The sequence below is a fragment of the Methylobacterium oxalidis genome (assembly GCF_007992195.1).
In the GTDB taxonomy this organism is placed as follows: Bacteria; Pseudomonadota; Alphaproteobacteria; order Rhizobiales; family Beijerinckiaceae; genus Methylobacterium; species Methylobacterium oxalidis.
Genome location: NZ_BJZU01000027.1, coordinates 57,672 through 111,197, shown reverse-complemented (window position 1 = coordinate 111,197; position 53,526 = coordinate 57,672). Strand labels below are relative to the sequence as shown.

At 74.8% G+C, this 53,526-nt stretch carries 59 protein-coding genes and 1 pseudogene (2 of these 60 running past the window's edge); 35 read left to right on the top strand and 25 right to left on the bottom strand.

Going from position 1 to position 53,526, the window contains the following annotated elements; translation table 11 throughout:
• Positions 1-257 carry the final stretch of a transcription-repair coupling factor gene (gene mfd, locus MOX02_RS08480; protein WP_147025367.1) on the top strand. Its footprint begins 3,394 nt before the window's first position, so only the last 257 of its 3,651 coding nucleotides appear in the window; its start codon lies off the left edge, out of view; its stop codon occupies positions 255-257.
• 86 nt (positions 258-343) lie between these two features.
• On the opposite strand, the gene MOX02_RS08475 is transcribed toward mfd, so the two are convergent.
• Complete coding sequence (locus tag MOX02_RS08475; protein ID WP_147025366.1) at positions 344-688, bottom strand: hypothetical protein; 345 nt, start codon at positions 686-688, stop codon at positions 344-346.
• 346 nt (positions 689-1,034) lie between these two features.
• Positions 1,035-2,387, bottom strand: a complete 1,353-nt coding sequence (locus tag MOX02_RS08470; protein WP_306424525.1) for an AMP-binding protein — start codon at positions 2,385-2,387, stop codon at positions 1,035-1,037.
• 407 nt (positions 2,388-2,794) lie between these two features.
• Here MOX02_RS08470 and MOX02_RS08465 point away from each other — a divergent pair, with 407 nt between their 5' ends.
• Positions 2,795-3,565, top strand: a complete 771-nt coding sequence (locus MOX02_RS08465; protein WP_147025365.1) for an invasion associated locus B family protein — start codon at positions 2,795-2,797, stop codon at positions 3,563-3,565.
• 114 nt (positions 3,566-3,679) lie between these two features.
• On the opposite strand, the gene hspQ is transcribed toward MOX02_RS08465, so the two are convergent.
• Both hspQ and MOX02_RS08455 read right to left on the bottom strand, forming a co-directional pair.
• On the bottom strand, positions 3,680-4,018 hold the full coding sequence (gene hspQ, locus MOX02_RS08460; RefSeq protein WP_147025364.1) for a heat shock protein HspQ: 339 nt from the start codon (positions 4,016-4,018) through the stop codon (positions 3,680-3,682).
• Positions 4,019-4,081: 63 nt separating this feature from the next.
• On the bottom strand, positions 4,082-5,131 hold the full coding sequence (locus tag MOX02_RS08455; RefSeq protein ID WP_147025363.1) for an HpcH/HpaI aldolase/citrate lyase family protein: 1,050 nt from the start codon (positions 5,129-5,131) through the stop codon (positions 4,082-4,084).
• Between the two features lie 394 nt (positions 5,132-5,525).
• Here MOX02_RS08455 and MOX02_RS08450 point away from each other — a divergent pair, with 394 nt between their 5' ends.
• Complete coding sequence (locus MOX02_RS08450; protein WP_147025362.1) at positions 5,526-6,860, top strand: patatin-like phospholipase family protein; 1,335 nt, start codon at positions 5,526-5,528, stop codon at positions 6,858-6,860.
• Between the two features lie 112 nt (positions 6,861-6,972).
• On the opposite strand, the gene MOX02_RS08445 is transcribed toward MOX02_RS08450, so the two are convergent.
• The gene (locus MOX02_RS08445; protein ID WP_238179733.1) at positions 6,973-8,223 is read right to left on the bottom strand and encodes an FAD-dependent monooxygenase; all 1,251 of its coding nucleotides are present in this window, start codon (positions 8,221-8,223) and stop codon (positions 6,973-6,975) included.
• Positions 8,224-8,581: 358 nt separating this feature from the next.
• Here MOX02_RS08445 and MOX02_RS08440 point away from each other — a divergent pair, with 358 nt between their 5' ends.
• Positions 8,582-9,553 carry a quinone oxidoreductase family protein gene (locus MOX02_RS08440; protein ID WP_147025360.1) on the top strand — a complete coding sequence of 324 codons (972 nt, stop codon included), beginning with the start codon at positions 8,582-8,584 and terminating at the stop codon, positions 9,551-9,553.
• Positions 9,554-9,633: 80 nt separating this feature from the next.
• On the opposite strand, the gene MOX02_RS08435 is transcribed toward MOX02_RS08440, so the two are convergent.
• A complete protein-coding gene (locus MOX02_RS08435; RefSeq protein ID WP_147025359.1) occupies positions 9,634-10,059 on the bottom strand; it encodes a tautomerase family protein in 426 nt (141 codons plus the stop codon).
• 102 nt (positions 10,060-10,161) lie between these two features.
• On the opposite strand from MOX02_RS08435, the gene MOX02_RS08430 reads away from it, so the two are divergent.
• From MOX02_RS08430 to MOX02_RS08420, 3 genes and pseudogenes are all read left to right on the top strand, one after another.
• Positions 10,162-11,022, top strand: a complete 861-nt coding sequence (locus MOX02_RS08430; protein WP_147025358.1) for a LysR substrate-binding domain-containing protein — start codon at positions 10,162-10,164, stop codon at positions 11,020-11,022.
• A 146-nt stretch (positions 11,023-11,168) separates the two neighbouring features.
• Positions 11,169-11,820: pseudogene (pncA, locus tag MOX02_RS08425) on the top strand (bifunctional nicotinamidase/pyrazinamidase).
• A 97-nt stretch (positions 11,821-11,917) separates the two neighbouring features.
• Positions 11,918-12,124 (top strand): hypothetical protein, encoded by a 207-nt coding sequence (locus MOX02_RS08420; protein ID WP_147025357.1) that lies wholly within the window; start codon positions 11,918-11,920, stop codon positions 12,122-12,124.
• Positions 12,125-12,146: 22 nt separating this feature from the next.
• Here the strand turns inward: MOX02_RS08420 and MOX02_RS08415 are convergent, their stop codons facing one another.
• The 3 genes from MOX02_RS08415 to rimO all read right to left on the bottom strand — a co-directional run bounded on the left by MOX02_RS08415 (position 12,147) and on the right by rimO (position 14,355).
• Complete coding sequence (locus tag MOX02_RS08415) at positions 12,147-12,614, bottom strand: ribonuclease toxin HepT-like protein (RefSeq protein ID WP_147025356.1); 468 nt, start codon at positions 12,612-12,614, stop codon at positions 12,147-12,149.
• Complete coding sequence (locus MOX02_RS08410; RefSeq protein WP_170267740.1) at positions 12,611-12,937, bottom strand: nucleotidyltransferase family protein; 327 nt, start codon at positions 12,935-12,937, stop codon at positions 12,611-12,613. The genes MOX02_RS08415 and MOX02_RS08410 overlap by 4 nt, the downstream gene beginning before the upstream one ends.
• Positions 12,938-12,999: 62 nt before the next feature.
• Positions 13,000-14,355: a 30S ribosomal protein S12 methylthiotransferase RimO gene (gene rimO, locus MOX02_RS08405; protein WP_147025355.1), complete on the bottom strand. Its 1,356-nt coding sequence runs from the start codon at positions 14,353-14,355 to the stop codon at positions 13,000-13,002.
• 374 nt (positions 14,356-14,729) lie between these two features.
• Here rimO and pabB point away from each other — a divergent pair, with 374 nt between their 5' ends.
• From pabB to MOX02_RS08380, 5 genes are all read left to right on the top strand, one after another.
• Complete coding sequence (pabB, locus tag MOX02_RS08400; RefSeq protein ID WP_147025354.1) at positions 14,730-16,112, top strand: aminodeoxychorismate synthase component I; 1,383 nt, start codon at positions 14,730-14,732, stop codon at positions 16,110-16,112.
• Entirely contained in the window at positions 16,109-16,750 is a 642-nt protein-coding gene (locus tag MOX02_RS08395; RefSeq protein WP_147025353.1) for an anthranilate synthase component II, read from the top strand. Before pabB ends, MOX02_RS08395 begins: the two co-directional genes overlap by 4 nt.
• Positions 16,737-17,579 (top strand): aminotransferase class IV, encoded by an 843-nt coding sequence (locus MOX02_RS08390; protein ID WP_147025352.1) that lies wholly within the window; start codon positions 16,737-16,739, stop codon positions 17,577-17,579. Before MOX02_RS08395 ends, MOX02_RS08390 begins: the two co-directional genes overlap by 14 nt.
• The gene (locus tag MOX02_RS08385; protein ID WP_373866726.1) at positions 17,576-18,013 is read left to right on the top strand and encodes a DoxX family protein; all 438 of its coding nucleotides are present in this window, start codon (positions 17,576-17,578) and stop codon (positions 18,011-18,013) included. Before MOX02_RS08390 ends, MOX02_RS08385 begins: the two co-directional genes overlap by 4 nt.
• 189 nt (positions 18,014-18,202) lie before the next feature.
• Complete coding sequence (locus MOX02_RS08380; RefSeq protein WP_147025351.1) at positions 18,203-18,460, top strand: hypothetical protein; 258 nt, start codon at positions 18,203-18,205, stop codon at positions 18,458-18,460.
• Between the two features lie 17 nt (positions 18,461-18,477).
• On the opposite strand, the gene mazG is transcribed toward MOX02_RS08380, so the two are convergent.
• Positions 18,478-19,374, bottom strand: a complete 897-nt coding sequence (mazG, locus tag MOX02_RS08375; protein WP_147025350.1) for a nucleoside triphosphate pyrophosphohydrolase — start codon at positions 19,372-19,374, stop codon at positions 18,478-18,480.
• A gap of 827 nt (positions 19,375-20,201) precedes the next feature.
• Here mazG and MOX02_RS08370 point away from each other — a divergent pair.
• Positions 20,202-21,284, top strand: coding sequence for a replication protein RepA (locus MOX02_RS08370; RefSeq protein ID WP_147025349.1), 1,083 nt, complete (start codon positions 20,202-20,204; stop codon positions 21,282-21,284).
• 176 nt (positions 21,285-21,460) lie between these two features.
• On the top strand, positions 21,461-22,168 hold the full coding sequence (locus MOX02_RS08365; protein ID WP_147025348.1) for an HTH domain-containing protein: 708 nt from the start codon (positions 21,461-21,463) through the stop codon (positions 22,166-22,168).
• A gap of 21 nt (positions 22,169-22,189) precedes the next feature.
• On the opposite strand, the gene MOX02_RS08360 is transcribed toward MOX02_RS08365, so the two are convergent.
• Together MOX02_RS08360 and MOX02_RS08355 are read right to left on the bottom strand one after the other, a co-directional pair.
• A complete protein-coding gene (locus tag MOX02_RS08360) occupies positions 22,190-22,981 on the bottom strand; it encodes a glycosyltransferase family 2 protein (protein ID WP_170267738.1) in 792 nt (263 codons plus the stop codon).
• Between the two features lie 405 nt (positions 22,982-23,386).
• On the bottom strand, positions 23,387-23,668 hold the full coding sequence (locus tag MOX02_RS08355) for a hypothetical protein (protein WP_147025346.1): 282 nt from the start codon (positions 23,666-23,668) through the stop codon (positions 23,387-23,389).
• A gap of 331 nt (positions 23,669-23,999) precedes the next feature.
• Here MOX02_RS08355 and MOX02_RS08350 point away from each other — a divergent pair, with 331 nt between their 5' ends.
• Both MOX02_RS08350 and MOX02_RS08345 read left to right on the top strand, forming a co-directional pair.
• The gene (locus tag MOX02_RS08350) at positions 24,000-25,277 is read left to right on the top strand and encodes an ATP-binding protein (protein WP_147025345.1); all 1,278 of its coding nucleotides are present in this window, start codon (positions 24,000-24,002) and stop codon (positions 25,275-25,277) included.
• A 13-nt stretch (positions 25,278-25,290) separates the two neighbouring features.
• Entirely contained in the window at positions 25,291-25,653 is a 363-nt protein-coding gene (locus MOX02_RS08345) for a response regulator (protein WP_147025344.1), read from the top strand.
• Positions 25,654-25,672: 19 nt separating this feature from the next.
• Here the strand turns inward: MOX02_RS08345 and MOX02_RS08340 are convergent, their stop codons facing one another.
• Both MOX02_RS08340 and MOX02_RS08335 read right to left on the bottom strand, forming a co-directional pair.
• Complete coding sequence (locus MOX02_RS08340) at positions 25,673-27,331, bottom strand: acyl-CoA synthetase (protein WP_147025343.1); 1,659 nt, start codon at positions 27,329-27,331, stop codon at positions 25,673-25,675.
• A gap of 91 nt (positions 27,332-27,422) precedes the next feature.
• Positions 27,423-28,118, bottom strand: a complete 696-nt coding sequence (locus MOX02_RS08335; protein ID WP_147025342.1) for a DJ-1/PfpI family protein — start codon at positions 28,116-28,118, stop codon at positions 27,423-27,425.
• Positions 28,119-28,376: 258 nt separating this feature from the next.
• Here MOX02_RS08335 and MOX02_RS08330 point away from each other — a divergent pair, with 258 nt between their 5' ends.
• Genes MOX02_RS08330 through MOX02_RS08315 form a run of 4 tightly spaced genes read left to right on the top strand, consistent with a single transcriptional unit; the run spans position 28,377 to position 31,952 of the window.
• Positions 28,377-30,155, top strand: a complete 1,779-nt coding sequence (locus tag MOX02_RS08330) for an ArnT family glycosyltransferase (RefSeq protein WP_147025341.1) — start codon at positions 28,377-28,379, stop codon at positions 30,153-30,155.
• 38 nt (positions 30,156-30,193) lie between these two features.
• Complete coding sequence (locus MOX02_RS08325; RefSeq protein ID WP_147025340.1) at positions 30,194-31,015, top strand: glycosyltransferase family 2 protein; 822 nt, start codon at positions 30,194-30,196, stop codon at positions 31,013-31,015.
• Positions 31,009-31,347, top strand: a complete 339-nt coding sequence (locus tag MOX02_RS08320; RefSeq protein ID WP_147025339.1) for a lipid-A-disaccharide synthase N-terminal domain-containing protein — start codon at positions 31,009-31,011, stop codon at positions 31,345-31,347. Before MOX02_RS08325 ends, MOX02_RS08320 begins: the two co-directional genes overlap by 7 nt.
• Positions 31,348-31,349: 2 nt before the next feature.
• Positions 31,350-31,952, top strand: a complete 603-nt coding sequence (locus MOX02_RS08315) for a pyridoxamine 5'-phosphate oxidase family protein (RefSeq protein ID WP_147025338.1) — start codon at positions 31,350-31,352, stop codon at positions 31,950-31,952.
• Positions 31,953-31,959: 7 nt separating this feature from the next.
• On the opposite strand, the gene metC is transcribed toward MOX02_RS08315, so the two are convergent.
• Complete coding sequence (gene metC / locus MOX02_RS08310; RefSeq protein ID WP_147025337.1) at positions 31,960-33,150, bottom strand: cystathionine beta-lyase; 1,191 nt, start codon at positions 33,148-33,150, stop codon at positions 31,960-31,962.
• Positions 33,151-33,376: 226 nt separating this feature from the next.
• Here metC and MOX02_RS08305 point away from each other — a divergent pair, with 226 nt between their 5' ends.
• From MOX02_RS08305 to MOX02_RS08275, 7 genes are all read left to right on the top strand, one after another.
• Positions 33,377-33,655: a hypothetical protein gene (locus MOX02_RS08305; RefSeq protein ID WP_147025336.1), complete on the top strand. Its 279-nt coding sequence runs from the start codon at positions 33,377-33,379 to the stop codon at positions 33,653-33,655.
• 112 nt (positions 33,656-33,767) lie between these two features.
• Positions 33,768-34,682 carry an EamA family transporter RarD gene (gene rarD, locus MOX02_RS08300; protein ID WP_147025376.1) on the top strand — a complete coding sequence of 305 codons (915 nt, stop codon included), beginning with the start codon at positions 33,768-33,770 and terminating at the stop codon, positions 34,680-34,682.
• Positions 34,683-34,767: 85 nt separating this feature from the next.
• On the top strand, positions 34,768-37,143 hold the full coding sequence (locus MOX02_RS08295) for a hybrid sensor histidine kinase/response regulator (protein WP_147025335.1): 2,376 nt from the start codon (positions 34,768-34,770) through the stop codon (positions 37,141-37,143).
• 75 nt (positions 37,144-37,218) lie between these two features.
• Positions 37,219-37,560, top strand: coding sequence for a hypothetical protein (locus MOX02_RS32105; RefSeq protein ID WP_238179729.1), 342 nt, complete (start codon positions 37,219-37,221; stop codon positions 37,558-37,560).
• Positions 37,529-37,960 (top strand): helix-turn-helix domain-containing protein, encoded by a 432-nt coding sequence (locus MOX02_RS08285; RefSeq protein ID WP_238179727.1) that lies wholly within the window; start codon positions 37,529-37,531, stop codon positions 37,958-37,960. The genes MOX02_RS32105 and MOX02_RS08285 overlap by 32 nt, the downstream gene beginning before the upstream one ends.
• Before the next feature lie 187 nt (positions 37,961-38,147).
• Positions 38,148-38,354 carry a hypothetical protein gene (locus MOX02_RS08280; protein ID WP_147025332.1) on the top strand — a complete coding sequence of 69 codons (207 nt, stop codon included), beginning with the start codon at positions 38,148-38,150 and terminating at the stop codon, positions 38,352-38,354.
• Positions 38,355-38,373: 19 nt separating this feature from the next.
• Positions 38,374-38,706 (top strand): hypothetical protein, encoded by a 333-nt coding sequence (locus tag MOX02_RS08275; protein ID WP_147025331.1) that lies wholly within the window; start codon positions 38,374-38,376, stop codon positions 38,704-38,706.
• A 3-nt stretch (positions 38,707-38,709) separates the two neighbouring features.
• Here MOX02_RS08275 and MOX02_RS08270 read toward each other — a convergent pair whose 3' ends face one another.
• Positions 38,710-39,744, bottom strand: coding sequence for a P1 family peptidase (locus MOX02_RS08270; protein ID WP_147025330.1), 1,035 nt, complete (start codon positions 39,742-39,744; stop codon positions 38,710-38,712).
• 309 nt (positions 39,745-40,053) lie between these two features.
• On the opposite strand from MOX02_RS08270, the gene MOX02_RS08265 reads away from it, so the two are divergent.
• Positions 40,054-41,610, top strand: a complete 1,557-nt coding sequence (locus tag MOX02_RS08265) for an ATP-binding protein (RefSeq protein ID WP_147025329.1) — start codon at positions 40,054-40,056, stop codon at positions 41,608-41,610.
• 18 nt (positions 41,611-41,628) lie between these two features.
• Here the strand turns inward: MOX02_RS08265 and cysC are convergent, their stop codons facing one another.
• The 6 genes from cysC to MOX02_RS08235 form a co-directional block, all read right to left on the bottom strand.
• Positions 41,629-42,216 carry an adenylyl-sulfate kinase gene (gene cysC, locus MOX02_RS08260; RefSeq protein ID WP_238179739.1) on the bottom strand — a complete coding sequence of 196 codons (588 nt, stop codon included), beginning with the start codon at positions 42,214-42,216 and terminating at the stop codon, positions 41,629-41,631.
• Between the two features lie 263 nt (positions 42,217-42,479).
• Positions 42,480-42,926: an acyl-CoA thioesterase gene (locus MOX02_RS08255; RefSeq protein WP_147025327.1), complete on the bottom strand. Its 447-nt coding sequence runs from the start codon at positions 42,924-42,926 to the stop codon at positions 42,480-42,482.
• 46 nt (positions 42,927-42,972) lie between these two features.
• Positions 42,973-43,197 (bottom strand): hypothetical protein, encoded by a 225-nt coding sequence (locus MOX02_RS08250; protein WP_147025326.1) that lies wholly within the window; start codon positions 43,195-43,197, stop codon positions 42,973-42,975.
• Positions 43,198-43,355: 158 nt separating this feature from the next.
• Positions 43,356-43,643 (bottom strand): hypothetical protein, encoded by a 288-nt coding sequence (locus tag MOX02_RS08245; protein WP_147025325.1) that lies wholly within the window; start codon positions 43,641-43,643, stop codon positions 43,356-43,358.
• A 175-nt stretch (positions 43,644-43,818) separates the two neighbouring features.
• Positions 43,819-44,004 carry a YegP family protein gene (locus MOX02_RS08240; protein ID WP_147025324.1) on the bottom strand — a complete coding sequence of 62 codons (186 nt, stop codon included), beginning with the start codon at positions 44,002-44,004 and terminating at the stop codon, positions 43,819-43,821.
• 191 nt (positions 44,005-44,195) lie between these two features.
• Positions 44,196-45,782, bottom strand: a complete 1,587-nt coding sequence (locus MOX02_RS08235; protein ID WP_147025323.1) for a DEAD/DEAH box helicase — start codon at positions 45,780-45,782, stop codon at positions 44,196-44,198.
• Between the two features lie 523 nt (positions 45,783-46,305).
• Between MOX02_RS08235 and MOX02_RS08230 the strand changes: the two genes are divergently transcribed.
• The 5 genes from MOX02_RS08230 (at position 46,306) to MOX02_RS08215 (ending at position 50,967) form a co-directional block, all read left to right on the top strand.
• Positions 46,306-47,730, top strand: coding sequence for a polysaccharide biosynthesis protein (locus tag MOX02_RS08230; protein ID WP_147025322.1), 1,425 nt, complete (start codon positions 46,306-46,308; stop codon positions 47,728-47,730).
• Positions 47,727-48,962, top strand: coding sequence for a GNAT family N-acetyltransferase (locus MOX02_RS08225; protein ID WP_238179725.1), 1,236 nt, complete (start codon positions 47,727-47,729; stop codon positions 48,960-48,962). The genes MOX02_RS08230 and MOX02_RS08225 overlap by 4 nt, the downstream gene beginning before the upstream one ends.
• Before the next feature lie 149 nt (positions 48,963-49,111).
• A complete protein-coding gene (locus tag MOX02_RS08220; RefSeq protein WP_147025321.1) occupies positions 49,112-49,369 on the top strand; it encodes a hypothetical protein in 258 nt (85 codons plus the stop codon).
• Between the two features lie 196 nt (positions 49,370-49,565).
• Complete coding sequence (locus tag MOX02_RS31090) at positions 49,566-49,706, top strand: hypothetical protein (protein WP_170267735.1); 141 nt, start codon at positions 49,566-49,568, stop codon at positions 49,704-49,706.
• Between the two features lie 352 nt (positions 49,707-50,058).
• On the top strand, positions 50,059-50,967 hold the full coding sequence (locus tag MOX02_RS08215; RefSeq protein WP_147025320.1) for a LysR family transcriptional regulator: 909 nt from the start codon (positions 50,059-50,061) through the stop codon (positions 50,965-50,967).
• Positions 50,968-50,974: 7 nt separating this feature from the next.
• Here the strand turns inward: MOX02_RS08215 and MOX02_RS08210 are convergent, their stop codons facing one another.
• Entirely contained in the window at positions 50,975-51,331 is a 357-nt protein-coding gene (locus MOX02_RS08210) for a hypothetical protein (protein WP_147025319.1), read from the bottom strand.
• 113 nt (positions 51,332-51,444) lie between these two features.
• Positions 51,445-51,801, bottom strand: coding sequence for a hypothetical protein (locus tag MOX02_RS08205; protein ID WP_147025318.1), 357 nt, complete (start codon positions 51,799-51,801; stop codon positions 51,445-51,447).
• A gap of 197 nt (positions 51,802-51,998) precedes the next feature.
• Here MOX02_RS08205 and MOX02_RS08200 point away from each other — a divergent pair, with 197 nt between their 5' ends.
• A complete protein-coding gene (locus MOX02_RS08200; RefSeq protein WP_147025317.1) occupies positions 51,999-52,655 on the top strand; it encodes a phytochelatin synthase family protein in 657 nt (218 codons plus the stop codon).
• 34 nt (positions 52,656-52,689) lie between these two features.
• Here the strand turns inward: MOX02_RS08200 and MOX02_RS08195 are convergent, their stop codons facing one another.
• The gene (locus MOX02_RS08195) at positions 52,690-52,923 is read right to left on the bottom strand and encodes a hypothetical protein (protein ID WP_147025316.1); all 234 of its coding nucleotides are present in this window, start codon (positions 52,921-52,923) and stop codon (positions 52,690-52,692) included.
• 218 nt (positions 52,924-53,141) lie between these two features.
• Between MOX02_RS08195 and MOX02_RS08190 the strand changes: the two genes are divergently transcribed.
• Positions 53,142-53,526: the beginning of a phytanoyl-CoA dioxygenase family protein gene (locus tag MOX02_RS08190; protein WP_147025315.1), read on the top strand. 695 nt of this gene lie beyond the right edge of the window; the window shows 385 of its 1,080 coding nt (coding positions 1-385); it begins with the start codon at positions 53,142-53,144; its stop codon lies beyond the right edge, outside the window.

The following is a 53,526-nucleotide window of genomic DNA, read 5'->3' as shown; positions in this document are numbered from 1 at the left end:
TCCACTTCCGCGACCGCGCCTTCGCCAACCCGCCGGGGCTCGTGGCCCTCGTCGCCGAGCAGGGCTCCTTCGCCAAGGTGCGGCCCGACATGAGCATCGTCTTCATCCGCGAGCTCGACACGGTGCCCGAGCGGCTGAAGGTGACGACGCAGATCCTGCGCAGCCTCGCCAAGATCGCGGGCCGCGGCGGCAAGGGCCAGGGGAAGAGCGAAGGGAAGGGCGAGGGCAAGCGGGAGGGGAAGACGAAGGCGGCCTGAGGGCCGCCGCCCGGGCGCGGGCGCGCGGGAATCCGGGTTTTCCTAAAGAGGCGAGGAGCTTGGGACCGGATCCTCGCGAAACGCCTTCAGAGCTCCGGCTCGTTGAGGACGTAGGGGCCGATGCGGCTCTTGAGATCGATCGGCGCGCCGGTGCGGCGGCCGGTCTCCTCGTCCACGATGATGACGGGGATGCCGGCGTCGCGCATCTGGGCGCGCAGCGCGTCGGCGCGCTCGGCGAAGGCGGAGCCGCCGCGGGCCGAGGCCTGGAGCAGGATGGCGGCGGGGCGGGCGATCACCGCGAGCACGTCCTCGGCCGCCTCGAGCGAGGCCGTGACGCTGGCGTAACCGAGTTCGGCGAGCTCGGCGGCGAGCGAATGATCGACGGCGCGGTGGCCGTCGTCGACAACAAGGACTTGTTGCAGCGCACCCATAAGCTTCAGCGTTATCCCATCGCGCGTCCCTTGGGAAGGGACCCTAGCAACAACCCGCAGGGCAGGGATTGGTTCGCCGGCGAGATTGCAGTGCGAAAATGCAGTGCCCGCATGAGCGAGAGATGAACCGGACCTTGACTCCGGCGCGCGATGGCGGCGCAGAACATCACGTGTTGCCTGAACGAACCCGTTCAAAGCTCTGCAGTGGAACGATATTAAGGCTGTTCCCGCGTTTCCCTTCGCATCGGCGGGCGCCCGCAGGATCCGATTCGGAGAGCCGCGCCCGGCATGGCGGCGCAACGTCGGGGAGGAGTCTCCTCGTCGGGCGGCGGCAGGGCGCCTGGCGTCACGCCTCGGTCAGCCCGGTCGCGGTGCCGGCAAACAGGGTGGGGCGGTAGCGTGTCGGGCGCCAGGCTGTGCCGTCGTCGGGCCCCGCCTCGCCGCGGCGATAGGGCGCCGCCTTGGCGGCCTGCCCGCGGCAGGCGATGCGCCCGTCCTCGTCCCGGCGCAGGGAGAGGAGGCTCGCCGGCAGGCCGAAGCGCTCCGGCTCGGCGAGGCCGAAGGCGAGGTCGTCGCGGCCGCGCGTGCCGGAGAGGACGAGGTCCTCGTCGAGCGCCACGACGTCGACGACGGCGGCACGCCCCCCCGCGAAGGCGGTCCGGAGGCTCCGGCCGGTGAGCCGGGCCGGGGCGCGGTGGGCGAAGCCGATGGTGCGCAGCGTGTCGGGCAGGGCGGCGCGGGCCAGCGCCGGCTCCAGGAAGGCCGGCGCCACGAGGTGGGTCGGGACCGGCCGCAGCAGGGCGGCGCCGAGGGCGGCCCCGTCGAAGACCGGCAGGGTCTCCAGGCTCGCGCCGGCGACGAGCGCCGCCCCGAGGCCGGTGACGACGCCGCGCAGGTCGCCCGGCGCCACCAGGGTGAGGATGCGCTCGCCCGGCTCGACCCGGGCGGCGATGAGGTGGACGGCCACCGCCGCCAGCAGGGCGTCGCCCGGGCGGTGGACGGGACGGTGCGGGTCGCCCCCGACGAAGCTGATAAGGCCGCCCCCGGTCTCGGCGGCGACGGGTCCGCCGCGCCGGTCGAGCACCATCTCGTCGAGGTTGATCACCCCGTCCGGCACGTCGGGCCCGAAGGCGGCGAGATAGCGCAGGCCGAAGTAGCGCACGGCCGCCCGGCAGAGGCGCTCGGCCGGGCGCGCGGTCCCGAGCCGCGCCTGCGTCAGGACGGCGCTGATGCCCGCCGCCTCGATGCCGGCGGCGAACTGGTCCTCGTCCCAGGTCGCGGGCAGGAGGCATGGGATATGGCCCGCCGCCTCCACGGCGAGGTGGGCGACGAGGCCCTCGGTGCTGCCGGGAAGGGCCAGCCCGATGCGGCTGCCGGGCGCGAGGCGCCACGCGCGCAGGCCGCCCGCGAGCCGGGCGACGATCTCGGCCGCCGCGCCGTAGGTCCAGGTCATGGCGGGCCGGCCGCTCCAGGCCGCCTTGTCCGCCGCGTCGACGAGGGCGACGCGGGCCGGGTGGCGCCGGGCCGTGGCCGCCATGAGGGCGCAGAGGCCGGTGCGCCGCAGCGGCACCTCGGCCGGCGCCGCGCCGGGTGCCTCGGGCGAGGCGTGGGGCAGGGAGGACGGATCGGAGCGCGCCGGCCACCCGGGCAGGGCCCGCGAATCGGAGGCTCTCGGTAAGACAGCAGCCTGCGCCGACACCTCGCGCCCCACTTCCCAAAGCCGTCGGCGAAGGACCGTCGCCGGCCCTCCCGCGACCTTCCGGTGATGGGACTATAAGGTTAACCGATCCCTAATTTCTCACGCAGCCGCGATACGGTCCGAGCCGAGCCCCCGCCACTCTCCCCGCGAACCGCCTCCCGTGCGGCCGCAGCGCTTCCGACCGGTGCGAGAACGGCTGCGGTGTCATGTCTTCGCCGTATTCCGGAGGAAAGCAGGCCGCCCTGTCGTTCGAGCGGAGCCGAGAGGTGCCCGCGCCCGCGCGGCGCCGCCCGGGCCGGCCGACGGCGCTCCCGGGCCGAGGCCTCCGGCGCGCGGCTCGAACGCGATACGGTTCCCGATCGTCCCGATCCGGTCTCAACAAGACGCACTCCAAGGGGTCAGAGCTGATGTTCTTCGCCAACAGCCAGGGGCGCCGCACGCGCGCCGTCGCGTTCCTCGCGCTCGCGGGCGGCCTCGCCGCCGGGCCGGCTCTCGCCCAGGCGCAGCCGAAGGGCAAGCCGGCCGCCCCGGCGCCCGCCGCGCCGGCCCAGGCCCCGCAGACCCCCGCCGCCCAGCAGCAGCAGCAGCAGACCGGCCCGCAGATCATCAACGTCAAGTCCGAGCCGAGCCAGGCCGACTGGACCAAGGTCTGCGGCAAGGACCAGGGCTCGGGCACCGACGTCTGCTACACCACCCGCGACTTCGTCTCCGACCAGGGCCAGCCCGTGCTCGCGGTCGCCGTCTACGAGATGAAGAACGCCCAGACGAAGCAGGAGGTGCGCGTGGTGCGCTACCTGCTGCCGCTCGGCCTGCTGCTGCAGCCCGGCATCCGCTTCACCGTCGACGGCCAGCAGCCCACCGCCGGCCGCTTCGCGGTCTGCTTCCCGAACGGCTGCTTCGCCGAGGCGCCCCAGCTCGACGCCGGCGTCGTCGCGGCGATGAAGAAGGGCACCACGCTCAACGTCTCGGTCCAGAACCAGACCCAGCGCGAGGTCACCTTCGCGGTGCCGCTCGCGGGCTTCGGCAAGGCCTTCGACGGCCCGGCCATGGACCCGAAGGTGCTGGAGGAGCAGCAGAAGAAGCTCCAGTCCGAGCTCGAGAAGCGCAGCGACGAGATGCGCAAGAAGCTCGAGGCGGAGAAGGGCGGCGCGGCCGCCACCGCCGCGCCGAAGCCGTAAGGGCGGCTCCGGATACATTCAGGACGACGCGGGAGGCCGGGCAGCGATGCCCGGCCTCCTCGCTGTCCGGAGGGAGGCTGTGCCCGTGCTCCGACGCCGGGCGGCGGGCCCGGATCAGTTCGGATGGCGGTCGCGGATGCGGTAGATGCCGGTGGCGTCCCGCTCGAAGACCTCGGCGATGCCCGCGTGCCGCAGGGCCTCGCCGGAGGTGTCGGGCACGAGATTCTGCTCGGAGACGTAGGCCACGTACTCGGTCTCGGCGTTCTCGGCGAGCAGGTGGTAGAAGGGCTGGTCCTTGCGCGGCCGCACCTCCTCGGGAATCGCGAGCCACCACTCCTCGGTGTTGTCGAAGATCGGGTCCACGTCGAACACGATGCCCCGGAACGGGTAGATCCGGTGGCGGACCACGTCGCCGAGGCCGAACTTCGCGGTTCTCATCCTGGGGTCGGTCATGGTCGTCTAGATAGGCTCCGGCCGGGCGCCTGTCAGCGCCGGCCGGCCCGCCTGCGCGGGTGATCAGGAAAGCTTGTAGGCCGCGGCGAGTTCCGGGTCCTTCTGGGCCACGAGACGCGCGAGGTCGACGATGACCTTGGCCTGCTTCCAGGTGGCATCGTCCTGCATCTTGCCGTCGAGCATCACGGCGCCGGTCCCGTCGGGCATCGCCTCGACGATGCGCACGGCGAAGGCGACCTCGGCGGGGTCCGGGGCGAACACGGTCTTGGCGAGCGTCACCTGGCTCGGGTGCAGCGTCCAGGCGCCGGCGCAGCCCATCAGGAAGGCGTTGCGGAACTGAGCCTCGCAGGCGGCGGAATCCGAGAAGTCGCCGAAGGGGCCGTAGAAGGGCTTGATCCCGTTGGCCATGCAGGCGTCGACCATCTTGGCGATCGTGTAGTGCCAGAGGTCCTGCTGCGCGGAGGCGCGCGGCGCGTCGCCCGCCGGGTCGGCGATGACGCGGTAATCCGGGTGGCCGCCGCCGACGCGGGTCGTCTTCATGCCGCGGGAGGCCGCGAGGTCGGCCGGGCCGAGGCTCATGCCGTGCATGCGGGGCGAGGCGCTGGCGATCGCCTCGACGTTGGCCACGCCCTCCGCCGTCTCCAGGATGGCGTGGACGAGGATCGGCTTGCCGACGCCGTGGCGCGCCTCGAGCTGGGCGAGCAGCTGGTCGATGTAGTGGATGTCCCAAGGCCCCTCGACCTTGGGCACCATCACCACGTCGAGCCTGTCGCCGACCTGCGAGACGATCTCGAACAGGTCGTCGAGAATCCAGGGCGAGTTGAGGGCGTTGATGCGGGTCCACAGGCCGGTGCCGGAGGCCGCGAAGTCGGTGTCGCGGGCCATCGCCACGAAGCCCTTGCGGGCAGCCTCCTTCTGGTCGGCCGGAACCGCGTCCTCGAGGTTGCCGAGCACCACGTCGACCGTCCTGGCGAGTTCCGGCACCCGGGCGCGGACCTTGTCGTTGTGGGGCGGCACGAAGTGGATCATCCGCTCGAGCCGGACCGGCAGCTCGCGGAAGGGGTTCGGCGCGCCGGTGGCGAGCGGCTGGAAGAAGCGGCGCGGCAGTTTCATGACAGACCTCGGCAGTTGCGGACCTCGGCAGGTCGCGGCGGGTGCGCGTCGGCGGGAGCGCGGACGGTTCGCCCCCGCGTAGTGCAAGCGTGGCCCCGGCGTAAAGCCGCCGCGCGCGCGCCGCACCGGATGGCGTTCCGGCGGACGGGCCGCATTCGGCCGGCGCGGCAGGTGTTGCAGCGCACGCACTGTCAAGCTCCGGACCGGAACTGCCCCGTGCGGAGGGGCGTTCTGGCAATCGAGGCGGGTCTCACCAGGGCCCCCGCGAGAAGCCCGTGCGCCCGGCGCGAACCGCCTGGCATCCCGGGCACCCGTCGGCGAGGCCGGCCGAGAGGCCGGCGAAGGGAGAGCCCGGCGGGATTCTCGAGAGGGCTCGCATCCGAGGACCAAGCAGATGTCCGGACTGACCAAGCGGCACATGCTTCTGTGCACCGCGCTGGCGATGCTCGGCACGGGCGCCCCCCAGATGGCGCTGTCCGCGCAATCCTCGAAGCCCCAGGCCACCGCCCAGACGCGCCCGGATTCACGCGCCGAGACGCCGCGCGGGCCGGGCAGCGACCAGCGGGTCTCCTTCACGGCGGGCGAGGCCGCCGCCGCCCGGCCGGCCGGGCTGTCCGTTCCCGTGCGGATCGCGGGCGACGACGCCGCCGCCTTCCAGAGGCTCGTCGACGGGGCCTCCGAGGCCCGCGAGCCCTGGCTCGTCCTCTCGGGCGGGGGCGAAAACGGGGCCTTCGCGGCCGGCCTGCTCTCGGGCTGGACCGCGACGGGCGGGCGGCCGGCCTTCGGCGTGGTCACGGGCGTCAGCACCGGCGCGCTGATCGCCCCCTTCGCCTTCGTGGGCGCGGCCGGCGACCGGCCCCTGCAGGAGGCCTACACCACCATCACGGCGGCCGACGTGTTCGAGTTCGGCGGCACCAACGAGGCCCTGACGGACACGTGGCCGCTCAAGCGCCGCATCGACCGCACGGTGACGCCCGCGCTCCTCAAGGCGGTGGCGGCCGAGCACGCCAAGGGCAGGCGGCTCCTCGTGGCGACCACCGAGGTCGACACCGAGCGCCCGGTCCTGTGGGACATGGGCGCCATCGCCACCGCGGGCGGCCCGAAGGCGCTGGACCTGTTCCGCGCCATCGTGCTCGCCTCGGCGGCGGTGCCCGGCATCTTCCCGCCGGTGATGATCGACGCGGTCGCCCCCGACGGGAAGGCGTTCCAGGAAATGCACGCCGACGGCGGCACCACAGCCCCGTTCTACCTCGCGCCGGGCGCAGCCATCACGGGCGCGGCGCCGGTGCGGTTCCCGGCCAAGGCCGTCTACGTGGTCGTCAACAACAAGCTGACGCCGGACTTCCAGGTGGCGAGCCGCACGACGCTGAGCGTGCTCGGCCGCTCGCTCTCGGCGGCCATCAAGGCCCAGACCCGGGCGGCGCTCGCGCTGACCCGCGGCTTCGCCGAGGCGAACGGCATCGACGTGCAGGTCGCCGAGATCGACGGCCGCTTCGCGCAGACCTCGTCGGCCCCCTTCGACCAGGGCTACATGAAGGCCCTGTACGCCCACGGCGAGCGCCTGGGCCGGGCCGGCACCGCCTTCGCGACGCCCGAGGCGCTCGCCAAGGCGAACGGGGCGCCGAGCGACGACGCGGCGCTCGCCACCGGCTCGCTGAACCCGGCCCGGCCGGAGGCGCCGCCGGCACCCCGCGCGCAAGCCGGCTCGGCGAGCCTCGCCCGGCGCTGAGGCGGGCCGGAGAGCACCGTCCGCGGAAGCGGTCTCCGATTCCGCGCGAGAGAACGCCGCGTATTCAATCGGATAGAGCCCGTCCGGTGATCACAGGATCACCGGACCGGTCCTAGCGCTGCGCGTCCCGCCGCGCCCGCATCAGCTCCGGCGCGTTGAGCCGGGGCAGGACCCCCTCGCGCATCACCGCGCGGCGCAAGGGGCCGATCGTCGTCATGGCGAGGAGCCCCGCGCCGCGCAGCGCGTCGACGGGCAGGAAGGCCGTGAGCAGGCTCCGGTTGAGGGCGTCGACCGCGGCGGTGCGCAGGCCCGCGTCGAGGCGGCGCGCCCGCGCGAAGCCGGCGAGCGCCCCCCGCGCGCCGGGATCGCGCCCGTCCCGGGCCGCCGCCAGGACCGCGTCGCGCAGGGCAGCCGCGTCCCGGAGGCCGAGATTGAGGCCCTGCGCGCCGATCGGCGGGAAGACGTGGGCGGCCTCGCCGATGAGGGCGAGGCGGTGGGCGACGGGCGTCGCCACCGAGAGGCCCCGCATCGGCACGAGGCCGCGCGGCCCGTCGATCCGCATCGCGCCGAGCAGGCCCTGTGCCTGCCGCTCGACGGCGAGGGCGAGGCTCGCGTCGTCGAGGTCCGACAGCCGGCGCGCGGCCATCTCGCCCGTGACCCAGACGAGGCTGGAGCGCTGGCCGCCCGGCAGCGGCACCAGGGTGAAGGGCCCCTGCCGGGTGTGGAACTCCGTCGAGACGTCCCGGTGCGGCCGGGCATGGGCCAGCAGCGTCGTCACCGCGCCCTGCGGGTAGGACCAGTCGCGCACGCGCAGGCCGGAGGCCGCCCGCAGGCGCGAGCGCCCGCCGTCGGCTGCGACCACGAGGCGGGCGTCGAGGCGGCCGCCGTCCTCGAGGCTCAGGCGGGCGGTGGCCTCGCCGGCCTCGAAGCCGGCCGCGTCGCGCTCGATCAGGGTGAGGTTCGGGGCCCGGCGGGCCTCGGCGCGCAGGCCCTCCACGAGCCGGGCGCTCTCGACGTTCCAGCCGAAGGCGGGCAGGCCGATCTCGTCGGCCCGGAACCGGGCCGGCGGCGGCCGGAACAGGCTGCCGGTGTCGTCGACGATGTGCAGCTCGGCGAGGGGCGCCGCGTGCGCGCGCAGCGCGTCCCAGGCCCCGAGCGCGTCGAGGAAGCGCACCGAACCGTCGAGGAGGGCGACCGTGCGCCCGTCCGCCACCGGCGCGTGGCGCCCGACGAGGGCGGTGTCGATGCCCGCCCGCGCCAGCGCCAGGGCGGCCGAGAGGCCGGCCGCGCCCGCGCCCACCACGGCCACCGCGAAGGTCCGGGCCTCGGGCGGGGGCGGGGAGGCGGGCTGGGAATCGGGCACGGGCAAACATCCTCGCGCGGGCGGGTTTCGGGATGGACCGGGGGAGATCTAGGGGCGCAGGGAGCGTCTGTCACACGGGCGAGCCGGCTCGGGCCGGGGCGCGCGAGTCTGCACCCGCCGGTCAGCTGAGGGGTTCCGAGACCGGCGGGCGCAGACGACCGCTTCGCGGGGAGGCGGTCCGGGGCACTCTGACGCAGAACTGTCTAGAAATATACTGTCTTGGTCGACCGTACACAGAATCTGCTCTTTTCAGGGCGCTTGCCCGGAGGCCCTGCGGCAGGGCAGGGAGACGGCATTGCTGCGGCCCGCCCCGCCCTTATGTCGGGAGGGGCAAAGCGCCCAACGTCAGGAGCTCACGATGAAGGCGATCCGGGTTCACGAGTACGGCGGCCCCGAGGTGATGCGGTTCGAGGACGTGCCGCTGCCCGAGCCGGGACCGGGCCAGATCCGGGTGCGCCAGCGCGCGGTCGGCGTGAACTTCATCGACATCTACTTCCGCACCGGGGCCTACAAGGCGGCGCAGCTTCCCTTCACGCCCGGCAAGGAGGGCGCCGGCGAGGTGACGGCGGTCGGCGCGGGCGTGTCGGGCTTCAAGATCGGCGACCGCGTCGCCTACGGCTCGGCCGAGGGTACCTACGCGGAGGAGCCGGTGATCGCCGCCGCCGCCGCGGTGCACGTGCCGGAAGGGGTGGACGACGCCACCGCCGCCGCGATGATGCTGAAGGGCCTGACCGCCGAGTACCTGCTGCACCGGGTCTACCGGGTGAAGCCGGGCGACACGATCCTGTTCCACGCGGCGGCCGGCGGCGTCGGCCTGATCGCCTGCCAGTGGGCGAAGCATCTCGGCGCCACGGTGATCGGCACCGCGGGCACGCCCGAGAAGGCGGAGCTCGCCAAGGCGCACGGCTGCGACCACGTCATCCTCTACCGCGAGGAGGACTTCGCCAAGCGGGTGCGCGAGATCACGCAGGGCAAGGGCGTGCCGGTCGTCTACGACGGCGTCGGCAAGGCGACCTTCCCCGCCTCCCTGGACTGCCTGTCGCCGCTCGGCACCTTCGTGAGCTTCGGCTCGGCGTCGGGCGCGATCGAGGCCTTCGACATCGGCCTCCTCGCCCAGAAGGGCTCGCTCTACGCGATCCGCCCGACGCTCTTCACCTTCTCCAGCCAGCGCCCCGTCCTCGACGCGATGGCCGAGAACCTGTTCGGCGCGGTCCGGAGCGGGGCGGTGCGGATCCCGGTCAACGCCCGCTACCCGCTCGCCGAGGCGCAGCAGGTGCACCGCGACCTCGCCGGCCGCGAGACGACGGGCTCCACCGTGATGGAGCCCTGAGCCTCACGCGGTGAGACCGGCCATCGGCCGAGCCTCACCGGCGCAGGTCCGGGATCGGGCGCGGGGGGCGGGGCCGCCCCTCAGGCCGCCGGCACCGGCGGGACACCGAGCCGGCCCGCCACGAAGCGGCGCTCCTGCGTCAGGCCCCCGAAGCCGTAGGCGTCCGCGCTCACCTCCGCGACGTGCACGTAGCTCTCCGGGTGCAGGTCGCCGAGGAGGTGGCCCATCCCGTCGTGGATCGCGGCGAGGAAGGCTTCCTTCTCCTCCTTGGTGTTGGTGCCGTCGACGACCCGGATCTCCAGCCAGTAGCTCGACCGGCCCTGGTCGGCGAGGCTCGCGCCGCCGGCGAACCAGGCGGCGGGGTCGGCCCGCTCGACGAGCACGGCGGTGAGGTCGGCGCGCTTGCGCAGGATCTCGGTGGAGGCGCGCGCGGCGAGCGCGGCGACCGCCCGCTCCAGGTCCGGCACGGGATCGTGGGGGGCGACCTTGACGGTGATGATCGGCATGGGATGGCTCCTCTGTCGGTGGACATCCAGACCCTGCGCCCCGCCGCATCATTTGAGAAACGCGTTGTTGCACTCTCAGAGATTTGTGCTTGAAATGAAAGGATGCGCACCCTCGACCTCGACCAACTCCGCGCCTTCCTCGTCGCGGCGGACCTGAGGAGCTTCACGGCCGCCGGCACCTGCCTCGGCGCGACCCAGTCGGCGATCTCGCTGCGCATCGCGCGGCTGGAGGAGCAGGTCGGCCGTCGCCTTCTCGCCCGCACGCCGCGGGCGGTGGGGCTGACGCCGGACGGGGCCCGCCTGCTGCCGCACGCCCGCGCGATCCTCGCCGCCCACGACCGTGCCTGGACGGAGCTTTCGGGCGGGGAGGAGCGGGCGAGCCTGCGTCTGGCGGTGAGCGACCACGCGGTGGGCGGCCATCTGGCCCCGGCCCTGGCCTCCCTGCGGGCGGCACTGCCCCGGCTCGTTCCCGACGTGAGCGTCGGTCTCTCCACCGCGATGCGCGAGGCCTACGACCGCGGCGAGGCCGAGGCGGCGGTGGTCCGCCAGGAGGGGGAGCGGCGCGACGGCACGCCCCTGTTCGCGGACCCGCTCGTCTGGGCCGGCTCGCCCGCCCTCGACTGGAGCCCGGGCGAGCCGGTGCCGCTCGTGGCCCTGAGCGGTCCCTGCGGCGTCAAGGCCGCGGCGGTCCAGGCCCTCGACGCGGCGGGCCTGCCCTGGCGCCACGCCTTCTCCGGCGGCTCGGTCACGGCGCTCCAGGCCGCGGTGCGGGCCGGGCTCGGCCTCGGCCCCTTCGGCGCGCGCCACCTGCCGGAGGGGTGCGCGGCGCGCACGGAGGGTCTGCCGCCACTGCCGACGAGCCGCGTCGAGCTGCTGACGCGCCAGGACGCCCGCACCCGCGCCATCCTGGCGGCCGCCTTCCAGGCGGCGGGCGCGCCGCGCGAGCGCGGGGCGGGCACCTGAGCCGCGCAGGGCAGGGCGAGGATCCGGGCATCCCCCGATCCCGTGATCCCGTGTTCCGGGGATCGCAGGAGACGGGGATCGGAGGATCCGGGTATCCTGGGCAGACAACGAGCGGAGCCGGCGCCCGCCGAACAGGGGAGATCCCGGTGATCCTCGGGCAGAGCGACGCGCTCCTCGTCATCGACGTCCAGAACGACTTCCTGCCGGGGGGCGCCCTGCCCGTGCCGGAGGGCGACCGGGTGATCGCGCCGATCAACCGGCTGATCGGCCTGTTTCCCCACGTGGTCGTGACGCAGGACTGGCACACGCCCGGCCACGCCTCCTTCGCGGCCCGGCACCCGGGCAAGGCTCCCTTCGACACCGCGGCGATGCCCTACGGGACGCAGGTCCTGTGGCCGGACCACTGCGTGCAGGGGACGCCGGGGGCGGAGCTCGCCCCCGGCCTCGACGCGCGCCGCGCCGGGCTCCTGATCCGCAAGGGCCACGCGCCCGAGGTCGACAGCTACTCGGCCTTCCTCGAGGCGGACCGGACGACGCGCACCGGGCTCGCGGGCTACCTGCGCGAGCGCGGCCTCGACCGCCTGTTCCTGTGCGGCCTCGCCACCGATTTCTGCGTGCTCTGGAGCGCCCTCGACGCGCGGGCCGAGGGATTCGCGGTCGTCCTCGTCGAGGACGCGGTCGCGGGGCTCGACCGCGACGGCTCGGTGGCGCGCGCTCGCCGAGATGGAGGCGGCGGGCGTGGGCCGCGTCGCCAGCGGGGAGATCACCGGATCACGGCAGGACAGGATCCCGGCATGACGTGATCCCGGGATCAGGGGAGGCGAAGCGCCGCATCGCTCCGGGGAAAGGCGGCCGGAGACCCGCGTTGGTCCGGCAGGCCAACCCAGGAGACCGCATGTCGACGAAGCACCCCAAGACGGACCATCCGACCGACGCCGACCTCAAGGGCAACCCCGGCATCGGCACCTCGAAGGGCATGACCATGTCCGGCGGCGACCCGGAGGATCTGGAGGCGGATTCGACCTTCGAAGGCGACGTCGAGAACGAGACCACGCCCGAAGGCGGCGTCGACCCGAACCATCGGCCGCGCAAGAACGCCTGAGCCGGGCGCCGCCTGCCGGCCCTCACGGCTCCATGACGGCGCGGAACCGGCGGAGGGCGGCCGGCAGGCGGTCGCGGATCAGGGCGGCCGCGGCGAGCGCCCGGCCAGCCTCCTCAACGCGAAAATTGTTGTAATTCTTTCGGGCAACGTGCCGGAAGCGACGCGTCTCATCGACGGCCCGCGCCAGTTCCGGGTCGAGGAGAGCCGGGCGCTCACCGGGCAGGTCCCGGCTCACGCGCCGGACAAGATCCGCGTGGTAGGCGGCGCCCACCGGCTTCTCCTCCCCCAGGATCTCGAGAATGCGCTCCAGGCTGCCCTCGAGCGAGGTGTAGCCGGACTGCATGGCCTGCAGCAGGGCCATCCGAGCCTTGTACGCCTCGAGACCGTCACCCTCGAACCCGCCGACCCTGTCGATCTCGACGGCACGTGCGAAGTGCGTCACGGCCCAGTCGGCGTCGTCGAGCACCTCGATCCAGCGCGCGTCGCTCATCCGAGCACCATCGCCTGCGGGAGGATCCTCTCGGCGAACGCCGGCGTGCACCAGGCGAGGGGCAGGATATCGGACTCGATGCCGCTCGCAGTGCAGAGATCTTCCGCGAAGCGCCAGGCGTCGGCCTCGACCTCGGGCGGGAAGTCGAGGAGGAGGTCGACGTCGCTGTCGTGGCGCATGGTGCCGCGGGCGGCCGAGCCGTAGAGGAGGAAGCGGCCCCCTCGCTCCCGGGCGAAGGCATGCAGGCGCGCCGACAGGGCAACGACGGCCGCCTGACGGCTCTCAGCCGCGTCCGCCTTCCTGCGCGCGAGGGTTCGATACACGGGCCGGCTCCCTGGCGCCCGCCGCGGCGGGCCGGCGGATGCTACCAGAACCGCGGTCTGCCCTAAACCACGCTCCCGCGCAGGTCGTAGGCGTCCGCCGCCTCGATCCTCACCGTGACGATGTCGCCCGGGCGCACCGGGCGGCGGGAGGCGACGTGGACGGCGCCGTCGATCTCCGGCGCGTCGTACTTCGTGCGGCCCCGGGCCAGCCCCGCGCCCGCCTCGTCGATGATGACGGGCAGCCGCTTGCCGATCCGGGCCTTCTGCAGGCGCAGCGACACCGCCTGCTGCGCCTCCATGAAGCGGCGCTTGCGCTCGGCCTTGACCTCGGGGGGCACCAGCGCCGCCACGTCGTTGGCGACCGCCCCCTTGACCGGCTCGTACGCGAAGCAGCCGACCCGCTCGAGCCTCGCCTCCCGGATCCAGGCCAGAAGCTCCTCGAACTCCGCCTCGGTCTCGCCGGGGAAGCCCACGATGAAGGTCGAGCGGATGGCGAGGTCCGGGCACGTCTCCCGCCAGCGGCGGATGCGCTCCAGCTGCTTCTCCTGGTTGCCGGGCCGGCGCATGCGCTTGAGCACGCTCGGGCTCGCGTGCTGGAGCGGCATGTCGAGGTAGGGCAGGACACGCCCCTCGGCCATCAGGGGGATGACCTCGTCCACGTGCGGGTAGGGGTAGACGTAGTGCAGCCGCACCCAGGCCCCGAGCTCGCCGAGCGCGCCCGCCAGATCCGCGAAGCGCGCGCGCACCTCGCGGTCGCGCCAGGGGCTCGCCGCGTAGCGGGTGTCGACCCCGTAGGCGCTGGTGTCCTGCGAGACGACGAGGAGTTCCTTGACGCCGGCCTTCACCAGCTTCTCGGCCTCGCGCAGCACGTCGCCCGCCGGCCGGCTGACGAGGTCGCCCCGCAAGGACGGGATGATGCAGAACGTGCAGCGGTTGTTGCAGCCCTCCGAGATCTTCAGGTACGCGTAGTGCCGCGGCGTCAGCTTCACGCCCTGCGGCGGGATCAGGTCGAGGAAGGGGTCGTGGGCGGGCGGCACCGCCTCGTGCACCGCCGCCACCACCGACTCGTAGGCCTGCGGGCCCGTGACGGCGAGGAGGTTCGGGTACCGGTCGCGGATCTCGTCGGGCTGCGCGCCCATGCAGCCCGTGACGATGACGCGCCCGTTCTCGGCCATGGCCTGGCCGATCGCGTCGAGGGATTCGGCCTTGGCCGAATCGAGGAAGCCGCAGGTGTTGACGATGACGACGTCCGCCCCGTCGTGGCGGCGCGACAGCTCGTAGCCCTCGGCCCGCAGATGCGTGAGGATGCGCTCGGAATCGACGAGCGCTTTCGGGCAGCCGAGGGAGACGAAGGAGATCCGCGGCGCGGCGGCCTTGCTCGTCGGGTCGGGCGTCTCGGGCGACGGGGAGGCGGTCATCGGGAGCCGGGAAACGGCGCGGCGCGCAAGTGCCGGCCGGGAGCCGGACCGGCCGCGCCGGGCCTCGGGAGGTGGGATTCGCGCCCTCCTATAGCGGCATCGGCGCCTCGGCGCGAGCCTGCCCGAGGCGGGGGCGGCCTGCCGGCGGCGCGGGGCTCGACCGAAGCTTTGCCGTTCGGCATCAGGGCTTTGCGCGCCGTCGCGCAAGCACCACCTGAAGGGGAGGGCGGCCCCAGCGATGCGCTGGCGGCGGATCCTCCCCGCGCGGGGCGTCACCGCGCCCGGCTTCCCCCGCGGCATCGCCTGTGCGACGCGTGTCGCGAGGCGGGCCCCGGACGAGGCGCCGCAGACAGGCCAACGACCGTATTCGCCCCATGTGGACCGTCGAGATCCCGTTCATCGATCCCGTCGCGGCGGCCGAGCGCCTCGCCCCCCTGGGCGCGCTCGCCTTCCTCGACAGCGCGATGCACCACGACACGCTGGGGCGGACCTCGACCGTGGCGGCCTCGCCCTTCGGGCGGTTCCGCTACCGGGACGGGCGCGCGAGCCTCGACGGGCGACCCCTCGCGGGCGGGCCGATCGCGGCGCTCCGGGCCTGCCTCGCCCCCTGCCGCCTGCCGGCGGGCGCGTCCTTCCCCGGCGGCGCCATCGGCTACTTCGCCTACGATCTCGGCCAGGCGCTGGAGCGGGTCGACCGTCCGGCCCGCCGGGCCGGGCTCACCGACGACATCGCCCTCAACCTCTACGACACGGTGCTGGCGATCGACCACGAGGCCGGCACCTGCCGGCTCGTCGCGACGGGCCTGCCCGAGACGGATCCCGGCCGGCGGGAGGCCCGCGCCCGGGCGCGCCTCTCGGCCTTCGCGGACGCGCTCGCGACCCCGCCGCCACCGCGGCCGGCGCAGCCCCGCGACAAGCTCGCGTGGCACTCGAATTTCACCCGGCAAACTTATGAACAGGCTGTCGAAAAGGTCCGCGACTACATCCGCGCCGGCGACATCTACCAGGCGAACATCGCCCAGCGCTTCACCGCCGCCCTGCCGCCGGGCTTCGATCCCTTCGCCCTCTACCAGCGGCTGCGCGAGACGAACCCGGCGACCTTCGGGGCCTATCTCGCCTTCGAGGGCCTGTCGGTGGCCTCGAGCTCGCCGGAGCGCTTCCTGAAGCTCGACGGGCGCCACGTCGAGACCCGCCCGATCAAGGGCACGGTCCGGCGCGTGCCCGACCCGGAGGCCGACCGGGCGCTCGGCGAGGCGCTCCAGGCCAACGCCAAGGAGCGGGCCGAGAACATCATGATCGTCGACCTCCTGAGGAACGACCTGTCGCGGATCTGCGAGCCGCACAGCGTGCGGGTGCCGACCCTCTGCGGCCTGGAATCCTACGCCTCGGTCCACCATCTGGTATCGGTGGTGACCGGCACCCTGCGGGAGGGGCTCGACGCCCTCGACCTCGTCGCCGCGACCTTCCCCGGCGGCTCGATCACCGGCGCGCCGAAGCTCAGGGCCATGGACATCATCACCGAGATCGAGGGGGACGCCCGCGAGATCTACTGCGGGGCGATCGGCCGGATCGGCTTCGACGGCTCGCTCGACACCTCGATCGCGATCCGCACCGTCTTCATGGACGAGGCGACCGCCGTGCTGCAGGCGGGCGGGGGCGTCACCCTCCTGTCCGAGCCCGGCCCCGAATACGAGGAGACGCTGACCAAGGCCGCCCGCGTCTTCCAGGCCTTCGAGCCCGTCGATCCCCCGCAATGATCCTCGTCATCGACAACTACGATTCCTTCGTCTTCAACGTGGTGCGCTACCTCGAGGAGCTCGGCGCCGAGGTCAGGGTCGCGCGCAACGACGCCCTCGACGTGGCCGGCATCCGGGCCCTCGACCCCGAGGCGGTCGTGGTCTCGCCGGGGCCCTGCACCCCGGCCGAGGCCGGGATCTCGCTGCCGGCGATCCGGGACCTGTCCGGCTCGGTGCCGATCCTCGGGGTCTGCCTCGGCCATCAGGCGATCGGGGCGGCTTTCGGCGGCCGGGTCGAGCGGGCGCAGCGCCCGCTCCACGGCCAGGCGACCCCCGTCTCGCACGAGGGCAGGGCGCTGTTCCGGGGCCTGCCCGCCCCCATGCAGGTCGGGCGCTACCACTCCCTCATCGTGACGCCGCAGCCCGGGATGGAGGAGCACCTGAGCGTCGACGCGGTCTCGGCCGAGGGCGAGGTGATGGCGCTCTCGCACCGGACGCACCCGACCTGGGGCATCCAGTTCCACCCGGAATCGGTGCTGACCGAGAACGGCCACGCCCTGTTCGGCAACTTCCTCGGCCTCGCCCGCGACTGGCGGCAGGGCGGGCGAGGGGGCGCTCCCCTCGGACACGCGCGGGCGCCCGGCGATGCTGTGGCTTGACGGGCGCCTCAGCGAGGGGCCCGTCCCCTTCGATCTCGCCGACCGCGGCCTCACCCTCGGCGACGGGGTGTTCGACACCGCGCTCGCCCTGAACGGGCGCGTCGCCTTCGCCGAGGCGCACCGGGACCGGCTCGCCGCCTCGGCCGAGGCGCTGGGCTTCCGCCTCGACCCGGCCCGGATCGAGCAGGCCATGCGGGCGCTCGCCGAGGCGCTCGGCGGCGGCCCAGTCGCGATCCGCACGACCGCCACCCGCGGCTCCGGCCCGCGGGGCCTGCGCCCGCCGGCCGAGCCCCGCCCGACCCTGTTCGCGAGCGCGGCCCGGACGAGCCCGGACCTCGCCTTCGCGCCCCTGCGGCTGCGCCCGACCGGGATCGCCCGCAACGAGACCTCGCCGGCCTCCCGCCTGAAGACCCTCGGCTACCTCGACGCGGTGCTGGCGGCGGGCGAGGCCGCGGCGCAGGGCTTCGACGAGGCCCTGTTCCTCAACACGCGCGGGCGGGTCGCCTGCGCCGGCACCGGCAACCTGTTCGCCCTGTTCGGGGACCGCCTCGTGACGCCGCCCCTGTCGGACGGGGTGCTCGCCGGCATCGTCCGGGCGGAGCTGCTGCGGCTCGCGCCCGGCCTCGGCCTCGTGCCGGAGGAGCGCTCCCTGACGCTGCCGGAGCTCGTGGGCGCCGAGGCGGTCCTCCTCACGAACTCGCTGCGGCTCGCCGCGCCCGTCTCGGCCATCGGGGAGGCGGCCCTCGCGAGCGCCGCCCACCCGGCCGTCGCCCGCCTCGCCGACGCCCTGCGGCGGCGGGTCTCCGAGGCGTGCGGGACGGCGCCGTGACGGGGCAGGGGACTTCGGAGGAGATCCCGCGGCGCCTCCGCCCGGCCCTGCGCGCCGCCCTCGTCCTGCTCTACGGGCTCGTCGGCGCCGTGCACCTCGCCGCGCCCGAGCGCCTGATGCCGATCGTGCCGGACTGGGTGCCCGCGCCCCGCCTCGTCATCCTGCTCACGGGCCTGTGCGAGATCGCGGGGGCGCTGGCGCTCCTGACACCTCGGCTCAGGCGGGCAGGGGGCGCCGGGCTCGCCCTCTACGCCGTCTGCGTGGTGCCGGCCAACATCAAGCACGCGGTCGAGGGCATCCCGGTCGAGGGACTGCCGGGGAGCTGGTGGTACCACGGCCCGCGCCTCGCCTTTCAGCCGGTGCTGGTCTGGGCGGCGCTCTACGCCTCGGGGCTCCTCGACTGGCCGTTCCGCGGGCCCGCCGCCGGCGGGTAGGGCGCCCCGGCCTCGCCGGATTCCCGGAGGAGAGGATCCTGTGAGGCCGGGATCCCGGGATCATCGGATCCGGGGATCCCGTGAGGACGACGTCCCGGAAAGGACTTTTCCGGATTCGCGAGAGGCCGCCTTAACCGCGGGCGGCGCCCGCCGTCGCCCTGCCACGCGGAGTCTGGTACGGTTCCGCGCATGCCGAAGACCCGCGCGCCGGATCGGACGAACCTTGATCCCGCCGCGGCGCCGCCCGCGCAGGCGGATGTCGAGCGCGCCATCGAGGCCGCGCTACAGCGCCTGCGCCCGCGCTGCCCGGCCGAGGCGGGGAGGGCGCCCACCAAGGATGTACCCGCCAAGAATATACCCGCCAAGGACCTGGCCGACAGGGCCGCGACGGGGAGCGCGAGCCGGGCCGTGAAGCCGGCGGGCCGCGCGCGGAAGAAGGGCGGCTGAAGCCAGGCGGCGCGACCTCAGCCCGCCGTCCCGCCGCCCAGGCCGCCCTCCTCCCGCTTCACCGCCGCCCAGGCCGCCTCCATCGTGGCGAGGTCGCAGTCCGGCAGGCTGCGTCCCTCCCGGCCGAGCCGCTCGGCCATGGCGCCGAAGCGGCGCTCGAACTTGGCGTTGCCCCGGCGCAGGGCCTCCTCCGGGTCGACGCCCGCGTGGCGGGCGAGGTTCGCCACGGCGAAGAGCAGGTCGCCGATCTCCTCGGCGACCGCCTCGGGGGCGCCGGCGGCGAGCGCCTCGGCCACCTCGTCGGTCTCCTCGCGCACCTTGGCGACGACCGAGGCCGCGTCCGGCCAGTCGAAGCCGTAGCCGGCCGCCCGGCGCGAGATCTTCTCCGCCCGGGCGAGGGCGGGCAGCGCCCGGGCGATGCCGGCGAGCGGCGCCTGCGCCCGCGCGCCCTCCCCGCGGGCCGCGCGCTCCTGCGCCTTGATGGCGCTCCAGAGCCGCTCGATCTCGGCCGGGTCGCGCGGGCGCTCGGCGTCGGGCAGGAGCCGGCCCCGCCCGTCGAAGACGTGGGGATGGCGGCGCACGAGCTTGTCCGCGATCGTGCCCGCCACGTCGTCGAAGCCGAACGCGCCCGCCTCCTCCGCCATCCGCGCGTGGAAGACGACCTGCAGCAGCAGGTCGCCGAGTTCCTCGCGCAGGTCCTCGAGGTCGCCGCGCTCGATCGCGTCGGCCACCTCGTAGGCCTCCTCCAGCGTGTAGGGAACGATGCTCGCGAAGGTCTGGGCGACGTCCCAGGCGCAGCCGCACGCGGGGTCCCGCAGCTCGGCCATCAGGCGCAGGAGCCGGCCGAGCGGGGCCTCGCCGGGCGCCGGCTGCGATGTCGGAGGCGGACCGGGCTGGGACGTCGGCTGCGGCATGGGGGCAGGGCTCCTCGGCGCGCGGGCGGAAGGGAGGGCTCGGAGGCGGCGTGCCGGGGCGCGAGGCCGGCCGTGCCCGGACGCTCTTACGGCAGCGGACCCGCCCATGCACCCGTGCGGGGCGCCGCGCGAATGGGGGAGAACGGGCCGGATCGCTCCCGCTCTGTGGAGAAGGGCGGTATATTCCCTTCATTCCCATTGGAAAAGGCGACGCTCGTCGGGTGTTCGCTGAAACGAACGAGGGCAGACCCCCTTAGGAAACCTATCAGGAAGGATTCTCAGAGAGTCAGTTCAGCAGACTATATGGTGTCCGGGAAATCCCTTTCATGACAGCGGGTTGAGCCATGCTCGCGCATCGGACTCTGCGTGGATGCGCATACGGGTCTGCGTGGACCCGCATCGGATTCTGCGCGCCGATCCAGGCCCGGCGCATCGGATTCTGCGCGGCCGCGCATGCGATTCGGCGTGAATTCCGTGGGCGGGCGGTGGAGAACGGGGACAAGCCCGGGCCCGGCCGGCGTATCGAACTCTGCGTGGGCGGAAGCCGGATGCGCGGGCCCGTATCGAACTCTGCGCAGGGCCCGGCCGCCGCCCGGTCAATCCCCCTGCCTCCCGCGATCCCCTCGCCCGGGGAAGCGTGAATATCCGGGATAAACCCACCGATCCGCCGCGGCCCGGGCCACCGGGCGGACTCCGGGTCTGCGAATCGTGCCAAGGATCGCCTCGCAGGGTCGCCCTGGAGGATCGCCTCGGGGATCGCGGAGCGGATCCCGTCCGGGGCCGCCAGGCGCCGGGGCCATGAGAAGCGAGGGACGTTCGGGACGGGCATGGGGATCGAGGACAGACTGGCCGGCATCCGCGACGCCGACCTCCTGGCGGAGGTCGAGGCGGCGCGCGGCGGCTTCCTGTTCGGCCAGATCGTCGAGCACATCCTGCACCGCCAGCGCGAGCGCGACGCCGCCGCCTCCCAGCGCGACGCTGTCGAGAACCGGCGCGCCCGCATGGGCCGCGACCAGCGCCGCCGGGACGCCGTCCGCGAGGTCATCGAGAACGAGCCCGCGGGCCCGGAGAACCTCCAGCACATCCACTCGGTGCTGGCGCTCTGCGGCCTGCCCTACCGCGATCCGGGGCCGGTGCGGGAGTTCTTCCGCGAATACGGCCGCAACACGCTGAGCCTCGTGGCGGGCCGCCTCAAGAGCCCGCTCACGGGCGAGATGGAGCCCCAGGGCCTGCCCTACGGCCCCAAGGCCCGCCTCGTGCTCCTGCACCTCTGCACGGAGGCCGTGCGCCAGCGCAGCCCCTCGATCGAGGTGGCCCAGTCGCTCTCCGGCTTCATGCGCGAGATGGGCTTCGCCGTCACCGGCGGCGAGCGGGGCACGATCCGCCAGTTCAAGGAGCAGCTCAACCGGCTGGCCGCCTGCACCATGCAGATCGGCCTCTGGGACGGGGAGGCGCGGGCCCGCACCCTCAACGTGCCGCCCTTCCGCAGCCTCGACCTCTGGCGCGGGGCGGGCGGGGAGGGCCTCGCCTGGTCGAAGACGGTGGAGTTCCACCAGGACTTCTACGACAACCTGATCCGCCACGCCCTGCCCGTCGACATCCGGGCGGCGCGGGCCTTCTCGGGCTCGGCGCGCAAGCTCGACCTCCTGTTCTGGGTCGGCTACCGCCTGCGCGCCCTGCAACGGCCCCTGCGGCTGACCTGGGACAACCTGCACGGCCAGTTCGGGGCCGAGAACGCCAGCATCCGCAGCTTCCGCCAAGCCTTCAAGGCCGACCTCGCGCATCTCTGCGAGGTGTTCCCGCGCCTGCCGCTCGCGCTCGACGACAACGGCATGACCCTCCAGCCCGCCGACCCGAGCGCGCTCCTCGTGCCACCGCGCGCGGCCAGGCCGCAGCCGAAGCGAGCCTGAAAGAATACAGGGAATATCTCCGCCCGGAAGAGGCTTATCCGGTTCGTCCCGGGACGAACCGGGCCGGGGCGATCCCGCATCGTCGCGCGTCCATCGTTCGGAACTCAGAGAATAACCGGCTTGCCGATCCTCATCCCCAGGTCTATTCCCTATGCTGCACGGAATAGGAGCGGCGGATGTTCCCTTCGGAGGCCGAGATCGAGGAGCGGCTCGCGGCCCTGCGGCGGCGGCGGGAGGCCCTCGACCGGCTGATCGCCGACCACGCCCTCTATCTCGAACTCGGCCGTCGCCTGCGCGGCCCCGGCCCGCGCGAGGGTAACCCCTTATCGCCCGAGCACGATCCCCCGCCCGAGAACGGCCCCGAGGCCGCGGCCGGGCCGCTGGCCGCACCGGCCCCGCGCCCGTCCCCGGAGCCTGACCCGGGAACGGACCCTGCGGCCGAACCCGCCCGGCCGGCGGAGCGCTCGCCCGCGGAGGGATCGGCCCCGCTCGCGGAGACGCCGGCCCCGCCCGAGCCGGCCGGGGACGAGGCGGTCGGGCCCGAGGAAGGCGGGTTCGAGAACGGCGGGCCGGAGGAACCCGGGTTCGGCGGGGGCGTGGCGGAGGCCGGGCCCGCGGCGCCCCTCGCAATCCCGTTCGAGGAGGATCCGGTCGCGGCCCGCCGCTACGGGCGCGCGCTCGTCGCGGCGGCGGTGGCGGCGCTCGAGGAGGCGGGCCGGCCCCTCCACGCGGGTGAGATCCTGGAGCGGATCGGGCGGCGGGGTTTCACGCTGCCCGGACAGGATCCGGTCGCGGCCCTCAACACCCGCCTGTGGAAGCGCTCCGGTCCCGGCGGGCCGGTCCGGCGCCTCGGCGAGGCGGTCTACGCCCTGCCCGAGGCGTGAGGCCCGGCGCGCGCCCGGGGTTCAGCGCCCCTTGCGGCCCTTCAGGAACAGGGCGAGGCGGTAGGTGCGCAGGCCCGCGATGGTCGAGGCGACGAGGAAGCCGTAGAGGCCGCCGGTGATGTGCCGCCGCACGAGGTAGTATTTCAGGAAGATCGTGAGCGGCTCGACGCAGATCCGCAGCAGCGTCGGCAGGCGCGGCTTGCTGATCTCCCGCGCCTGCATCCGGAAGTAGGCCGCGTTCTTCTCGATCAGATGGCCGAGCGAGCGGATCGACTGGTGGTAGATCGGCGCCCGGATCCGCCCGCGATGGGGCGGCGCGAGCTTGATCTCGTCGAACACGCTGCTCTCGGGGAAGCGGCAGCGGGTCCTGTCGTAGAGCCGCACGTAGGTGTGGTAGTCGGCGAGCGGGCGGGGCCGCTCGCGCTCCGGGTAGACGTGCTTGATCGTGAAGGCGAAGCCGTGGATCTCCGGCGGGATCGGCCGCGACAGCAGGTCGATCAGCTCGGCGCGCACGGGCTCCGGCAGCCACTCGTCGGCGTCGAGGTTGAGCACCCAGTCGTGGGCGGCCGCGTCCTCGGCGAAGCGCTTCTGCTGGCCGTAGCCGGTCCAGGGGTTGAAGCGGCAGACGGCGCCGAGCCGCCCGGCCAGCGCCACGGTGTCGTCGGTGCTGCCCGAATCGATCACGACGACCTCGCGCGCGATGCCCCGCACGCTCTCGATGCAGCGCCCGATCCGGTCGGCCTCGTTCTTGGCGATGATCGTGCAGGAGACGGCGACGGGAAGTTCGCGGTCCGGCCGCGTGGGCGCGTGCATGGGCTGTCCGAGGGCCTCCGCGGGCTCGCGCCGCCGCCGCCGCCGCTCCGCCGGGGGAAGCGCCCGGGGGCAGGGCATGGCGGGCAGAGGCTTATAGAGGCTCGGCCCGCCCCGGCCTAGGGGCGGGCTCAGGGGGAGCGGGCGCGGCGATGGCGGGGTGAGGATGGCCGGGGCCGCGGGAAGTCCGGCGGTGCGGGAAGTCCGGCGGTGCGGGAAGTCCGGCGGTGCGGGCGTGCGGGTTCGCCCCGCCCGCACTGCCGGGCCCGAAAACCGCGCCGGCCGGCGACTCCCGCGCGGGTCTCGAAGGTCAGGAAACACCCGCGCCCGTGCCCCGGCCAGGGGAATAAAGGCTTAGACCCGGATGCGCCGGCCCCGCGCTGCCGGCGCCCGGGGGGTGGGCCCGTCTCAGTGCAGCCGCGCGGGCGTCTCGGCCGGCGGCGCACCGCCCGCGGCCCCGAAGCCCAGCGCCTCGGCGGCCTGGCAGATGCGCAGCTCCGCCTCGACCGCGCGGGCCTCGGCCGCCTGGCAGGCGCGCGCCTGCGCGGCGAGCTCCTCCCGCAGCCGGCGCGCGCTCGCCTCGGCCGCGCGCGCCTCGGCCTCGGCCCGCTCGGCGCGGGTGTTGGCGGCGCGGACGTGGTCGACCACGCGGGAGAGGAGGGCGAGCAGCGTGTGTGTGCGGGCGCTCATCGGGCGTCTCGGACCTCTCTCGATCGCGGGCCGCGGGCCCTCGGGAACGGCCGAGCTTGTGCCACGCCGGAGCGGCCGATGTCACCACCTGCGGTCGCATCCGGGATCGGCGCGCCGCCGCCGTCCGGCGGCCCGGCGCCCGGGCGCCACGCCTGCGCGAACGTATTCGGCCGGGCGGATCCGGCGCGGCCTCAGAAACGCATCAGTCCTGCCCGCTCGGCCGAGCCAAGAGCCTCAGCCGATGCACGTGGAGCATTGCCTTGTGCTTCCGCTTCGTACCCTATGAACGTTCCGATTCTTGAGCGCTGCTCTTCACCGACAGGGGGGTCTCGTGATCGAGTTCCTGCGCAAGCTCTGGGAGGTGGACAGCCTCGCGCCGCACGGCATCTGCCTGCTCTGGCGCCCGGAGCTGATCTGGACACACGTCGTCTCCGACACGCTGATCGCGCTCGCCTATTTCTCGATTCCCGGCGCGCTCGCCACCTTCGTCTCCCGCCGCCCCGACGTGGTGTTCGGCTGGATGTTCTGGTCCTTCGCGGTCTTCATCACGGCCTGCGGGGCGACGCACCTGCTCGCGATCTGGACCCTGTGGGTGCCCGATTACGGGGTCGAGGCCCTGGTCAAGGCGGTGACGGCGCTGGCCTCCGTCGCCACCGCCATCGCCCTGTGGAAGCTCCTGCCGCAGGCTTTGGCGCTGCCCTCGCCGACGCAGCTGCGCCGCGCCAACGAGGAGCTGCAGGCCCGCATCCTGGAGCGCGACCGGGCGCTCGCCGCCCTGGAGCAGGCCACCGCCGAGCAGCAGCGCACGGAGGCGCTGCTGCGCCAGTCGCAGAAGATGGAGGCGATCGGCCAGCTCACGGGGGGCGTCGCGCACGACTTCAACAACCTGCTCAACGTGGTCCTGGCCAATCTCGAGCGGGTGGAGCGCCGCCTGGCCCCGGACCACCCGCTGCTCGCCCCCGTTCGCGACGCGATGACGGGCGCCGAGCGCGCCGCGGCCGTGACCCACAAGCTCCTGGCGTTTGCCCGCAAGCAGCCGCTCTCGCCCGTGAACAGCGACGTGAACGGCCTGATCGGCGCCTTCGCCGAGCTCCTGCGCGGCACGATCGGCCGGCAGATCCGCCTGGAGACGGACCTCGCCCCCGGCCTGCCGCCGGTCCACATCGACCCGAACCAGTTCGAGAACGCGATCCTCAACCTCGCCGTCAACGCCCGCGACGCGATGCCCAAGGGCGGCGTCCTCACCCTGGCGACGCGGGCCCTGCGGCCGGAGGAGGGGGCGGGCCTCGCGGGGGGGCCGGCGGCGGAGGGGCTCGTCGTCGAGGTGCGGGACACCGGCGCCGGCATGTCGCCGGAGGTCGCCGCCCGCGCCTTCGAGCCGTTCTTCACCACGAAGCCCCTCGGCCAGGGCACCGGGCTCGGCCTCAGCCAGGTCTTCGGCTTCACCCAGCAATCGGGCGGCAGCGCCGTCATCGTGATCGGGCCGCAGGGCGGCACCACCGTGCGGCTCCTGTTCCCCGCGCGGCCCGCGCCCGCTCCGGTGCAGGCCGGGAAGCCGGCCGAGACGCCGGCCGCGCTCCCGGGCGGCCTGTCCTGGGCGGCAACCTGAGGTGGGGGCGCGCATGACGGAGCGGCCGAGGATCCTCGTCGTCGAGGACGAGACCATGCTGATCGAGGTCGTCGCCGCCGAATTGGAGGAGGCGGGCTACGAGGTCGTGACCGCGCTCACCGGCGAGGCGGCCGCGGCGATCCTGGCCGCGCGCCTGCCGATCGACCTCCTGTTCACCGACATCCGCCTGCCCGGCGACCTCGACGGCTGGGCCGTGGCCGAGCACGCCCGCGCCCTGCAGCCCGGCCTTCCGGTGATCTACGTGACGGGCTACAGCGCCGAGGAGCCCCGGCAGGTGCCCGACAGCCTCCTCGTCATGAAGCCCTACCGCCCCTCCGCCATCGTCCAGGCCGCCCGCCGCCTCGGGGTGGGCTGAAGGCCGGGGGCGCCGGCGCTCAGCCCTCCTTCGCCCGCTCGCGCAGGATGTACTTCTGCACCTTGCCGGTGGAGGTCTTGGGCAATTCGCCGAACACGATCTGGCGGGGCAGCTTGTAGGGGGCGAGGCGCTCGCGGCACCACGCGACGAGGGCGTCGGGCTCCACCGACCGGCCCTCCTTCAGCTCCACGAAGGCGACCGGGGTCTCGCCCCACTTCTCGTCCGGCTTGGCGACGACGGCGGCCGCGGCCACCGCCGGGTGCTTGAAGAGCGCGTCCTCCACCTCGATCGACGAGATGTTCTCGCCGCCCGAGATGATGATGTCCTTCGAGCGGTCCTTCAGCTGGATGTAGCCGTCCGGGTGCTTCACCCCGAGATCGCCCGAGCGGAACCAGCCGCCCGCGAAGGCGGCCTGCGTCGCCTTCGGGTTCTTCAGGTAGCCGCGCATCACGACGTTGCCGCGGAACATGGCCTCGCCCATCGTCTCCCCGTCGGCCGGCACGGATTGCATCGTGTCGGGGTCGCGCACGTCGAAGCCCTCGAGGACGGGGTAGCGCACGCCCTGGCGGGCCATCCGGGCGGCGCGCGCGTCCGGGTCGAGCGCGTCCCACTCCTCGTGCCACGCGTTCACGACGGCCGGGCCGTAGGTCTCGGTCAGCCCGTAGAGGTGGGTCACGTCGAAGCCCGCCTCGCCCATCGCGGCCAGCACCGCCTGGGGCGGGGGCGCGGCCGCCGTCATGAAGGAGACCCGCCGGGGCAGGGGGCGCCGCTCGGATTCGGGCGCGTTGAGGAGGAGCTGCATCACGATCGGCGCGCCGCACAGGTGCGTGACGCGATGCTCGGCCAGCGCCTGGTACATGGCCCCGGCGCGCACCTGCCGCAGGCAGACATGGGTGCCCGCCACCACCGAGAGGGTCCAGGGGAAGCACCAACCGTTGCAGTGGAACATCGGCAGCGTCCAGAGATAGACGGGGTGCCCGTACATCGCCCCCGTGATGACGTTGCCGAGCGACAGCAGCGCCGCGCCGCGGTGGTGGTAGACCACGCCCTTCGGGTCGCCCGTGGTGCCCGAGGTGTAGTTGAGCGAGATCGCGTCCCACTCGTCGCCGGGCATGGTCCAGTCGTGCTCGGGGTCGCCCCCGCTCAGGAAATCCTCGTAGCCGAGGCTGCCGAGCGCCGTGCCCTCGCCCCGGTACTCCGGGTCGTCGACGTCGATGACGAGGGGCTTCACCCCCGCCCGCTCCAGCGCCGGCCCGGCGGTCTTCGAGAACTCGCGGTCGGTGATCAGGATCCTGGCCTCGCCGTGGTCGAGGCAGAAGGCCAGCGCGCCCGCGTCGAGGCGTGTGTTGAGGGTGTTGAGCACCGCCCCCGTCATCGGCACGCCGTAGTGGCACTCGATCATCTCGGGCGTGTTCGAGAGCAGCGCCGCCACGGTGTCGCCGCGCCCGATGCCGCGCGCCTTCAGCGCCGAGGCGAGGCGGCGGCTGCGGGCGTAGAGCTCGGCGTAGCTGCGCCGGAGCGGCCCGTGGATCACCGCCACGCGGTCGGGGAAGACGCGGGCGGCCCGGTCGAGGTAGCTCAGCGGCGTCAGGGGCTGGAAGTTGGCCGGGTTCCGGTCGAGGTCCCGGTCGTAGATCGTGCCGGCGGCCGGCTCGGTGGTCGTCGTTTGGGTGGTCATGGCGTCTCTCTCTCCCGCCCTCACGATACCGTGCGGGCGGGCCCGATCTCAATCGGGCGTGCGGTCGAGGCGCGGTCGGGGCCCCGGCCCCTCACCACTCCGCCCGCGGCACCGGGGCGCCGGTGATCTCGGCCACGATCCGCTCGCGCTCGCGCCGGCTCGCCCCGAGGCGGCCGCGCGCCGCCGCGAGCGCCTCGGCCGGCGCCTCGTCCGGGTGCCCCGCCGCGAAGGGCGGGGCGGGCGCGTATTCGAGGGCGAGCTGCACGCCCTGCGCCGTCCCGGTGCCGGCGATCTCCGCCGCGAGCGCCAGGGCGAAGTCGATGCCCGCGGTGACGCCGCCGCCGGTGAGGAGCGCGCCGTCGCGCACCACGCGCTCGCGCACGGGGATCGCCCCGAAGGCCGGCAGCAGGTCGTGCGCCGCCCAGTGCGTCGTCGCCCGCCGGCCCCGCAGCAGTCCCGCCGCCCCGAGCACCAGCGCGCCGGTGCAGACGGAGGTGAGATGGCGCGCGGTCTCCGCCTGCCGGCGCAGGAAGGCGAGGGTGGCCTCGTCGCGCATCAGGGCGTTGACCCCGGCGCCTCCGGGCACGCAGACCACGTCGAGGGCCGGGCACGCGTCGAGCCGCGTCGTCGGCGTCAGGACGAGGCCGGTGGTGCTGCGCACGGGCGCGAGATCGGCCGCGACGAGGTGCATCTCCGCCCCGGGCAGCGAGGCGAACACCTCGTAGGGGCCGGTCAGGTCGAGCTGCTGGACGCCCGGGAAGACGAGGAGGCCGATCCGCAGCGTCATGTCCCGAGATCCTCCGGCAAGCGCACCCCGCCCCGCCTTCGCCGGCGAAGTCTCGGGCGGGGCGGCGCGCGGGGCAAGCCCGTTCGCGCGCGCATTTGACATTCCGGGCCGGATCACCGACACGGCCGCCGGTCCGGGGCCGCTCCCGCGATCGCCCCTGGCCGACGGGGTTTGCGGCCCGCGGGGAGCCCCGACGGGCCGCCCGCGAAGGGCGCCCTCACGAGACGCGCAGGGCGAGACGCGCATGACGAGCCTCTCATGACGAGCCTCTCCGCCGGCCGCGTCGCCCGAGGCGCGCTCCCCGCCTCGCTGCCCGACCGGATCCTCGCCGTCGCCGAGCGCGGCCACGGCCACGCCTGCGCCCTGCTCCTCGCCCTCTGCCTCGTCTGCTTCCTGCCGGGCCTGACCTCCCTGCAGCCGATGGACCGGGACGAGCCGCGCTTCGCCCAGGCCTCGAAGCAGATGCTGGAGACGGGCGACCTCGTCGACATCCGCTTCCAGGCCGAGGCGCGCCACAAGAAGCCGGTGGGGATCTACTGGCTGCAAGCGGCTTGCGTGGCCGCGGGCGAGGCCCTGGGCGTGCCCGGCGCCCGCACCGCCATCGGCCTCTACCGGCTGCCCTCGCTCTTCGGCGCCGCGGCCTCCGTGCTGCTCGCCTACTGGGCGGCGCTCGCCTTCCTGGCGCGCCGCGGCGCCTTCCTCGCCGCCGCCCTCTACGGCGCCTGCCTGATGCTCGCGGCCGAGGCGCACCTCGCCAAGACCGACGCGGTGCTCGCCGCCTGCGCCACCGCGTCCTTCGGGGCGCTCGCCCGCGCCTGGCTGCGGCGGGACGGGGCGGGGCTCGGGCGCGGCGCCTTCCTGGCCTTCTGGCTCGGCCTCGCCCTCGGCATCCTGGTCAAGGGGCCGATGGTGCCGATGTTCGTCGGGTTCGCCGCCCTGGTCCTCGGGTGGCGGGCGCGCTCCGGGCGCTGGCTCCTCGCGCTGCGGCCGGGCCCCGGCCTCCTCCTCGCCCTGCTCATCGTGGCGCCCTGGTTCCTGGCGATCGCCTGGAAGAGCGGCGGCGCCTTCTTCGGCGCCTCGGTCGGCCAGGACATGCTCGGCAAGGTCGGGGGCGCCAAGGAGAAGCACTGGGGCCCGCCGGGCGCCTACGCGGTCGCCTTCTTCGCGACCTTCTGGCCGGGCGCCCCCTTCGCGGCGCTGAGCCTGCCCTTCGCGTGGCGGGAGCGCGGCAGCGACGCCGTGGCCTTCCTCCTCGCCTGGATCGTGCCCTCCTGGCTCGCCTTCGAGGCCGTGCCGACGAAGCTGCCGCACTACGTGCTGCCCCTGATGCCGGCGGTGGCGATCCTGACCGCGCTGGCGCTGGAGCGGGGCGCCCTCGACGCGACCCGGCGCGGGGCCCGGATCACCGCGTCCGTGCTCCTCGTCCTGATCCCGGCGGGCCTGACCCTCGGCCTCCTCGCCGCCGGCTGGAAGCTCGGCCGGACGCTCCCGCTCGCGGCCCTACCGCCGCTGCTGGGCGCCTGCGCGCTCGCCGCTCTCGCGGCCGCGACGCTCCTGCGGCGGGAGCCCGCGCGCCAGGACCCGACGCGCGGGGAGACGGCGCGGCACGGCCTGCCTCCCGGCGCGGCGGCGCGCGCCTGCGTCGGCGCGATCCTCGCCGCCTGCCTGCTCACGCCCGCCGTGCTCGGCCTCGCCCAGCGCGCCCTGCCGGCCCTCAAGGTCTCGGGCCGGCTCGCCGCGATCCGCGACGGCCTGCCCTGCCCGGACCCGCGGGTGGCGAGCCTCGGCTACCGCGAGCCGAGCCTCGTCTTCCTGATCGGGACCGACCTCGCCATGCTGGATTCCGGCGCGCAGGCCCTCGACTTCCTGCGCGCCGGCGGCTGCCGCCTCGTCTTCGTCGAGGCGCGCTTCGCGGCCGACCTCGCCGCCGCCGCGCCCGTCGCGGCGCCGCTGCCCGCCCCGGCGGGGCAGGTCTCCGGCTTCAACATCAACGGCGGCAAGCGGCTCGACCTGACGGCCTACGCGGTGGTGCCGTGACGCAGCCGATGCCCGAACACCCGGTCCGGAACCCGGTCATGAGCGCCGACACGCACCCCGCCGCCGATCCCCGCCTCACGGTCGTGGTGCCGGTGCGCAACGAGGCCGGCAACATCGCGGCGCTCATCGCCGAGATCGAGGCCGCCTGCGCGGGGCTCGCCCCCTTCGAGGTGGTCTACGTCGACGACGGCTCCACCGACGCGACGCCCGAGCGCCTCGCCGAGGCCCGCGCCGGGAGGCCCTGGCTGCGCGTGCTGCGGCACGCGGCGAGCGCCGGCCAGAGCGCCGCGGTGCGGAGCGGCGTCGCTGCCGCCCGCGGCGGCCTCGTCGCGACCCTCGACGGCGACGGCCAGAACGATCCCGCCTTCATCCCGGCGCTCGTGGCGGCGCTGGAGCAGGCGGGGCCCGGCGCCGGCCTCGCGCAGGGGCAGCGCACCGGCCGCAAGGACGGGCCCTTCAAGATGCTGCAGTCGCGCATCGCCAACGGGGTCCGGGGCCGCATCCTGCGCGACGCCACCCGCGACACCGGCTGCGGCCTCAAGGTGTTCCGCCGCGCCGTCTACCTGCGGCTGCCGTATTTCGACGCGCTCCACCGCTTCATGCCGGCCCTCGTCGCCCGCGAGGGCTACGCCGTCGTCCACCGCGACGTGGTCGACCGGCCTCGCCTCACCGGCACCTCGAACTACGGCCTGTTCGACCGGCTCTGGGTCGGCCTCCTCGACCTCGCCGGGGTCTGGTGGCTGATCCGCCGCAAGCGCGCGACGCCCGCCGTCGCCGAGGTCGGCACCCCCGAGATCGGCCCCGAGATCATCCCCCCGATCGCCCCCGAGGCCGCAATCCCCGGAGCGCGGCCATGCTGATCGAGATCTCGGACCACCTGCGGGGCTACTTCTACGACGTGTTCGTCACCCGCTTCGATTTCTGGCTCGTCTTCGGCATCCTGGCGCAGCTGGTGTTCGGCTCGCGCTTCATCCTGCAGTGGATCGCCAGCGAGCGGGCGGGGCGCAGCGTGATGCCGCTCTCGTTCTGGTTCCTGTCGATCCTCGGCGGCCTGATGACGCTCGCCTACGGCTTCGTGCGCAAGGAGCCCGTGATCATCATCGGGCAGGGGCTCTCCACGGGGATCTACCTGCGCAACCTCGCCCTGATCTTCCGCGAGCGCCGCCGCGCCCGGACCGGGGGAGGCGGCTGACGATGGAGCACGCGCCGCTGCCGCCCTTCCACGAGGATCTCGCCGCGGCGGAGGACGCGCTCTGGCGCCTCCTCGCGGAGGGGGTGGAGCGCGGCCGCTCCGCCTTCCACACGCCGAGCCTCGCCACCGTGGACGCGGCGGGCCGGCCGCGGGTGCGCACGGTGGTGCTGCGGGCGGCCGAGCGCGCCACCGGGACGCTCCGGATCCACTGCGACCGGCGCTCGGACAAGGCGGCCGAGCTCGCGGCGCGGGCGTCCTGCGCGCTCCACGCCTACGACCCCGAGAGCACGGTGCAGATCCGGATCGAGGGCACGGCCGGCCTGCACGCGGACGACGCGACGGCCGAGGCCGCCTGGGCGGCGAGCCAGCCGATGAGCCGGGTCTGCTACGGCATCGACCCCGCCCCCGGCACGCCGCTGCCGCGGGGCGGCGCCTACGCGCAGCCGGACGCGGAGGCCGCCCTCACAATCGGGCGCCCGAACTTCTGCGCGCTCCTCGTGCGGGCCGAGCGCCTCGACTTCCTCTATCTCGACCGCCGCGGCCACCGCCGCGCCGGCTGGCGGCGGACGGAGAAGGGCTGGACGGGGACGTGGCTGGCCCCGTGAGGGCACCTCACCCCGCCGCCTGCCGCAGCCGCGCGAAGCCGGCCTCGAGGTCCGCCTTCAGGTCCTCGACGTCCTCGAGCCCGATGTGGAAGCGCAGGGCCGGGCCGCCGGGCGCCCAGCGGGTCGCGGTGCGGTAGGGGGCGCAGTCGAAGGGGATGACGAGGCTCTCGAAGCCGCCCCAGGAGAAGCCCATCCCGAACAATTCCAGGCCGTCTAGCATCGCGGCGACCGCCGCCTCGGGGACGGGCTTCAGGATGACGCCGAACAGGCCGGAGGCGCCGGAGAAGTCCCGCCGCCAGACGGCGTGGCCGGGATCCTCCGGCAGGCCCGGGTGCAGCACCCGCAGCACCTCGGGCCGCGCCTGCAGCCAGCGCGCCATCCCGAGGCCCTGGCGGCCGTGCTCGCGCAGCCGCAGGCTCATGGTGCGCAGGCCCCGCAGCGCCAGGAAGATGTCCTCCGGGCCCGCGCACATGGCGAAGTGGTCGAAGGTGCGCCGCACCGCCGGGAAGTGCTTCCGGTTCGCCGAGGTGAGCCCGATCAGGAGGTCCGAGCCGCCGCTGAGATACTTGGTGCCGGCCTCCACCGCGATGTCGACGCCCCGCTCGTGGGGCGGGAACAGGAGCGGCGTCGCCCAGGTGTTGTCCATGATCACCGTGCCGCCGCGCGCGTGCACGACCTCGGCGATGGCCGGCACGTCCTGCATCTCGAAGCTCTGCGAGCCCGGCGCCTCCACGAGCACGGCCCGCGTGTTCTCCCGCATCAGGGCCGCGATGCCGGCGCCGAGGGTCGGGTCGTAGTACTCCACGGCGACGCCGTAGCGGGCGAGCACCCCGTCGCAGAACTGGCGGGTCGGGCGGTAGGCGGAATCGGTCACGAGCAGGTGGTCGCCCGCCGAGACGCTCGCCATCAGCGCGACCGTGAGGGCGGCGAGGCCGGAGGGCGTCACCACCGTGCCGGCCGCCCCCGAGAGCTCCGTCCAGGCGTCGGTCAGCGCGTCCATCGTCGGCGTCGCCGAGGTCCCGTAATTGTAGCGCCCGCGCCGGTGCTGGATGTCGTCGTAGGTCGGGTAGAGCACCGTCGAGCCGCGGTAGATCGGCGTGTTGACGAAGCCGTGCTGGGCGGACGGGTCGCGCCCCGCGTGGACGAGGCGGGTCGCGGGCCGGAAGCGGGCGGGGTCGCGGGGCGGGGTCTTCGACATGGGAGCTCGGGGCACTCTTCGAGGCTCGGGACCGTCTTCGGGGCGGCGCGGGCCGTTGCGGCGCAACCGAAGCCCGGGGCAGGGCGCGCGGTCAAGCGGGCCGGTCCGGTCCGGGCCGCCGCGCCCCCCCCTCGCGCAATCGTCGCGTGTGTCGCGCGCGGGTTCCGCTTCGTTAACGGGCGGCGCCTATCCTGCCGGGCAGTCGCGTATCCGGGTCCGGTCTGCCTTGCGTATCCTGCGTCACCTCGCCCTCGGCTCCGCCTTCGCCCTCTGCGCGGGCATCGTCGGCTTCGCCTGCGCCGACCGGCTCGACCATCCCCGCTCCGCGCCCGTCCTCGTCCGCGCGCCCGTGCCCGAGCCCTCCGCCACCGGCTCGATCCTGCCGGCCCCGAAGGAGGCGGCGCCCCCGCCGAAGGCCGCGGCCCCGAAGATCCCGAACGGGTTCGACACGGAGCGCCTGCACGCCCTCATGCGCGGCGACCCGATCGCCCCGCAGAGGCGCTGAGCGCGGCCCGCGCTGTCCGCGGCATGCGCCGTCCGCCCGGAAAACCGCGCGCGAATCCTGTATGCGTGGCCCGCCCCGGGTGGCGGGCGCTCGCGCGGCGGGGGAAGGCACGGTGGGGCTCGTCTACGCGCTCGGCGCCTATCTGAGCTGGGGTCTCGTCGTCCCGCTGCACTTCCGGCTGCTCGGCGCCGTGAGCCCCGGCCTCATCCTCGCCCAGCGCATCGTCTGGTCGAGCCTGTTCGCCCTCGGGCTCGTGCTCCTGTGGCGGGCGCGCCGGTCCGCGCCGGCCCCGATCCCCTGGCCGGCGCCCTGGCGGCCCCGGCACGCCCTGCTCGCGCTCTCGGCGGCGCTCATCGCCGCGAACTGGCTCCTCTACCTGCAGGCGGTGGCCGAGGGGCGCATCCTCGACGCGAGCCTCGGCTACTACATCAACCCCCTGGTCAGCGTCGGCCTCGGCGCCCTCGTCCTCAAGGAGCGCCTGCGCCCGGTCCAGGCGCTCGCGGTCGGCATCGCGAGCCTCGGCGTGCTCACCGCCGTCGTCCTGGCCGGGACGCTGCCCTGGGTGGCGCTGGCGCTCGCCCTCAGCTTCTCGCTCTACGGCCTGATCCGGAAGGTCGTGGGGGTCGATCCCACCCTCGGCTTCCTGGCCGAGACCCTGCTCCTCGCCCCCGTGGCGCTCGGCTACTGGGCCCTCACCCCGGAGCCGAGCCCGCGCGAGCCCGGACTGGTCCTCCTCCTCGTGCTCACCGGCGTGACGACGGCGCTGCCGCTGATCTGGTTCGCGGCGGCCGCCGAGCGGCTGCGGCTCGCCACCCTCGGCCTCCTGCAGTACCTCGCCCCGACCTGCCTCCTCGCCCTGAGCGTGCTCGCCTTCGGCGAGCGCGTCGCCCCCCACCAGCTGCCGATGTTCGGCCTGATCTGGATCGCGCTCGCCCTCTACGCCGCCGATTCCTGGCGCGCCGCGCGGCGCAGGGGCGCGCCGGACGGCACGCCGCCGGACGGCACGACGCGGGGCGGGGCGCCGTGAGGCGGGGAACGGTTGGGCGGTCCGCCTACATTCTGAAGGTGCGGGCGCGCGTCGAAGCGTCCGCCGATGCGTACCGGGACGAGCGATGAGCCGAGAGGACGAGACACCGGAAGCCGCGATCGGCGAGGCCGATTACCGCAACCTCGCCGAGGCCCTGCCCCAGCTCGCCTGGATGGCCGAGCCCGACGGCACCATCGTCTGGTACAACCGGCGCTGGTACGACTACACGGGCACCACCTTCGACGCCATGCGCGACTGGGGCTGGCGCAAGGTCCACCATCCCGACCACGTCGAGGCCGTGACCGAGCGCTACCGGGCGGCCATCGCCGCGGGCGAGCCCTGGGAGGACACCTTCCCCCTGCGGGGCCGCGACGGCACCTACCGCTGGTTCCTGTCCCAGGCCCTGCCGCACCGGGACGCGCGGGGGCGCATCCTGCGCTGGTACGGCACCAACACCGACGTCACCCGCACCCGCGCCGCCGAGGAGGCGATGCGCCGCTCCGAGGCCCGTTTCCGGGCGCTGGTCGAGGCCTCGGCGGCGGTGATCTGGAACACCGACGCGGCGGGCGAGCTTCTGCCGCCGCAGCCCCGCTGGGGCGCCTATACGGGCCAGAGCGAGGAGGCTTACCGGGGCTGGGGCTGGGTCGACGCCGTGCACCCGGAGGACCGGGCGCGGGCCGCCGAGGTCTGGGCCGCGTGCCTGGAGAGCCGCAAGCCCTACCAGGTCGAGTACCGCCTGCGCCGCGCCGACGGGGTCTGGCGCGACACCGAGGTGCGGGGCGTGCCGGTCCTCAACGAGGACGGCGGCATCCGCGAGTGGGTCGGCCTCAACGTCGACATCACCGAGCGCAAGGAGGCCGAGGCCGAGGTGGAGCGGGCCCGCGCGGCGGCCGAGGCCGCCAACCTCGCCAAGAGCCAGTTCATCGCCAACATGAGCCACGAGCTGCGCACGCCGCTCTCGGCGGTGATCGGCTATGCCGAGATGCTCGGCGAGGAGCTGGAGGATCTCGGCCAGTCCGAACTGCTGCCGGACCTGCGCAAGATCGAGACGGCGGCGCGACACCTCCTCAGCCTGATCAACGACGTCCTCGACATCTCGAAGATCGAGGCCGGGCGCATGAGCGTCTCGGCCGAGACCTTCGCGGTGGCGAGCCTCGTCTCGGACGTCTCGGCCGCCACCGAGAGCCTCGTGGCCAAGAAGCGCAACCGCTTCGTCACCGACCTCGCCCCCGACCTCGGGCAGATGCACCAGGACCAGACCAAGATCCGCCAGTGCCTGCTCAACCTCGTGGGCAACGCCGCGAAGTTCACCGAGGACGGCACCGTCACGCTCGGCGTCCGCCGCCACCGCGAGGCGGCGGCCGACTGGCTGAGCTTCTCCGTGACCGACACCGGCATCGGGCTGACGCAGGAGCAGATCGGCCGCCTGTTCGAGCGCTTCGCGCAAGGGGACGAGTCGACCACCCGCCAGTTCGGCGGCACCGGGCTCGGGCTCGCCATCACCCGCGCCTTCTGCCGCAAGATGGGCGGCGACATCGCGGTGGAGAGCGAGGCGGGCCGGGGCTCCACCTTCACGATCCGCCTGCCCGCCGTGCTGACGCCCGAGGACGAGGCGGAGGCGGAGGTCGAAGGGGCGCTGGAGCCGCCCGCGATCCCCGAGCACGAGGAGCACGATTCGGTGCTGCTCGTGGACGACGACCCGGCCGCCCGCGAGCTGCTGCAGCGCTTCCTCGAGCGCGAGGGGTTCCGGGTGCGCACCGCCAACGACGGGCGCGACGGCCTCACCCTCGCCCGGGCCCTGAAGCCGCGGGCGATCCTCCTCGACATCGAGATGCCGCGCATGGACGGCTGGGCCGTGCTGCACGCGGTGCGCAGCGACCCGGAGCTCGCCGGCATCCCGGTCATCATCACCTCGGTGGTGGCCGAGCAGGGCCTCGGCCAGGCGCTCGGGGCGACGGACTACCTCGTCAAGCCGATCGACCGGGAGCGGCTGAAGAGCCTGATGGAGCGCTACCGCCCGAAGGGCGTCGAGGGCCGCGTCCTCGTGGTGGACGACGATGCCGACGCCCGCGCCCGCCTGCGCCGCACGCTGGCGCGGGACGGCTGGTGCGTCGCGGAGGCCGCCGACGGCGCGGCCGGCCTCGAAAGCTTCGACGCGGAGCGCCCGAACCTCATCCTCCTCGACCTGATGATGCCCGAGATGGACGGGTTCGGCTTCCTGCGGGCGCTCCGCGCCCGGCCGGACGGCGACGTGCCGGTGGTCGTGCTCACCGCCAAGGAGATCACCGAGGCCGAGAAGGCGAGCCTCGCGGGCCAGGCCGACCGGGTCATCCTGAAGGGCTCGCTCAGCCTCGCCGAGATCGGCCGGCAGCTGCGCGCCCTCTACGCTTGCGAGGCCGAGGCGCCGGTGCCGAGCGGGATGCAGGGGCTGATCGACCGCCTCGCCGAGCGGGAGGGCTGAGGCGGGCGGCGGGGCGGGTGGACGTCGCTACGCAAGTTGCGTAGCATCGTTGCCCGTGCCGGCGCGGCGGGAACCATGATCGGGATCGAGATCGTCCGGGACGAGAGCGACGAGCCGATCATCGTGGCCCTGGTCCGCCTGCCGCAGGGCACGCTGAAGGTCATGGCCGAGATCGGCTTCTCCGAGGACGGGCTGCTGCTCGATGGGCTCCACGTCCACGGCGTCGGGCTCGGGGCGAACGATCTCGGCTTCCACGGGCTGCGCCGCATCCTCCGGGAGGTGCTCGATGAACTCGGAATCGAATCGGCCGTCGTCAGCGGCGCCGTCCGCACGACGGGTGCAGGTCCGGGACGTCTCCCGCGTCCCCTCCGGATCACCCGCCACCGTGGTCCTGCGCGGCCGGCCCCACGCCGTTGACGGACCGGGGCTCGCCCTCGTTCTGGCCGAGCGCGGCCTCTCCCTGCGCGCGGCACGGCTCGCGGCGACGCGGCTGTTCGACGACGGTCTCGCGGTCGCCGTCCTGCCGAGGCTCGACGACTGGGACCGCCTGCGGCACGATCTCGGCCAGCTCGAGGTCGCGGTCTCGGCCTACGGGCCGCCCGCGCGCGTCGACGTCCGCCGGCTCCGCGAGGGGCAGGGCCTGACCCAGGAGGAGTTCGCCGCCGCGTTCGGCCTCGACCTCTCGACCCTGCGCAACTGGGAGCAGGGCCGCTCCGAGCCGGACCGGGCGAGCCGCTCCCTGCTGCGGACGATCGCCGCGAACCCGGCCGCGGTCCGGGAGGCGCTGGCAGAGGGGACCGATTCCGTCCTGTCGTGATCGGACCGGACGCGGGGAGGCAGGCGTCGCCGCCGCCCTGCGGCGCCGAGGCCCCTGGGCACGGCGGGAACCTTCGCGCAGCCTGCCCGCTTGGCTTGCCGGCTCGCTGCACCGGTCCGCACCGGAGCCGTCCGGTCCCGGCAACGGCGCCGGCGGCCGGTCCCGGCCACGGGTCCCCGGAGGTGTCATGAACCAGATCCTCGTCGTCGCCCTCGTCTGCGCCTCCTCGGTCCAGGCCCCGGATTGCAGCCGCGAGAACGCCCTCGACGTGATCACGGGGCCGGCCCACACCCTGCAGGAATGCCTCGTGCAGGGCCCGGTCCTGGCGGCCAATGCCGGCCACGGCGAGGACAAGGGCACCTACGTCAAGACGCGCTGCGAGCAGCGGCGCTGACCCCGTCGGGATCCCGGACATGAGCGAGCTGGAGATCGATCCGGACCGGGCCGTGGCCATCCGGCTGCGGGCGCGGCTCGCGGTGGTGGAGCGCGCGGCCTGGTTCGGCCTCGTCCACGCCATGCGGACGCGGCCCGCCGAGACGGAGGCCTATCTCGCCTCCGAGCGGGCGCGCTGCGCCGAGGGCTTCGGCGCGCGGGGCTGGGCCGGCGACCTCAACGAGGCCGAGCGGCGCCTGCTCGCGGCCGAGGTCGATGCCGGCCTCGCCCAGCTCCTCGCCGACGCCAGAGAGGAGGCGGCGGGCCAGGAGACGGGCCAGGGGACGGGCGAGGCGGCCGGCGGCGCCGGCTGAGCCTCACGCGTCCCCGAACCGGTCCCGCCACGCGGGCGGCAGGCCGAGATAGGAGGGGGGCGCCCCGGCCTGCGTGACGGCCGAGCCCGGCAGGCTGGTCGCCGCGTGCACGCCGATCGCCACCGCCCGGGCGAGGGTGCGGGCGGCCGCGTCCCCGAGCCGGGCGAGATCGACCACCGGATCGGCGAGCGGCACCCGTCCGGTCGCGGCCGCGAAGACGGTGTCGCCGTCGAGCGGCGTGTGGACGGGGTTGAGCGCGCGGGCGAGGCCGGTCTGCGCCGCCACGGCGAGGCGCTTGGCCTGCGCCTTCGTCAGGCGCGCGTCGGTCGCCACCACCGCGAGCGTCGTGTTGGCTCCGGGCAGGCCCCGGGCCGGGAAGGCGAGGGCGTCCTCCGGCACCGCGGCGGGCAGGCCGAGGCCGCCGAACTCCCCGTCCCGCTCGTAGGGCGCAGCCCAGAAATGCGGGCCGTCCCCGACGGTCGCCCGGCCGAAGGCGTTGACGGCCACCAGCGCCCCGACGCCGAACGCCGTGCCCTCGACCCGCGCCGAGGCCGAGCCGAGGCCGCCCTTGAGGTTGGCCGTGCGCGCCCCCGTGCCGGCCCCCACCGAGCCGATCGGGAAATCCTCCGCCGCGCCCGCGGCCGCCGCGTAGCCGAACTCCCGGTAGGGCGGGTAGCGGCCCCAATCCTTGGCCCCGCCGTTGAGGAGGTCGAACAGCACGGCGCCCGGAACGATCGGCACCCGCACGGGGCCGACCGCGAAGCCGCGCCCCGTCTCCGCGAGCCACGCGACCACGCCCGCCGCCGCGTCGAGCCCGAAGGCCGAGCCGCCCGAGAGCACCAGCGCGTCGATGCCCTCCACCGTGCGCTCGGGATCGAGCAGGTCGGTCTCGCGGGTGCCGGGGCCGCCGCCGCGCACGTCCACGGCCGCGACCGCGGGCGTCTCGAACAGGATCGCGGTGGTGCCGCTCGCGAGGCGCGCGTCGCCCGCGTGGCCGACGCGGATGCCGGCGATGTCGGTGATGCGGTTGCGGATCATGCGCGCGTCTCGGATCACGGGTCCCGGCCGCGCCCCGGCGGCTGCCTCGGAGGCCGCGAGCATGGCACGGCGGGCGGGGATCGGGCGAGGCCGGGCGGCGATGGGTCCGGACTCCTAGGTCAAAAAGCCTATGTCTTCAGTCCTAGGATTATGCGCATGACCGGCCATCCCCGGTATCCCGCGCCGGCGTCCAACCTGTGGACGCGGGCGCGGGCACGGGAAACGCCGCCGCGCCCCGCGTGTTAGGGTCCGGCCCCCGCGGCCGAGGGCGCGGGCGGGTTTTTCGGTCGCGGCGCAGCCGGAGCGGTGATGGCATCGAGCATCGAGATGGGGGTGGCCCTCGGGGCGGGGCAGGGCGCTCCCGAGCCCGCGCGGCTCGACCTGGAGGAGCTTCTCGCCACGCGCCTCCTCGTCCAGGGCAATTCCGGCTCGGGCAAGTCGCACCTGCTGCGCCGGCTCCTGGAGCAGAGCGCCGGGCAGGTGCAGCAGGTGGTGATCGACCCGGAGGGCGATTTCGTCACCCTCTCGGACGCCTACGGCCACGTGGTGGTGGACGGCGCCCACGCGGAGGCCGACCTGCAGGCCATCGCGGCGCGGGTGCGCGCGCACCGGGTCTCGGTGGTGCTCAACCTCGAGAGCCTCGACATGGAGGCGCAGATGCGCGCCTGCGCGGCCTTCCTCGGCGGCCTGTTCGAGGCCGAGCGCGCGCACTGGTACCCCGTCCTCGTGGTGGTGGACGAGGCGCAGATCTTCGCCCCCGCGGCGGCCGGCGACGTCTCGGACGAGGCCCGCAAGGTCTCGCTCGGCGCGATGACCAACCTGATGTGCCGCGGCCGCAAGCGGGGGCTGGCCGGCATCGTGGCGACGCAGCGCCTCGCCAAGCTCGCCAAGAACGTCGCGGCCGAGGCCACGAACTTCCTGATGGGCCGCACCTTCCTCGACATCGACATGGCGCGCGCCGCCGACCTCCTGGGCCTCGACCGGCGCGGCGCCGAGCGCTTCCGAGACCTCGGCCGCGGCGAGTTCGTGGCGCTGGGGCCGGCGGTCAGCCGGCGCCCGCTGGCGCTGCGGATCGGCCCCGTGGCGACGGGCTCGCGCGCGGCCGCGCCGAAGCTCGTGCCGCTGCCGCAGCCGGGCGAGGCCGACCTGAAGGCCCTGATCCTGACGCCCGCCGAGGGCGAGGCCGCGCCGCTCCCGCGCGAGCGGGCCGCCCGCCCGGCGCCGCAGCCGCGGGTCAGCCCCGCCGACCTGATGCGGGAACTGAGCGCCTACCGCCCCGAGCCCGCCGCGCCGGCCCCCGCCCTCGGCGAGGCCGAGAACCGGGCGGGCTGCGACGCGGTGCTGCGCGGCCTGGTGGCGGACCGCGAGGCGCAGGGGCAGCCCGTCGCGGTCGTCTACCAGGACTTCCTGGTGCGCTGCCGGATGCGTGGCCTCGACGGCGAGAGCGTCGGCCTGCCCGCCTTCCGCCGCGCCCTCAGCGTCGCCCGGGCCGGGCTCGACGCGGCCGAGCTGGAGGCCGGCGCGGACGAGGGCTGGACGCGGGCGCAGGACGCCGCCGCGACCATGCCCGAGGAGGTGCAGGGCCTGTTCCTGCTCCTCGCGCGCGCCGCGCTCACCGGCGCGCCCTGCCCGGGCGACGCGGCCCTGGCGCGGGCGATCGGCAGCCGCTCGCCGGGCCGCGCCCGGCGCCTCCTCGGCTACGTCGAGGGGCGCGGCGCCATCGTCTGCCGCAACGATTTCCGCGGCAACCGCATCGTCGCCCTGCCGGCGCTCGGCCGCGAGACCGCGCCGGGCGACCCCAAGGCCGCTGACGGCGGGCCGGATCCCGCCCCGGCCGAGGCGTTCGGGCTGTTCGCGGCGGAGTGACCCGCGCGGGCCCCTCGCTCAGGCGCGCCCGGGGGCGCTGAGGCGCAGGAGCTCCGGGATCAGGAGGGCGGCGGATTCCTCCACGCTGCGATCCTGCGTCGGGATGGCGAGGTCCGGCCGCTCCGGCGCCTCGTAGGGCGCGGAGATGCCCGTGAAGTCGGGGATCGCGCCCGCCCGGGCCCGGTCGTAGAGGCCCTTGGGGTCGCGCGCCTCGCAGACGCAGAGGGGCGTGTCGATGAAGATCTCGAGGAACGGGATGTCGCCCGCGATGGCGCGGGCCGCCTCCCGCTCGGCCCGGAAGGGCGAGATCAGCGAGACGATGGTGACGAGCCCGGTCTCCGCCATCAGCCGCGCGGTCTCGGCGGCGCGGCGGATGTTCTCGGCGCGGTCGCGGGCGCTGAAGCCGAGGTCGCGGTTGAGGCCGAGCCGCAGGTTGTCCCCGTCGAGCACCATCGTGTGGCACCCGCGCGCGGTCAGCGCCCGGTCGACGGCGCCGGCGATGCTCGACTTGCCGGCCCCCGAGAGACCGGTGAACCACGCGATCACGGGCCTCTGCCCGAGGCAGGCCCAGCGGTTCTCGCGCGGCTGCAGGGCCTGCCGTGTCAGGTTGCGGCCCGCGGAAAGCCCAGTATCCTCAGCGTGTTCGCGCGCGAGGCGGCAGGGCCCGCGAGCAACCGCAAGCTCAGGCCGATCGTTGCCGATTTGTTTCCGAATGGTGTCCGAATTGCGGAGCGCAGAGATCTTGCTCGGACTCGAAACGTGCATGCGGCAACACTCCGGTGAGACGATTCTACCCTCGCCGGACCATGTTGTAGGTTGATTCATCTACGAATGAAACCGCCGCGTGCGCGACGGTCCGATCGCCGACCTCAGCGCGCGGCCTCGGCCTCCCGCCCGGGGGCCGGCCCCGGCCGGACGGCCCCACCCTCCGGGATCGGGCGCGGGCGGCCCGCCTCGTCGATCGCCACGAAGGTCAGCGTCGCCTCGGTCACCTTCTCGCGGACCTGCGTGCAGAAGCGGCGCGCCCAGGCCTCGACCTCGATCTTCATCGAGGTGCGGCCGACGCTCGCCACCCGCGTGTACACGCAGAGCACGTCCCCGACCCGGACCGGGCGGATGAAGGTCATCGCGTCGAGCGCCACGGTGACGACCCGGCCCTGCGCCCGGTCGACCCCGGCGATGCCGCCCGCCTGGTCCATCTGCGAGAGCACCCAGCCGCCGAAGATGTCGCCGTTGGCGTTGGTGTCGGCGGGCATCGCGATGGTGCGCACCGTCAGGTCGCCGCGGGGCTCCGCCGCCGTCCTCAGATCGCTCATCCGCCCGCTCATGCCCCGCTCCCGTCCGCCTCGCCCATCTTGGCCCTCAGGGCATCAGCCCGGCAAGCTTGAGGCCGGCGGCCGCGATCACCGCCAGCGCGCAGACGAGGCATTCGAGGGGGACGGCCCGCCAGAATTCGGCGCGGGGCGCCGTGCCCGCGGACGGCTCGGGCCGGGGCCCGGCGGACCCGGGCGCGAGTCGCGCCCGCGGCTGCGGATCCTTGAGCGGGCTCCGGAGGGAGCCGGCCGCGCGGGTCGCTGTGGTCTTCATCGGGCGTCCTCCCGGGCGGCCCGGTCTGCTGCCGGCCGTCCCGTGCGCATGAGGATACCAAAAAATCGAAGCCCGTGCAGGGATCGGCACGGGCATCCGGAGAGCGCGCATGAGAAACCCGGCGGCTCGGGCGAGCCGCCGGGTCGGGGGAGGGGCGATCAGTAGTAGAAGCGGCGCGGGCCGTAGAAGCGGCGCGGACCGTAGTACGGGCGGCGCCAGTAGGGACGCGGGCCGTAGAAGCGGCGGCCGTAATAGGGGCGGCGCCAGTAGGGGCGGGGACCGTAGACGCGGCGGCGATAGAAGTACTGGGTCTTCTCCGCGAGGGCGGGGGCCGCCTCGCTCGGCAGGGCGAGGGCCGGGCCGATCGGTGCGGCCGAGGCCCGCTCGGGTGCCGCGGCGGCGAAGCCTAGGGCCAGCAGGGCGGCCAGGACGAATTTCCTCAGCACGTTCACAACTCCTTGATGTGTCGGCGGATGATGATCAGGCGAGCCGGTTCGATCCCGAGAACCCGGTTGCACCCAACGCACGAGCCGCGCGATCCGTTTCGCGCGCGACCCGCGCGCGGCGGGATCGTTCGACGCAGGGTTTCGCAAGGATGAACGACCCGGAGGGCCGGGCGGGTCACGCGATCTTCGTCGTCATGTCGACGGTCGAGGCGGCGGCGCACCCCTTCACGAGGGCGATGCCGTGCTCGCAATCCTCGCGGCGGGCGTATCCTTCCGCCGAATCCGCGATCACGTTGCCGTTCGGCACCCGCAGCCGCCAGCGCCAGTGGCCCTGAGCGTCCCGGTAGAGTTCGAAGCGCATCCGCCCGCTCCCCTTGTCGGTCACGGGGGGAAGATGGCGCGCGTGGCAGGCTCGGCAATATGCGGGCGCGGCACCGCGCGCCTCGCCCGGACCGGGTGAGGGGTGCGACCTCTCCGGATAGCGCGCACCCCTCACCCGGTCGGCTTCGCCGACTCGACCTCTCCCGGACGGGAGAGGTGGGGGGCGGCGCCTCAGGAGCGGGGCGAGCGCTCCAGCCAGCCGATGGCGCGGCCGCCCTCGCCGCCGCCCGCCTGGCGGGGACGGTTGCCGGGACGCTGCGGACGGCCCTCCGGGCCGCGGTCGGGCCGGGCATGGTGCTCCGCCCGGCCGTGATGCTCCGCGCGGCCGTGGTTCTCGGCCCGCGCCTGATGCTCGGGGCGGCCGTGATGCTCGGGACGCGCCTGGCCGGGCCGGCCCTCGCCGCGGCGCTCGCCGCGGGCGTCGGGGCCGCGCCCCTCCTGCGGCCGGCCGCCGAAGGGGCGTCCGCCGGGGCGCTGGCCCTGGTGCGGGCGCTGACCCTGGCCCTGCGGGCGCTGGCCGTGACCCTGCGGGCGCTGGCCCTGGCGCTGGCCGGGCCGCTGGCCGCGGTCGGGCCGACGCTCCTCGGCGGCGGCGATGTCGGCGGCCTCCTGGCGGGTCGGGGGTACGAAGCCCTCGGGGAAGCCCGCCACCGGCACCTTCTGGCGGGTGAGGCGCTCGATGTCGCGCAGGTAGGCCTTCTCCTCGTCGTTGCAGAAGGAGATGGCGAGCCCGTCCGCCCCGGCGCGCGCCGTGCGGCCGATGCGGTGGACGTAGCTCTCAGGCACGTTCGGCAGGTCGAAGTTGACGACGTGGGAGACGCCCTCGACGTCGATGCCGCGCGCGGCGATGTCGGTCGCGACGAGCACCCGGCAGGAGCCGTCGCGGAAGGCGGCCAGCGCCCGCTCGCGCTGGGGCTGGGACTTGTTGCCGTGGATCGCCGCGCCCGCGATGCCGGCCTTGTCGAGGCCGCGCACGACGCGGTCGGCCCCGTGCTTGGTGCGGGTGAAGACGAGCACGCGGTCGATCTTCGGGTCGCGCAGGATGTGGGCGAGCAGCGCCTGCTTGGCGCCCGTATGGGCGAAGATGACCTGCTGCTCGACGCGCTCGGCGGTGGTGGCCACCGGCGTCACCGCGACCTGGACCGGGTCGGTCAGGTACTGCTCGGCCAGCCCCGCGATGTTCTTCGGCATGGTGGCCGAGAAGAACAGGCTCTGGCGCTTGGCCGGCAGCATCCGCACGATGCGCTTGAGCGCGTGGATGAAGCCGAGGTCGAGCATCTGGTCGGCCTCGTCGAGGACGAGGATCTCGACGCCCTCGAGCGTCAGGGAGCGGCGGTCGACGAGGTCGATCAGCCGGCCCGGGGTGGCCACGAGGATGTCGACGCCCGGCGCCAGCGCCCGCTCCTGGCGGCCGATGGTGACGCCCCCGAACACCACGGTGTTCGTGTAGGGCAGGTGGCGGCCGTAATCGGAGAAGCTCTCGGCGATCTGGTTGGCGAGCTCGCGCGTCGGCGAGAGCACGAGCACCCGGCAGCCGCGGCGCGGGGCGCGCCGATCGGACAGGGAGAGCCGGTGCAGGATCGGCAGCGCGAAGGCGGCCGTCTTGCCGGTGCCGGTCTGGGCGATGCCGCAGAGGTCGCGGCCCTGCATGGCCGGCGGGATGGCCTGCGCCTGGATCGGCGTGGGGGACTGGTAGCCGGCCTCATCGAGCGCCCGCAGCACGGGCTGGGCGAGGCCGAAATCGGTGAACTGGGTCAAGGTGGGACTTTCAGGGCAGCGGATCCCGGACCGCGCTCTGGCGCGGAATGCCGGCTGCCGTCGACGGCAGGTTCGATCCGTTGGCAGGAGGCCGCCCGCGTGATGGGGCAGCCCGGGTGCATGCACGTATGAAGAGAGGGGCCGGACCGTTCGAGCGCGTCGCCGCGGCCGCCCCGTCCGTCACGCAGCCCTCTCAAGCGGATCCGATACGGCCGCTGACGCTGCAGCTGCGATATGGCTGTGTGCGGCTGCGAAGTCAATCGGCGCGCGCCGCCCGCCCCGGCACGCTTCCAAGGCTTGCCCTCGGCACGCCTCCTGCGGACGCCGGCCTCCCATGCAGCGCGCGCCGGCCTCCCGCACCAGCCCGAGACGATTCCGCCCCGGCGCGGGGCAGGGGGCCTCGCAAGCCCGCCCTGGCATGCTACAGAGGCCGCCGGCCCCGCGACGGGAGCCGCCCGGCCCGCCCCGCGGCCCGAACCCGCCCGGAGCGGGCGGGGAGGCCGGTCCCGATCCCGGTCCGAGGATGATCGCGCGCCACACCCTCACCTATGTCGGCGCGCGCGCCGCCGCGGCCGCCCTCAACATGGGCGCGGTGGCGGTCTTCACCCGGCTCGCGCCGGTGGAGACCTACGGCCACTACCTGTTCGTCCTGTCCTTCGCGCTGGTGCTCTACGGGGCCACCTGCCAGTGGCCGAAATTCGCGTTCTTCGCCCGCTACGACGAGGCGCGCGCGCCCGCGCAGGTGGGCACGGTGGGCCGGCTCCTCGCCGCCATGCTGGCGCTTGCCGCCCTCGCCGCGGCGCTCGCCGCCGCCGCCGGGCTCGCGAGCCCCGCCACGGCCGCCGCGACGGTGGCGGCGGTGGCCGGCATGACCCTGTTCGAGGCCTCCACCGAGATCGCCCGCACCCGGCTCGCGGCGGGCGCGGTGGCGCTCGCGATCCTGGCCCGCGCCGTGCTGGTGCTCGGCCTCGGCAGCCTCGCCCTCGTCCGGACGGGCGATCCCCTCGCCCTCGTCCTCGCGGTGGCGCTCGCCAACGCGCTCGCCGCCCTGCCGGCCCTGCGGGCCATCGCGCCGCTCCTGAAGGGCCGCGCCAGCGCGGTCGAGGCGCGCCGGCTGATCGCCTACGGCTGGCCCCTCGTCCTGTCCTTCGGGCTCGCGGCGCTCGCCCAGACCATCGACCGGATCATCGTCGGCCGCAGCGTCGGCCCGGAGGAGCTCGGCGCCTACGGCGCCATCGCCGATTTCCTGCGCCAGGGCTTCGTGGTGTTCGGCGAGAGCATCGCGCTCGCCCTCGTCTCCATCGCCAAGCGCGAGATGCGGGCCGGGACCGAGGCCGCGGCCCTCGCGGTGCTGGCCGACGCCGCCCGCGCCATGGCCCTCGTCGGCGCCTTCGGCGCGATGTTCGTCCTTACCTTCGACGACGTGCTGGTCGCGGTCCTGCTCGGGCCCGGCTACCGGGCGCAGGCGCTGGCGCTGGCGCCGATCCTGCTGGCGGCCAGCGTCCTCCTGATGGTCCGCTCCTACTATTTCGGGCAGGTCATCTACTTCACCCGCACGAGCCACCTCGACGCCGTGGCCTCGGCCGCGCTCCTCGCCGTCGTCGGCGGGCTCTCGGCCCTGCTGATCCCGCGCCTCGGCGCGCTCGGGGCGGCCATCGCCTTCGCGGCGGGCCAGGCGGTGGCCTGCCTCGTCTTCGTGGTCGGCGGCCGCCGCGGGGCCGAGGGCTTCCGCATGCCGGTGCCGGTGCGGGACGTCGCCGGCATCCTCGCCGTCGCGCTCCTCTGCTGGGCCGCCATCCTCGGGATCGGCCTCCTGCCCGGCGGGGGCGGGGCCCCAGCGCGGCTGGCCGGCCTCGCGGTCCTGGCGGCCGGCTTCCTCGCCGCCGCCTGGCGCTTCAACGTCGTCGGCCTCGCCGACTGGCTCGCGCGGCGCAGATCCGCCCGATGACCCGCCCGATGACCCGCGACGCGCCCCTGCCCGGCGGCCTCGTCGCCGCCCTCCGGCCGCTCGTGGCCCCGGAGGCCGCGCCGCCCGCCTTCCTGCCCGCGTTCCTGCCCGCTTGGCAGGCCCTGGCGCGGGACGCCTTCGCCCCGAACCCGTTCTACGAGCCGGGCTACGCGGCCGCGGCCGCCCCCGCCTACGGATCCGGCGTCGCGCTCCTGATCGTCGCCGACCGGTCCCCGGAGACGTCGGGCGCCCGGCTCCTCGCGCTCTGGCCGTTCCGGCGCGCGCGCGCCCGCTTCGGGCTGCCCCTGCCGGTGCTCGCGGGCTGGATGCACGATCACGCCGTGCTCGGCGTGCCGCTCCTCGACGGGCGCGAGCCCGCCCGCGCGCTCGCCGCGCTCCTCGCCGCCCCGCGGGCGCTCTCGCTCGGCCCGCGCCTCCTGATGCCCTACCTGCCGGAGGCGGGGCCCTTCGCCGACCTCCTCGCCGCCGAGCGGGCCCGCGCCGGCACCCGGGAGATCCGGGTCTGGGCGCATGCCCGGGCGATGCTCGACCTTGACGGCCCCGGGCCGGCGCGGGCGGGCGCCCTCGCGCACCTCTCCGCCCGCCGCCGCCGGAAGCTGCGCGCCACCGCCGCCGCCCTGGAGGCGGAGAGCGGGCCCCTGCATCTCGACACGGCCCGCGAGCCGGCCGCGCTCGCCGCGGCGCTCGAGGACTTCATCGCCCTCGAGGCCGCGGGCTGGAAGGGGCGGGGCGGCACCGCCGTCGCCTGCCGTCCGGCGGAGGCCGCCTTCCTGCGCGCCATGACGGCGGCTCTCGGGGCGCAGGGGCGCCTGCGCATCGACCGCCTGCGCGCGGGCGGGCGCACGCTCGCCGCCGCGGTCCTGCCCCGGACCGGCGCCGACCTCTGGGTCCTGAAGATCGCCTACGACGAGACGCGGGCCCGCCACTCGCCCGGCGTCCAGCTCCTCCACCGGCTCAGCCGCGACTGGATCGACGATCCGGGCGTCCGGCGGGTCGATTCCTGCGCGGCGCCGGGCAACGCGCTGGCCGAGACGTTCTGGACCGGGCGCCGCCGCCTCGCCCACCGCCTCCTCGAGGCGACGGGCGGCGACCCCGCCTTCCCCCTCGCCGCCGCCCTGGAGCGGGCCCGCGCCGGGGCCGTCGCGCTCCGCGCCGAGGTCGCCGCGCTCGCCGCCGGGCTGCGCGCCGCCCGGCCGCCGGGGAACACCTAGCGCCGGCCGCCGGGATTCGGGCCGCCCGAACGCGCCGGGCATCGTGCCGATGCCCGAACGGCATTATCCTCCGGCACCCCGCGCGGCGATGATCTCACTCGGGAAGCAGGACGGCCCGTCCGGGCTTCCCCCACCCGGAGATCACGATCATGCGCAGCCTTCTTCTCGCCGGCACCGTCGTCCTCGCCTTCGCGTCCTCGGCCCAGGCCTGGACCCAGTCGATCCTCCACCCCGAGGGGCAGGGCGCCGCGGTGACGCTGAACGGCGTCACGCCCCGCTACACGATCCACGGCGCCGAGGCCCGCGCGGCGCAGCCGGCGCGGCCCGCCAAGCCCGTGCGGGCCGCGCCCGCCCCGGGCCCCTTCGCCGACGATTCCGAGATGCTCCACCACCCCTCGCACAATTGAGGCCCGCGCCCGCGCGCCCCGAACACGCCTCGCCCGAGGGTCCTCGGCCCCGAACACGCCTGGAATCGGGGCCTTGGCCCCGGACACGCCCGGAATGGGGGGCCCCTCGGCCCCCCGGAGGGAACGTGAGCCGCGTCACGGAAGGCGGGGACGGGCGGTGCGAGGGTCGCGCCACGGTCAACGACAGGAGAGTCCCATGGTCCTCACGGTGTTCGATCCCCGCGCCGGCACGCAGGTCCGGATCTGGTTCCCGGCCGTTCCGACGGTCGCCCGGCCGGTGCCGGCGACCGTGATCCGCCACCCGCGCTTCGCGCGCGCCGCGACCCGGACGCCTTGAACCGGGCCCCGGGAACCCACACCTATCCTCTTGAGATACCGCCTCTTCTTCGCGCCGGCCCGGCCGCGACGCGACGCGGGCGGCGGATGGGGTTTCCCATGAAGCGCTCCAACGAACGCCGCGCCAAATGCGCGGTCCTGCGCGAGCTCGACCGGCTGCTCGCCCGACGGAATCCGGGCCGCCCCGGCTGAGCCCGTAGCGTACCGACGACCGCCGCCCCTGGACGGCGGCCCCGTTGTCGAGACAATGGCCGGCCGGTGTCCCACGGCCGCGCCGGGCGACCGGCCCCGGGCGTCGGGCCCGAAGCGTCCCGTTCGAAGCGTCCGGCGGGACCGCGAGGCCGGAGCCGCCGATGGAGCTCCACGAGATCCGCTACTTCCTGGCGGTCGGCCGCCTCGGCAGCTTCACGAAGGCCGCCGAGCAGTGCTGCGTGACGCAGCCCGCGCTCACCCGGGCGATCCAGAAGCTGGAGGACGAGCTCGGCGGGCTCCTGGTCTCGCGCGAGCGCGGCCGCGTGCACCTGACCGATCTCGGCCGCCTGCTGGAGCCGGAATTCAGCGAGATGATCGAGCGGCGCGAGCGCGCCAAGCGCGCGGCCTCGCGCTTCCTGCGCCTCGAAGGGGCCGAGCTGCGCCTCGGCGTCATGTGCACGATCGGGCCGCTGCGCTTCGTCGGCTTCCTCAACCACTTCCGCGTCCACCATCCGGGCATCGAGCTGACCCTCGTCGAGGGCGTGCCGGCGCGCCTCACCGAGATGCTGCTCGGGGGCGAGCTCGACGTGGCGATCATGGCCGATCCGCGCGGCTTCCCCGAGCCGCTGCGGGCGAGCCCGCTCTACGCGGAGCGCTTCATGCTCGCCTGCGGGCCGGCCCACGCCTTCGCCTGCCGCAACGCGATCCGGATGCACGACCTCGCCGGGCAGATCTACCTGCAGCGGATCAACTGCGAGTTCCGCGACCTGCTCGCCGAGATCCTGCGCGCGCAGGGCACCGAGATCCTGCGCTCCCACCGCAGCGAGCGGGAGGACTGGATCCAGAGCATGGTGGCGGCCGGGATGGGGGTGTGCTTCCTGCCCGAGTTCTCCGCGACGCAGCCGGGCCTCGCGCTGCTGCCGGTGGTGGAGCCCGCCGTCGCCCGGGAGGTCTGCCTCGTCACGGTGGCCGGCCGGCGCCGCTCCGCGCCGCTCTCGGCCCTCGCGGCGGCGCTGGGCCGCTACGCCTGGCCGGCGAGCCGCTTCTGCCTCGACGACGAGGCGGTTTAGGGCCGGCCTACCGCAGCAGCCAGAGGGCGAGCCCGACCGCGACGGCCGCGAGGACGATGAAGCCCGCGAAGGCCGGCAGCACCCAGGGCCGCGCGCCCTGCGGATCCGCCGCCGCCCGCACGTGCGGCGCGGCGGCCTCCTGCTGACGGGCCGCCGCGATGCGGTCCGGCCCGTTCGGCCGGCCGGCGGCCTCGTCGTCGGTGCCGAGCTGGGACAGGCCGGGGTCGTAGTGCTCGACCTTGTCGCCCGTGCGGCCGCTGTCGATGTCGGCCTTGAGCTGGGCCGTGGTCGGCCGCTCGGACCGGGGCGTGGCCGGGGCCTTGAGGTCGGCGGGCGGGGGCGGGGTCTCGGATCTCAAGGTCATCGCGGTCGTCCCAGGTTGCCGCGCCAGGTTGTCGGGAACGTCCGGAGCGTGCTGCCGGGTCAACGCGCCCCGGGATGGGACCGATCCGGGCCGCGGCCGGCCGCCGCGCGGCCTCACCAGCCGAAGCGGGCGATCTGCGCGAGCCGCGCCTCGGCGGCGGCCCCGTCCCGGCCGATCAGGGCGACGCGCTGCGAGAGGTCGTAGCAGGTCGGCGAGAAGGCGAGGACGAGGAGCGGGACCGCCTCTCTGCGCGCCCGGTTCACCGAGGCGACCAGGCAGCCGATCACGGGCTCGGAGTCCGGCGAGCCGAGGCAGTCGGTCCGCGGGCTGCCGAAGAGCGGCCGATTCGGCGGGGCGAGCGACACCGCGGTGTAGCCCCGCCGGTCGGGGGCGGGCGGCACGGTGTAGCTGCGCACGAACAGGGCGCAGAACAGCAGGACGGCTCCGACGAGGACGAGGGCGAGGCGCATGGCGGGGGGACCGGGACGCGATGCCCCGGAAGATAGGGCGCGGCGCCGCGCGTCCATGCCCGGGCCCGATCGCGAGCCCGGTCGCCCGAGCCCTCCCGAACAGGCCGGCTTGAACGGGCGGCGCCGGGGGCGTCTGATCGCGGGGCGCGCTCGAGGCCGGCGCGCCGACAGGGGGTTCTCTCGCACGGGGTCTCGCGATGAGGCGCATCTTCGCCGCCGCCGCCGCTGCCGCCCTGGCGGCCGCCCTGGGCCTCGCGGGCCTCCGTCTCGCCCCCGCGACGCCGACGCAGGCGCAGATCGACGCGGCCGTGACGCGCTCCGGCCCGAGCTTCGAGCGGGCGCGCCGGCTGCCCGTCGCGGCGCGCTACCCGCGGGACCTCGTCTGGCAGTCCAACCTGTCCCTGTGCGGACCCGCGAGCCTCGCCAACCTGCTCCGCTCCCTCGACGAGCCGGCCGCGACGGAGGCGACGGTCCTGGCGGGGACCGGGCTCTGCCGCACGGGCTTCTGCATCCTCGGCCTGACCCTCGACGAACTCGCCGGGGTGGCGCGCACGCGCACGCGGCGGCCGGTGCGCGTGCTGCGCGACCTGACGCCGGAGGCGTTCCGGGAGGCGCTGCGCGGCGCGAACGACCCGTCCCGCCGGGTCGTCGTCAATTTCGACAGGGCGCGCATCTTCGGCGTGGGCGCGGGCCACCACGCCCCGGTCGGGGGCTATCTCGAGGCGGAGGATCTCGTGCTCGTCCTCGACGTCAACCGCGCCTACGGGCCCTGGCTCGTCGAGCGCGCGCGCCTCCAGGCGGCGGTGGACACCCGCGACGGGGAGCGGACGCGCGGCCTCCTCGTGATCGAGTGACCCGCCGTGATCGAGTGATCCGCCCGTCGAGCGGCTATTCCCGCGCGTCGAACCGGCTCCAGCGGAACACCTCGCGCCCCGCCCCGTCGATCACCCGCACCGCCTCCGCCGGCTCGCCGCCGCGCTGGGGCACCCGCGCCCGGGCGAACAGGCGCAGCGCCCGCTCCCGCGCCCCCGCGAGGTCGCTCGTGCGCACGGAGACGCGGGTCTGCACCTCCGCGTCGTCGGGGCCGAGGATCTCGATGTGGAAGGTCTCGCGCTGGCTCAAGGGTTCGCTCTAGGCTCTCTCGGCGGGTCTGTCCGCCCCGACAGATAGGGGCGCGCGGGCCCCGGCGCAGCCCAGGCGGGGGCGGCCGGGAAGGCGCGCGGACGGGGCGGGCCGGAGCCTTCCTTTTCGCACAATTGCCACTGAGTTTACTGCAACTGAAGATTGCATCGCTTCCATCCTGCGCGAAGGCCCGCACCGGGCAGAGGATTCGTGTTCCGATGATCCCCGCCTCCAACTCCCGTCCCCTCGCCCGCGCCGTGCCCGCCCTCGGCGCCGTGCTGCGGGCCCCCCTCTGGCTCGCCGCGCTGGCCACCGGCGCCAAGTCCTTCGTGGACAATCCGATCCTCGGCTCGGAGCGGCTGAACCGCCTCGGCCTTCACACGGCGCGCGTGCGCCTCGCCCACGCCATGGCGGACCGCCGCCGGCGCCGCCTCGCGCACCTCGTTCCGGCCGGGGACCGGGCCGCCTTCGCCCGCGACGGCTTCATCGCCAAGCGCGACTTCATGCCCGCCGACCTCTACGCCGCGGTCCGCGCGGAGGTGCGCGCCGTCGCCGTGGAGGCCCGCGAGCAGCTTCAGGGCGACACGGTCACCCGCCGCATCC

Bases quoted from the DNA above. Each gene is read 5' to 3' on its own strand.
- MOX02_RS08280 (WP_147025332.1), top strand. From the start codon at position 38,148: ATGAACCAGATCCTCGTCGTCGCCCTCGTCTGCGCCTCCTCGGTCCAG.
- hspQ (WP_147025364.1), bottom strand. From the start codon at position 4,018: ATGACCGACCCCAGGATGAGAACCGCGAAGTTCGGCCTCGGCGACGTG.
- MOX02_RS08225 (WP_238179725.1), top strand. From the start codon at position 47,727: ATGACCCGCCCGATGACCCGCGACGCGCCCCTGCCCGGCGGCCTCGTC.
- MOX02_RS08465 (WP_147025365.1), top strand. From the start codon at position 2,795: ATGTTCTTCGCCAACAGCCAGGGGCGCCGCACGCGCGCCGTCGCGTTC.
- MOX02_RS08255 (WP_147025327.1), bottom strand. From the start codon at position 42,926: ATGAGCGATCTGAGGACGGCGGCGGAGCCCCGCGGCGACCTGACGGTG.
- MOX02_RS08330 (WP_147025341.1), top strand. From the start codon at position 28,377: ATGACGAGCCTCTCCGCCGGCCGCGTCGCCCGAGGCGCGCTCCCCGCC.
- MOX02_RS08275 (WP_147025331.1), top strand. From the start codon at position 38,374: ATGAGCGAGCTGGAGATCGATCCGGACCGGGCCGTGGCCATCCGGCTG.
- MOX02_RS08355 (WP_147025346.1), bottom strand. From the start codon at position 23,668: ATGAGCGCCCGCACACACACGCTGCTCGCCCTCCTCTCCCGCGTGGTC.
- MOX02_RS08365 (WP_147025348.1), top strand. From the start codon at position 21,461: ATGTTCCCTTCGGAGGCCGAGATCGAGGAGCGGCTCGCGGCCCTGCGG.
- MOX02_RS08435 (WP_147025359.1), bottom strand. From the start codon at position 10,059: ATGCCGATCATCACCGTCAAGGTCGCCCCCCACGATCCCGTGCCGGAC.
- MOX02_RS08345 (WP_147025344.1), top strand. From the start codon at position 25,291: ATGACGGAGCGGCCGAGGATCCTCGTCGTCGAGGACGAGACCATGCTG.
- MOX02_RS08340 (WP_147025343.1), bottom strand. From the start codon at position 27,331: ATGACCACCCAAACGACGACCACCGAGCCGGCCGCCGGCACGATCTAC.
- MOX02_RS08220 (WP_147025321.1), top strand. From the start codon at position 49,112: ATGCGCAGCCTTCTTCTCGCCGGCACCGTCGTCCTCGCCTTCGCGTCC.
- mazG (WP_147025350.1), bottom strand. From the start codon at position 19,374: ATGCCGCAGCCGACGTCCCAGCCCGGTCCGCCTCCGACATCGCAGCCG.
- MOX02_RS08295 (WP_147025335.1), top strand. From the start codon at position 34,768: ATGAGCCGAGAGGACGAGACACCGGAAGCCGCGATCGGCGAGGCCGAT.
- MOX02_RS08475 (WP_147025366.1), bottom strand. From the start codon at position 688: ATGGGTGCGCTGCAACAAGTCCTTGTTGTCGACGACGGCCACCGCGCC.
- MOX02_RS08335 (WP_147025342.1), bottom strand. From the start codon at position 28,118: ATGACGCTGCGGATCGGCCTCCTCGTCTTCCCGGGCGTCCAGCAGCTC.
- MOX02_RS31090 (WP_170267735.1), top strand. From the start codon at position 49,566: ATGGTCCTCACGGTGTTCGATCCCCGCGCCGGCACGCAGGTCCGGATC.
- MOX02_RS08215 (WP_147025320.1), top strand. From the start codon at position 50,059: ATGGAGCTCCACGAGATCCGCTACTTCCTGGCGGTCGGCCGCCTCGGC.
- MOX02_RS08210 (WP_147025319.1), bottom strand. From the start codon at position 51,331: ATGACCTTGAGATCCGAGACCCCGCCCCCGCCCGCCGACCTCAAGGCC.
- MOX02_RS08370 (WP_147025349.1), top strand. From the start codon at position 20,202: ATGGGGATCGAGGACAGACTGGCCGGCATCCGCGACGCCGACCTCCTG.
- MOX02_RS08415 (WP_147025356.1), bottom strand. From the start codon at position 12,614: ATGAGCGACGCGCGCTGGATCGAGGTGCTCGACGACGCCGACTGGGCC.
- MOX02_RS08455 (WP_147025363.1), bottom strand. From the start codon at position 5,131: ATGAAACTGCCGCGCCGCTTCTTCCAGCCGCTCGCCACCGGCGCGCCG.
- MOX02_RS08440 (WP_147025360.1), top strand. From the start codon at position 8,582: ATGAAGGCGATCCGGGTTCACGAGTACGGCGGCCCCGAGGTGATGCGG.
- MOX02_RS08250 (WP_147025326.1), bottom strand. From the start codon at position 43,197: ATGAAGACCACAGCGACCCGCGCGGCCGGCTCCCTCCGGAGCCCGCTC.
- metC (WP_147025337.1), bottom strand. From the start codon at position 33,150: ATGTCGAAGACCCCGCCCCGCGACCCCGCCCGCTTCCGGCCCGCGACC.
- MOX02_RS32105 (WP_238179729.1), top strand. From the start codon at position 37,219: ATGATCGGGATCGAGATCGTCCGGGACGAGAGCGACGAGCCGATCATC.
- MOX02_RS08205 (WP_147025318.1), bottom strand. From the start codon at position 51,801: ATGCGCCTCGCCCTCGTCCTCGTCGGAGCCGTCCTGCTGTTCTGCGCC.
- MOX02_RS08315 (WP_147025338.1), top strand. From the start codon at position 31,350: ATGGAGCACGCGCCGCTGCCGCCCTTCCACGAGGATCTCGCCGCGGCG.
- MOX02_RS08270 (WP_147025330.1), bottom strand. From the start codon at position 39,744: ATGATCCGCAACCGCATCACCGACATCGCCGGCATCCGCGTCGGCCAC.
- MOX02_RS08240 (WP_147025324.1), bottom strand. From the start codon at position 44,004: ATGCGCTTCGAACTCTACCGGGACGCTCAGGGCCACTGGCGCTGGCGG.
- MOX02_RS08265 (WP_147025329.1), top strand. From the start codon at position 40,054: ATGGCATCGAGCATCGAGATGGGGGTGGCCCTCGGGGCGGGGCAGGGC.
- MOX02_RS08325 (WP_147025340.1), top strand. From the start codon at position 30,194: ATGAGCGCCGACACGCACCCCGCCGCCGATCCCCGCCTCACGGTCGTG.
- MOX02_RS08430 (WP_147025358.1), top strand. From the start codon at position 10,162: ATGCGCACCCTCGACCTCGACCAACTCCGCGCCTTCCTCGTCGCGGCG.
- MOX02_RS08395 (WP_147025353.1), top strand. From the start codon at position 16,109: ATGATCCTCGTCATCGACAACTACGATTCCTTCGTCTTCAACGTGGTG.
- MOX02_RS08200 (WP_147025317.1), top strand. From the start codon at position 51,999: ATGAGGCGCATCTTCGCCGCCGCCGCCGCTGCCGCCCTGGCGGCCGCC.
- MOX02_RS08450 (WP_147025362.1), top strand. From the start codon at position 5,526: ATGTCCGGACTGACCAAGCGGCACATGCTTCTGTGCACCGCGCTGGCG.
- MOX02_RS08390 (WP_147025352.1), top strand. From the start codon at position 16,737: ATGCTGTGGCTTGACGGGCGCCTCAGCGAGGGGCCCGTCCCCTTCGAT.
- MOX02_RS08320 (WP_147025339.1), top strand. From the start codon at position 31,009: ATGCTGATCGAGATCTCGGACCACCTGCGGGGCTACTTCTACGACGTG.
- rimO (WP_147025355.1), bottom strand. From the start codon at position 14,355: ATGACCGCCTCCCCGTCGCCCGAGACGCCCGACCCGACGAGCAAGGCC.
- MOX02_RS08420 (WP_147025357.1), top strand. From the start codon at position 11,918: ATGTCGACGAAGCACCCCAAGACGGACCATCCGACCGACGCCGACCTC.
- MOX02_RS08380 (WP_147025351.1), top strand. From the start codon at position 18,203: ATGCCGAAGACCCGCGCGCCGGATCGGACGAACCTTGATCCCGCCGCG.
- MOX02_RS08230 (WP_147025322.1), top strand. From the start codon at position 46,306: ATGATCGCGCGCCACACCCTCACCTATGTCGGCGCGCGCGCCGCCGCG.
- pabB (WP_147025354.1), top strand. From the start codon at position 14,730: ATGTGGACCGTCGAGATCCCGTTCATCGATCCCGTCGCGGCGGCCGAG.
- MOX02_RS08360 (WP_170267738.1), bottom strand. From the start codon at position 22,981: ATGCACGCGCCCACGCGGCCGGACCGCGAACTTCCCGTCGCCGTCTCC.